Origin of the sequence: Nonomuraea turkmeniaca (assembly GCF_005889735.1) — a bacterium.
Taxonomy (GTDB): Bacteria; Actinomycetota; Actinomycetes; order Streptosporangiales; family Streptosporangiaceae; genus Nonomuraea; species Nonomuraea turkmeniaca.
In genome coordinates, this window is sequence record NZ_VCKY01000002.1 from 1 (window position 1) to 55,075 (window position 55,075).

The 55,075-nt window shown below is 70.3% G+C and carries 57 protein-coding genes and 1 tRNA gene (1 of these 58 cut by a window edge); 29 read left to right on the plus strand and 29 right to left on the minus strand.

Annotated elements, in window-relative coordinates; genetic code table 11:
* Window positions 1-29: 29 nt before the first annotated feature.
* Window positions 30-1,049: an SDR family oxidoreductase gene (locus tag ETD86_RS00715; protein WP_138664101.1), complete on the minus strand. Its 1,020-nt coding sequence runs from the start codon at window positions 1,047-1,049 to the stop codon at window positions 30-32.
* A gap of 7 nt (window positions 1,050-1,056) precedes the next feature.
* Window positions 1,057-1,314 carry a hypothetical protein gene (locus ETD86_RS00720; protein ID WP_138664102.1) on the minus strand — a complete coding sequence of 86 codons (258 nt, stop codon included), beginning with the start codon at window positions 1,312-1,314 and terminating at the stop codon, window positions 1,057-1,059.
* A 54-nt stretch (window positions 1,315-1,368) separates the two neighbouring features.
* Between ETD86_RS00720 and ETD86_RS00725 the strand changes: the two genes are divergently transcribed.
* From ETD86_RS00725 to ETD86_RS00735, 3 genes are read left to right on the plus strand one after another with little or no spacing between them, the layout of a single operon-like run.
* Window positions 1,369-2,388, plus strand: coding sequence for a DNA topoisomerase IB (locus ETD86_RS00725; RefSeq protein ID WP_246147471.1), 1,020 nt, complete (start codon window positions 1,369-1,371; stop codon window positions 2,386-2,388).
* A gap of 45 nt (window positions 2,389-2,433) precedes the next feature.
* A complete protein-coding gene (locus ETD86_RS00730) occupies window positions 2,434-2,682 on the plus strand; it encodes a BON domain-containing protein (RefSeq protein ID WP_138664103.1) in 249 nt (82 codons plus the stop codon).
* Window positions 2,666-3,406: a metallophosphoesterase family protein gene (locus tag ETD86_RS00735; protein ID WP_138664104.1), complete on the plus strand. Its 741-nt coding sequence runs from the start codon at window positions 2,666-2,668 to the stop codon at window positions 3,404-3,406. Before ETD86_RS00730 ends, ETD86_RS00735 begins: the two co-directional genes overlap by 17 nt.
* On the opposite strand, the gene ETD86_RS00740 is transcribed toward ETD86_RS00735, so the two are convergent.
* Both ETD86_RS00740 and ETD86_RS54730 read right to left on the minus strand, forming a co-directional pair.
* Window positions 3,403-5,184: a PP2C family protein-serine/threonine phosphatase gene (locus ETD86_RS00740; protein ID WP_138664105.1), complete on the minus strand. Its 1,782-nt coding sequence runs from the start codon at window positions 5,182-5,184 to the stop codon at window positions 3,403-3,405. The two genes, ETD86_RS00735 and ETD86_RS00740, sit on opposite strands and share 4 nt — an antisense overlap.
* 156 nt (window positions 5,185-5,340) lie before the next feature.
* Entirely contained in the window at window positions 5,341-5,490 is a 150-nt protein-coding gene (locus tag ETD86_RS54730) for a GPGG-motif small membrane protein (protein ID WP_020543887.1), read from the minus strand.
* A gap of 70 nt (window positions 5,491-5,560) precedes the next feature.
* On the opposite strand from ETD86_RS54730, the gene ETD86_RS00745 reads away from it, so the two are divergent.
* A complete protein-coding gene (locus ETD86_RS00745; RefSeq protein WP_138664106.1) occupies window positions 5,561-6,514 on the plus strand; it encodes a TIGR03557 family F420-dependent LLM class oxidoreductase in 954 nt (317 codons plus the stop codon).
* 61 nt (window positions 6,515-6,575) lie between these two features.
* Window positions 6,576-8,405, plus strand: a complete 1,830-nt coding sequence (locus ETD86_RS00750; RefSeq protein ID WP_246147472.1) for a transketolase — start codon at window positions 6,576-6,578, stop codon at window positions 8,403-8,405.
* A gap of 21 nt (window positions 8,406-8,426) precedes the next feature.
* Here ETD86_RS00750 and ETD86_RS00755 read toward each other — a convergent pair whose 3' ends face one another.
* Window positions 8,427-8,810: a ChaB family protein gene (locus tag ETD86_RS00755; RefSeq protein ID WP_138664107.1), complete on the minus strand. Its 384-nt coding sequence runs from the start codon at window positions 8,808-8,810 to the stop codon at window positions 8,427-8,429.
* Between the two features lie 10 nt (window positions 8,811-8,820).
* Window positions 8,821-9,102, minus strand: coding sequence for a hypothetical protein (locus ETD86_RS00760; protein ID WP_138664108.1), 282 nt, complete (start codon window positions 9,100-9,102; stop codon window positions 8,821-8,823).
* A 38-nt stretch (window positions 9,103-9,140) separates the two neighbouring features.
* On the opposite strand from ETD86_RS00760, the gene ETD86_RS00765 reads away from it, so the two are divergent.
* On the plus strand, window positions 9,141-9,644 hold the full coding sequence (locus tag ETD86_RS00765) for a shikimate kinase (RefSeq protein WP_246147473.1): 504 nt from the start codon (window positions 9,141-9,143) through the stop codon (window positions 9,642-9,644).
* A 111-nt stretch (window positions 9,645-9,755) separates the two neighbouring features.
* Window positions 9,756-13,109, plus strand: a complete 3,354-nt coding sequence (locus ETD86_RS00770; protein ID WP_138664109.1) for a serine/threonine-protein kinase — start codon at window positions 9,756-9,758, stop codon at window positions 13,107-13,109.
* 22 nt (window positions 13,110-13,131) lie between these two features.
* Here ETD86_RS00770 and ETD86_RS00775 read toward each other — a convergent pair whose 3' ends face one another.
* Together ETD86_RS00775 and ETD86_RS54735 are read right to left on the minus strand one after the other, a co-directional pair.
* Window positions 13,132-14,805 carry a serine/threonine-protein kinase gene (locus tag ETD86_RS00775; protein ID WP_211369736.1) on the minus strand — a complete coding sequence of 558 codons (1,674 nt, stop codon included), beginning with the start codon at window positions 14,803-14,805 and terminating at the stop codon, window positions 13,132-13,134.
* Between the two features lie 106 nt (window positions 14,806-14,911).
* On the minus strand, window positions 14,912-15,163 hold the full coding sequence (locus ETD86_RS54735; protein ID WP_170222811.1) for a hypothetical protein: 252 nt from the start codon (window positions 15,161-15,163) through the stop codon (window positions 14,912-14,914).
* Window positions 15,164-15,242: 79 nt separating this feature from the next.
* Here ETD86_RS54735 and ETD86_RS00785 point away from each other — a divergent pair, with 79 nt between their 5' ends.
* The 5 genes from ETD86_RS00785 to ETD86_RS00805 all read left to right on the plus strand — a co-directional run bounded on the left by ETD86_RS00785 (window position 15,243) and on the right by ETD86_RS00805 (window position 19,013).
* The gene (locus ETD86_RS00785; protein ID WP_138664111.1) at window positions 15,243-16,370 is read left to right on the plus strand and encodes a winged helix DNA-binding domain-containing protein; all 1,128 of its coding nucleotides are present in this window, start codon (window positions 15,243-15,245) and stop codon (window positions 16,368-16,370) included.
* A 99-nt stretch (window positions 16,371-16,469) separates the two neighbouring features.
* Window positions 16,470-16,604, plus strand: coding sequence for a helix-turn-helix domain-containing protein (locus ETD86_RS00790; protein WP_211369737.1), 135 nt, complete (start codon window positions 16,470-16,472; stop codon window positions 16,602-16,604).
* Entirely contained in the window at window positions 16,601-17,545 is a 945-nt protein-coding gene (locus ETD86_RS00795; protein ID WP_138664112.1) for a sugar kinase, read from the plus strand. The genes ETD86_RS00790 and ETD86_RS00795 overlap by 4 nt, the downstream gene beginning before the upstream one ends.
* Before the next feature lie 85 nt (window positions 17,546-17,630).
* Window positions 17,631-18,686, plus strand: coding sequence for a hypothetical protein (locus ETD86_RS00800; RefSeq protein WP_138664113.1), 1,056 nt, complete (start codon window positions 17,631-17,633; stop codon window positions 18,684-18,686).
* A gap of 51 nt (window positions 18,687-18,737) precedes the next feature.
* On the plus strand, window positions 18,738-19,013 hold the full coding sequence (locus ETD86_RS00805) for a DUF1876 domain-containing protein (protein WP_138664114.1): 276 nt from the start codon (window positions 18,738-18,740) through the stop codon (window positions 19,011-19,013).
* A gap of 28 nt (window positions 19,014-19,041) precedes the next feature.
* On the opposite strand, the gene ETD86_RS00810 is transcribed toward ETD86_RS00805, so the two are convergent.
* Genes ETD86_RS00810 through ETD86_RS00830 form a run of 5 tightly spaced genes read right to left on the minus strand, consistent with a single transcriptional unit; the run spans window position 19,042 to window position 25,525 of the window.
* Entirely contained in the window at window positions 19,042-20,028 is a 987-nt protein-coding gene (locus ETD86_RS00810) for a dihydrodipicolinate synthase family protein (RefSeq protein ID WP_138664115.1), read from the minus strand.
* A complete protein-coding gene (locus tag ETD86_RS00815) occupies window positions 20,025-21,014 on the minus strand; it encodes an ABC transporter ATP-binding protein (RefSeq protein ID WP_246147474.1) in 990 nt (329 codons plus the stop codon). Before ETD86_RS00815 ends, ETD86_RS00810 begins: the two co-directional genes overlap by 4 nt.
* Window positions 21,007-22,965 (minus strand): dipeptide/oligopeptide/nickel ABC transporter permease/ATP-binding protein, encoded by a 1,959-nt coding sequence (locus tag ETD86_RS00820; protein WP_138664117.1) that lies wholly within the window; start codon window positions 22,963-22,965, stop codon window positions 21,007-21,009. Before ETD86_RS00820 ends, ETD86_RS00815 begins: the two co-directional genes overlap by 8 nt.
* Window positions 22,962-23,921 (minus strand): ABC transporter permease, encoded by a 960-nt coding sequence (locus ETD86_RS00825; protein WP_138664118.1) that lies wholly within the window; start codon window positions 23,919-23,921, stop codon window positions 22,962-22,964. The genes ETD86_RS00820 and ETD86_RS00825 overlap by 4 nt, the downstream gene beginning before the upstream one ends.
* Window positions 23,918-25,525: an ABC transporter substrate-binding protein gene (locus ETD86_RS00830; RefSeq protein WP_246147476.1), complete on the minus strand. Its 1,608-nt coding sequence runs from the start codon at window positions 25,523-25,525 to the stop codon at window positions 23,918-23,920. Before ETD86_RS00830 ends, ETD86_RS00825 begins: the two co-directional genes overlap by 4 nt.
* A gap of 140 nt (window positions 25,526-25,665) precedes the next feature.
* Between ETD86_RS00830 and ETD86_RS00835 the strand changes: the two genes are divergently transcribed.
* A complete protein-coding gene (locus ETD86_RS00835) occupies window positions 25,666-26,376 on the plus strand; it encodes a FadR/GntR family transcriptional regulator (protein WP_138664120.1) in 711 nt (236 codons plus the stop codon).
* Here ETD86_RS00835 and ETD86_RS00840 read toward each other — a convergent pair.
* Window positions 26,373-26,954 (minus strand): HD domain-containing protein, encoded by a 582-nt coding sequence (locus ETD86_RS00840; protein ID WP_138664121.1) that lies wholly within the window; start codon window positions 26,952-26,954, stop codon window positions 26,373-26,375. The two genes, ETD86_RS00835 and ETD86_RS00840, sit on opposite strands and share 4 nt — an antisense overlap.
* A gap of 29 nt (window positions 26,955-26,983) precedes the next feature.
* Between ETD86_RS00840 and ETD86_RS00845 the strand changes: the two genes are divergently transcribed.
* From ETD86_RS00845 to ETD86_RS00855, 3 genes are all read left to right on the plus strand, one after another.
* The gene (locus ETD86_RS00845) at window positions 26,984-27,841 is read left to right on the plus strand and encodes a DUF4429 domain-containing protein (RefSeq protein ID WP_138664122.1); all 858 of its coding nucleotides are present in this window, start codon (window positions 26,984-26,986) and stop codon (window positions 27,839-27,841) included.
* Window positions 27,842-27,858: 17 nt separating this feature from the next.
* Window positions 27,859-28,287, plus strand: a complete 429-nt coding sequence (locus tag ETD86_RS00850; protein ID WP_138664123.1) for a nucleoside deaminase — start codon at window positions 27,859-27,861, stop codon at window positions 28,285-28,287.
* A gap of 174 nt (window positions 28,288-28,461) precedes the next feature.
* Entirely contained in the window at window positions 28,462-28,989 is a 528-nt protein-coding gene (locus tag ETD86_RS00855) for a phospholipase (protein WP_138664124.1), read from the plus strand.
* Between the two features lie 44 nt (window positions 28,990-29,033).
* Here ETD86_RS00855 and ETD86_RS00860 read toward each other — a convergent pair whose 3' ends face one another.
* The 6 genes from ETD86_RS00860 to ETD86_RS00885 all read right to left on the minus strand — a co-directional run bounded on the left by ETD86_RS00860 (window position 29,034) and on the right by ETD86_RS00885 (window position 35,005).
* Window positions 29,034-29,783 carry a sugar isomerase domain-containing protein gene (locus ETD86_RS00860; RefSeq protein ID WP_138664125.1) on the minus strand — a complete coding sequence of 250 codons (750 nt, stop codon included), beginning with the start codon at window positions 29,781-29,783 and terminating at the stop codon, window positions 29,034-29,036.
* Window positions 29,770-30,996, minus strand: coding sequence for a hypothetical protein (locus ETD86_RS00865; RefSeq protein ID WP_138664126.1), 1,227 nt, complete (start codon window positions 30,994-30,996; stop codon window positions 29,770-29,772). Before ETD86_RS00865 ends, ETD86_RS00860 begins: the two co-directional genes overlap by 14 nt.
* Window positions 30,997-31,003: 7 nt before the next feature.
* Window positions 31,004-31,933 carry an N-acetylglucosamine kinase gene (locus tag ETD86_RS00870; RefSeq protein ID WP_170222812.1) on the minus strand — a complete coding sequence of 310 codons (930 nt, stop codon included), beginning with the start codon at window positions 31,931-31,933 and terminating at the stop codon, window positions 31,004-31,006.
* Entirely contained in the window at window positions 31,930-32,775 is an 846-nt protein-coding gene (locus tag ETD86_RS00875; RefSeq protein ID WP_211369738.1) for a carbohydrate ABC transporter permease, read from the minus strand. Before ETD86_RS00875 ends, ETD86_RS00870 begins: the two co-directional genes overlap by 4 nt.
* Window positions 32,772-33,641: a carbohydrate ABC transporter permease gene (locus tag ETD86_RS00880; RefSeq protein WP_246147478.1), complete on the minus strand. Its 870-nt coding sequence runs from the start codon at window positions 33,639-33,641 to the stop codon at window positions 32,772-32,774. The genes ETD86_RS00875 and ETD86_RS00880 overlap by 4 nt, the downstream gene beginning before the upstream one ends.
* Window positions 33,642-33,715: 74 nt before the next feature.
* Entirely contained in the window at window positions 33,716-35,005 is a 1,290-nt protein-coding gene (locus tag ETD86_RS00885) for an ABC transporter substrate-binding protein (RefSeq protein ID WP_138664129.1), read from the minus strand.
* Window positions 35,006-35,149: 144 nt separating this feature from the next.
* Here ETD86_RS00885 and ETD86_RS00890 point away from each other — a divergent pair, with 144 nt between their 5' ends.
* The 4 genes from ETD86_RS00890 to ETD86_RS00905 all read left to right on the plus strand — a co-directional run bounded on the left by ETD86_RS00890 (window position 35,150) and on the right by ETD86_RS00905 (window position 40,114).
* Window positions 35,150-35,920, plus strand: coding sequence for a GntR family transcriptional regulator (locus ETD86_RS00890; protein ID WP_138664130.1), 771 nt, complete (start codon window positions 35,150-35,152; stop codon window positions 35,918-35,920).
* Window positions 35,921-36,062: 142 nt separating this feature from the next.
* Window positions 36,063-37,100 (plus strand): endonuclease/exonuclease/phosphatase family protein, encoded by a 1,038-nt coding sequence (locus ETD86_RS00895; protein WP_138664131.1) that lies wholly within the window; start codon window positions 36,063-36,065, stop codon window positions 37,098-37,100.
* A gap of 9 nt (window positions 37,101-37,109) precedes the next feature.
* Window positions 37,110-38,915, plus strand: a complete 1,806-nt coding sequence (locus ETD86_RS00900) for a metallophosphoesterase (protein ID WP_138664132.1) — start codon at window positions 37,110-37,112, stop codon at window positions 38,913-38,915.
* 296 nt (window positions 38,916-39,211) lie between these two features.
* Window positions 39,212-40,114: an endonuclease/exonuclease/phosphatase family protein gene (locus ETD86_RS00905; RefSeq protein WP_211369739.1), complete on the plus strand. Its 903-nt coding sequence runs from the start codon at window positions 39,212-39,214 to the stop codon at window positions 40,112-40,114.
* Window positions 40,115-40,175: 61 nt separating this feature from the next.
* On the opposite strand, the gene ETD86_RS00910 is transcribed toward ETD86_RS00905, so the two are convergent.
* The 3 genes from ETD86_RS00910 to ETD86_RS00920 form a co-directional block, all read right to left on the minus strand.
* Window positions 40,176-40,249 (minus strand) — tRNA-Lys (locus ETD86_RS00910).
* A gap of 42 nt (window positions 40,250-40,291) precedes the next feature.
* A complete protein-coding gene (locus ETD86_RS00915; protein ID WP_138664134.1) occupies window positions 40,292-41,218 on the minus strand; it encodes a nucleoside hydrolase in 927 nt (308 codons plus the stop codon).
* A gap of 240 nt (window positions 41,219-41,458) precedes the next feature.
* Window positions 41,459-41,875 (minus strand): OsmC family protein, encoded by a 417-nt coding sequence (locus ETD86_RS00920; RefSeq protein WP_138664135.1) that lies wholly within the window; start codon window positions 41,873-41,875, stop codon window positions 41,459-41,461.
* A 145-nt stretch (window positions 41,876-42,020) separates the two neighbouring features.
* Between ETD86_RS00920 and ETD86_RS00925 the strand changes: the two genes are divergently transcribed.
* Window positions 42,021-42,713, plus strand: coding sequence for a ferredoxin reductase domain-containing protein (locus tag ETD86_RS00925; RefSeq protein ID WP_138664136.1), 693 nt, complete (start codon window positions 42,021-42,023; stop codon window positions 42,711-42,713).
* A gap of 59 nt (window positions 42,714-42,772) precedes the next feature.
* Entirely contained in the window at window positions 42,773-43,549 is a 777-nt protein-coding gene (locus ETD86_RS00930; protein WP_138664137.1) for an FAD:protein FMN transferase, read from the plus strand.
* Here ETD86_RS00930 and ETD86_RS00935 read toward each other — a convergent pair.
* The gene (locus ETD86_RS00935; protein ID WP_138664138.1) at window positions 43,546-43,815 is read right to left on the minus strand and encodes a hypothetical protein; all 270 of its coding nucleotides are present in this window, start codon (window positions 43,813-43,815) and stop codon (window positions 43,546-43,548) included. The genes ETD86_RS00930 and ETD86_RS00935 overlap by 4 nt on opposite strands.
* A 134-nt stretch (window positions 43,816-43,949) precedes the next feature.
* On the opposite strand from ETD86_RS00935, the gene ETD86_RS00940 reads away from it, so the two are divergent.
* Both ETD86_RS00940 and ETD86_RS00945 read left to right on the plus strand, forming a co-directional pair.
* Complete coding sequence (locus tag ETD86_RS00940) at window positions 43,950-44,330, plus strand: phage holin family protein (protein ID WP_138664139.1); 381 nt, start codon at window positions 43,950-43,952, stop codon at window positions 44,328-44,330.
* A gap of 6 nt (window positions 44,331-44,336) precedes the next feature.
* Window positions 44,337-45,689 (plus strand): aromatic amino acid ammonia-lyase, encoded by a 1,353-nt coding sequence (locus tag ETD86_RS00945; RefSeq protein WP_138664140.1) that lies wholly within the window; start codon window positions 44,337-44,339, stop codon window positions 45,687-45,689.
* 57 nt (window positions 45,690-45,746) lie between these two features.
* Here ETD86_RS00945 and ETD86_RS00950 read toward each other — a convergent pair whose 3' ends face one another.
* Together ETD86_RS00950 and ETD86_RS00955 are read right to left on the minus strand one after the other, a co-directional pair.
* On the minus strand, window positions 45,747-46,736 hold the full coding sequence (locus ETD86_RS00950; RefSeq protein WP_138664141.1) for a LacI family DNA-binding transcriptional regulator: 990 nt from the start codon (window positions 46,734-46,736) through the stop codon (window positions 45,747-45,749).
* 102 nt (window positions 46,737-46,838) lie between these two features.
* On the minus strand, window positions 46,839-48,035 hold the full coding sequence (locus tag ETD86_RS00955) for an MFS transporter (RefSeq protein ID WP_138664142.1): 1,197 nt from the start codon (window positions 48,033-48,035) through the stop codon (window positions 46,839-46,841).
* Window positions 48,036-48,099: 64 nt separating this feature from the next.
* Between ETD86_RS00955 and ETD86_RS00960 the strand changes: the two genes are divergently transcribed.
* Window positions 48,100-49,095, plus strand: coding sequence for an ArsR/SmtB family transcription factor (locus ETD86_RS00960; RefSeq protein ID WP_138664143.1), 996 nt, complete (start codon window positions 48,100-48,102; stop codon window positions 49,093-49,095).
* On the opposite strand, the gene ETD86_RS00965 is transcribed toward ETD86_RS00960, so the two are convergent.
* Complete coding sequence (locus ETD86_RS00965) at window positions 49,064-50,041, minus strand: LacI family DNA-binding transcriptional regulator (RefSeq protein WP_246147480.1); 978 nt, start codon at window positions 50,039-50,041, stop codon at window positions 49,064-49,066. The two genes, ETD86_RS00960 and ETD86_RS00965, sit on opposite strands and share 32 nt — an antisense overlap.
* Before the next feature lie 70 nt (window positions 50,042-50,111).
* Here ETD86_RS00965 and ETD86_RS00970 point away from each other — a divergent pair, with 70 nt between their 5' ends.
* On the plus strand, window positions 50,112-51,284 hold the full coding sequence (locus tag ETD86_RS00970; RefSeq protein WP_138664144.1) for a CynX/NimT family MFS transporter: 1,173 nt from the start codon (window positions 50,112-50,114) through the stop codon (window positions 51,282-51,284).
* Window positions 51,285-51,300: 16 nt separating this feature from the next.
* Window positions 51,301-51,966 carry a hypothetical protein gene (locus ETD86_RS00975; RefSeq protein WP_138664145.1) on the plus strand — a complete coding sequence of 222 codons (666 nt, stop codon included), beginning with the start codon at window positions 51,301-51,303 and terminating at the stop codon, window positions 51,964-51,966.
* Here the strand turns inward: ETD86_RS00975 and ETD86_RS00980 are convergent.
* Window positions 51,938-52,468, minus strand: coding sequence for a cysteine dioxygenase (locus ETD86_RS00980; RefSeq protein ID WP_138664146.1), 531 nt, complete (start codon window positions 52,466-52,468; stop codon window positions 51,938-51,940). The two genes, ETD86_RS00975 and ETD86_RS00980, sit on opposite strands and share 29 nt — an antisense overlap.
* Window positions 52,469-52,548: 80 nt before the next feature.
* Window positions 52,549-53,418, minus strand: coding sequence for an amidohydrolase family protein (locus tag ETD86_RS00985; RefSeq protein WP_138664147.1), 870 nt, complete (start codon window positions 53,416-53,418; stop codon window positions 52,549-52,551).
* Window positions 53,419-53,787: 369 nt separating this feature from the next.
* Between ETD86_RS00985 and ETD86_RS00990 the strand changes: the two genes are divergently transcribed.
* Both ETD86_RS00990 and ETD86_RS00995 read left to right on the plus strand, forming a co-directional pair.
* Window positions 53,788-54,756, plus strand: coding sequence for a sugar-binding transcriptional regulator (locus ETD86_RS00990; protein WP_138664148.1), 969 nt, complete (start codon window positions 53,788-53,790; stop codon window positions 54,754-54,756).
* A 145-nt stretch (window positions 54,757-54,901) separates the two neighbouring features.
* Window positions 54,902-55,075 carry the 5' portion of an ABC transporter substrate-binding protein gene (locus ETD86_RS00995; RefSeq protein ID WP_211369740.1) on the plus strand. The gene runs 924 nt beyond the window's last position, so 174 of the gene's 1,098 nt are visible here — the first part of the coding sequence; it begins with the start codon at window positions 54,902-54,904; its stop codon lies beyond the right edge, outside the window.

Genomic DNA, 55,075 nt, shown 5'->3' on the forward strand with positions numbered 1-55,075 from the left:
GGGCCGGTGGGGGCGGGGTTCGCGGTTGGTCATGGCCGGCCGTTGGCGCGGCGGAGGGCGGTGACGGCGGCGGTGGCGGCCGTGGCCCCGGCCACGGCAAGCAGGACCGGACCGCGGTGCCGGGACAACCACAGCTGCGGGCTACGCCCGTGGGAACGCCGGTCGAACGCGCCGTGGGCGCCGTAGTCGGTGTCCTCGTCCGCCGGCTCCCACAGGTTGGACACCCCGCTCGGCGGTTTCTCGTCCGTCTGCTGGGATTGGATGCCGGTCCGGGCGACATATCGGTCCACCAGCGCCGGGGCCACCCGCTGCGCCAGCAGGGTGGCGACGGTGGGGGTGCCGACCCAGTACTCCTTGCGCTCGGGATGCTCGGCCGCGTACACGATGGCCCTGGCCGCCACCTCCGGCTGGTAGATCGGCGGCACCGGCTGCGGGTGGCGGCGCAGCTTGGACAGCACCCAGTCGAACTGCGGGGTGTTGAGCGCGGGCAGCTGCACCAGTGTGACGTGGATGTCGCTGCGCTCGGCCATCAGCTCCGTGCGGACCGACTCCGTGAAGCCCTTGATCGCGTGTTTGGCGCCGCAGTACGCCGACTGCAACGGGATGCCGCGCTGCGACAGCGCCGAGCCCGCCTGCACGATGGCGCCCTCGTTCCGCGGCCGCATGAGGTCCAGGGCGACCTTGGTGCCCCAGACGTACCCCAGGTACGTGACCGCGGTGGTGCGCTCGTACTCCTCGGGGGTGATGTCGGTGAATTTGGCGAAGACGCTGGAGAAGGCGGTGTTGATCCAGACCGAGATCGGCCCCAGGTCCGCCTCGATACGCTCGGCCGCCGCCCGCACCTGCTCGTAGTCCGCCACGTCGGCCTCGTACACCCGGCCGCTGCCGCCCGCGACGCCCACGTCCACGGCGGCGGCCCCCAGCCCGGTCGTCCCGCGTGCGATCAGCGCCACCTCGGCGCCCTGCTGCCCCAGCTCGCGCACGACCGCCCGGCCGACCCCGCCGCTCGCGCCCGTCACCACCACAACCCGCCCTCGAAGTGGTGCCATGTCGAGATCAGCCCGCCTCTCCGTCGCTCCGCTGCTTCTGGCGTCGTACGGCCAGCACTATGTCGACCACCGTGGCCACGGCCAGCACGACCGCGATCCCCGTCATCACAGGCGCTCCGGTGATGACCCCCAGCACCGCGAACGCGAACATGAACACCAGCAGGAACGAGCCCACCCTGATGTGCACCACGTCGCGCGGTGTGGCCGGCACCATGGCGTGGCCCTTGCGGTCCCGCTCCTCGTGCCACTTTCCGTTATCAACCATGGCGCTCACCTGCCCGTCCTGTTTGCCGCCTAACGTCCGGGGTAGCCGCCCTTCGTGCCGGAGCTGAAGCCCAGTGACCAGAGTGAACCGGGGATCGTGCGGCGGCGCCGCGGGCGGGGGTTCAGCTATGAGGGGCCTGACGGCCGCCCGGTGAGCGACCGTGCCACATTGGCGCGGATCAAGGCGCTGGCCATCCCCCCTGCCTGGACCGACGTGTGGATATGCACGTCGCCGTACGGGCACCTGCAGGCCGCCGGGACGGACGCGGCCGGCCGCAGGCAGTACCGCTACCACGACATATGGCGCGAGCAGCAGGACCGGGTCAAGTTCGACCACGTGCTGGACGTGGCCGAGCGGCTGCCGGCATTCAGGAAAGCGGTGGACGACCAGCTCCAGGGACGCGGCCTGACCAGGTCACGGGTGCTGGCGGCGGCCGCGCGCCTGCTGGACATCGGCTTCTTCCGCATCGGCGGCGAGAGCTACGACACCTACGGCCTGGCGACGCTCAGGATGGAGCACGTCACCTGCGCCAACGGCATCGTCACCTGCTCCTACCAGGCCAAAGGCGACACCTCACGCGAGGTCGAGGTGGCCGACCCGGGGGTGTGCGCGGTGCTGCGCTCGCTCAAGGCGCTCGGCGCGGACGGCGAGCTGCTGCGGTACCGGCACGCGGGCGGCTGGTCCGACGTCAGGAGCGAGGACATCAACGACTACCTCCGCGAGACCATCGGGTACGAGGTCACGGCCAAGGACTTCCGCACCTGGCACGCCACCGTCCTGGCGGCCGTGGGGCTGGCGGTGTCCAGGCCGGCCGGGAAGGAAGGCCCGTCCAGGAAGAAGAGAGCGGTCACCCGCGTCATGCGGGAGGTCGCCGAATACCTGGGCAACACCCCCACCGTGGCACGCGCGTCGTACGTGGACCCGCGGGTGGTGGAGGCGTACGACCAGGACAGGACCATCGCCGCGGTGCTGACCGAGCTCGGCGCGGACGCCGACTTCGGGCAGCTGGCGACGGCGGGCACGGTGGAACGGGCGGTCATCGACCTGATTCGATCGGAGGTCCGGACCGTTTGAGCGTTTCAGCCCCGGGCATGCGGCGACAGAAGAAGGAGGCGAGCGATGGAAGCTCCGCAGTACGTCGCGGCCCGCGTCCAGCAGGCGCTGGCCGAGGACGGACGCACGCACGAGCTCGGAATTCGCGTGGACATAAGAGGCGACCAGCTGTTCCTGCGCGGTCAGGTGAGCGGGGCCGAGCAGCGCGAACGACTCGGCCAGGTGGCGCACGAGGCCGCCCCCGAGCTCCGCGTGCACAACGAGATCAAGGTCGTGGACTTCAGCGAGCCAGGAGAGGATGAGCACCTTGATTGACCTGCGCATAGCGGCCGTGGGAGACATCCACCTGGGCGAGGACGTACGCGGCCAATACCGCAAGAAGCTCGAGGGCATCGAGGACCGCGCCGACATATTCCTGCTGGCCGGAGACCTGACCAGGCACGGCACGCTGGATGAGGGCAAGGTGGTGGCCGACGAGCTGCGCGGCCTGACCATCCCGGTCGTCGCGGTCCTCGGCAACCATGACTACCACTCCGACCTGCAGTACGAGATCGCCGCCGAGCTCCGCGACGCTGGCGTCGTCGTGCTCGACGACGACGGCGCGGTGGTCCAGTGCGGTGAGCACAAGCTGGGCGTGGTCGGCGGCAAGGGCTTCGGCGGCGGATTCGCCGGCAAGTGCGCGAGCGAGTTCGGTGAGCGCGAGATCAAGAACTTCGTGGCCCACACCCGCTACATCGCCGAGGCGTGGAAGGTCGCGCTGAAGGAGATCGTGGCCGACCACCGCGTGGTGGTGTCCCACTACTCCCCGATCAAGGAGACGCTGGAGGGAGAGCCGCCGGAGATCTACCCCTTCCTCGGCAGCTACCTCCTGGCCGAGGCGGTCGACACGGCCGGCGCCGACCTGATCGTGCACGGGCACGCGCACAAGGGCAGTGAGAAGGGCATGACGCCGGGCGGCATCAGGGTGCGTAACGTGGCGCTGCCGGTGTTGCGCCGGGCGTACGGCATCTACTGCATGGGTGAGTCGGAGCACTTCTAGAGGATCTGTGCGGCGAGGACGCAGACGTCGTCCTCGGCGCTGTCCCCGCCCAGCCGCTTCAGCAGGCAGGTGATCAGGTCTTCCGGGCCGTCGCCGCAGCAGAAGTGCGCGGCCTGGACCAGGGCGGCCAGGCCGGACTCCAGGTCCTGCCCACGCCGTTCGACGATCCCGTCGGTGTAGAGGACCAGCACGTCCCCGGTCTGGAGCTGCGTGGTGGTCATCGAGTACTCGGTGGCGTCGAAGGCCCCGAGCATCATGCCGGAGCTCCCCGGCACCAGCTGCGCGCGGCCGTCCCTGATGAGCAGTGGCGCGGGATGGCCCGCGTTCGTCCAGGAGAACGTGCGGTCCTCCGGCCGGAAGTGGCCGATGATCGCGGTCCCGGTCACGGTGACGCCCTCGTTGGAGTGCACGAGGACGTCGTTCAGCCAGGTCGTGAGCCGGTCCGCGGACTCACCGGTGTAGGCGAGACCGGCGAGCCCTGAGCGCATCTGCATCATGATGCTCGCGGCGGTCAGCCCGTGCCCCATCGCGTCCCCGATGGCCAGGAGCACTCTGCCGTCGGGGATGAGGCGGGTCTTGAACCAGTCGCCGCCGACCCGGGCGAGCTCTTCGCCGGGCAGGTAACGCACGCCGACGGTGAGGTTGGGCAGGTGGACCAGGCCGTGGCGCATCGGCAGGATCGTGTCCTGCAACTGGAGCGTGACCTGGTGCTCCTCCTCGGCACGCTGGCGCTGCCGGTGGGCCTGCTCGTGGGCCACGGCCAGGGCCCGTTCCCTGCGGCGGTTCCTGGTCACGTCCTGGGCCAGGCAACGGACCTTGACCGGCACGCCCTCGCCGTCGAGGATCGGCTCGCTGAAGACGCTGAGATGCCGCACCCCGTGCCGGTGCTGGATCCTGAACTCGGTCTCGACCGCCTCGCGGTACTCCAGCAGCGAACGCAGCTGGTCCTCGACGATCGGCAGGTCCTCGGGCACCGCCACGGCGGGCAGGTCCTCCAGGGACATCGGCCCTTCACCGCGGTCGCGGCCGAACATCTCATACATCTGGGGCGTCCACAGGATGCGCTCCGTGGCCAGGTTCCACTCGGCCCAGCCCAGCTCGGCCAGGCGCTGAGCGCGCTCCCAACCGGAGACGAGCAGCTCCTGATCGTCCAGGGCCCGCCAGCTCACCAGCAGCCCGTCGGCCACCCGCGCCGCGCGCACGCTCAGCGTGGCCGGCCAGAGCAGGTGGTCCAGGACCTCCACGTACTCCAGCGGCTCGCGGTGCACGGGCTCGCCGGTCTCGTACGCGCTGATGTAGTCGTCGAGCAGCCCTGAGCCGGCCACGCCGGGGCAGGCGCACATCAGCCGCCGCCCGGCCAGGTCGACGGCCGTGCGCCCGGCCACGGTCTTGGCGTGCCGGTTGGCGGCCAGGATCAGGAAGTCGACGACCCGGCCGGTCGAGTCCTTGATCGGCGTGAGGTAGGCGGCCGAGGCGTGGACCGCCTCCAGCATGCCCCGCGCCCAGCCAGGGACGTCGGGCGTCACCACCTCGTCCTCGGCCGGGCGCTCGATGCCCTTGGCGACCTCCACCAGACCGAGGCCGCTGTGCTGGGCCATCCTGGCAAGTCGCTCCGCGGCCTCGCCCGGCCGGATGTTCAGCTCGGTCGCGAGCCGGGCGGTGGCCTCGTCGAGTATGGCCTCATTCCGTAGGTGGTGACGGAGCCTGGCCAGTTGGTCACGGACTCTCGCCGACGCCGCGCCGGACTCGTAGCGACTGAACGGCGGGTACTTGCTCACGCATCATCCATGCCCGGCAATGCGGCATTGAGGTGCGCTGCTCATGATATTTCGACAAAGTCCGACTAAATCGGGCAAAACTTAGAGAACCGCTGGACCGTTCTCGAGGATCGGTCCAGCGGCGCAGGTGGACGGGGGACCGGGCGGCGGGCGCCCCTAGACATTGAAGATGCTGACCCCACCGGGTCCGACCAGGAAACCGAGGACGATCAGGACGATCCCCCAGAGAAGGTCGCGCCGGGCCAGAATCACGTAGATCCCGGCGATGACGAGTATTACCGCGATGATCCAGAGCAAAGTAGCCATGGGCTGCAACTGCCCTGAGGGTCAGCCACGTAACATGTTTTTCCCTGCCGCAAGGGGCAGGGAAAAACATATGACGACATTCGGCTATTTCCTGTCGTGCGAGGAGCACGGCCCCAAAGAGCTGATACAGCAGGCCAAGGCCGCGGAACGCGCCGGCTTCGAGTCCCTCTGGATCTCCGATCACTTCCACCCATGGCTCGACGAGCAGGGCGAATCCCCGTTCGTCTGGTCCGTGATCGGCGCCCTGGCCGAGGCCACATCCCTGCCGATCACCACAGCGGTGACCTGCCCGCTCGTCCGTACCCACCCGGTCGTCATCGCGCAGGCCACGGCCACCACCGCGGCCCTGACCGGAGGGCGCTTCCGGCTGGGCGTGGGCACCGGCGAGGCGCTCAACGAGCATGTGCTCGAGTCCCGCTGGCCCCCGCTCGCCGAGCGGCTGGAGATGCTGGAGGAGGCCGTCGAGCTGATGCGTGAGCTGTTCACCGGCAAGCTGGTCACGCATCGGGGCGCCCATTACCGGGTGGACACCGCCCGGCTCTACACCCTGCCGGACGAGCCCGCGCCCATCCTCATGTCGGGGCTCGGCGAGAAGTCCACGGAGCTGGCCGGGCGCATCGCCGACGGCTACATCTCCACCGCGCCGAACGCCGAGTCCGTCCAGCGCTTCCAGCAGGCCGGCGGCGCGGGCAAGCCGACGCTCGGCGGGCTGAAGGCCTGCTACGCCACCGACGAAGGTGCGGCGCGCAAGACCGTGCACCGCCTGTGGCCCACGCAGGGCATCAAGGGCGAGGCGTCGCAGATCCTGCCACTGCCGCGCCACTTCGAGCAGCTCGCGCAGTCGGTCACCGAGGAGGAGGCCGTCAACGGCAGCCCTGTCGGCCCGGACCCCGAGGTCCACGTCCAGGCGATCAGGCAGTACGTGGAGGCCGGGTTCACGGAGGTGTACGTCAACCAGATCGGTGACGAGCAGGACGCGTTCTTCGACTTCTACGCGCGTGAAGTTCTGCCGCGGGTCCGCTAGGGCCCCGCAGACTTAAGCGGGCCGGAGGGGGTAGGCGGCCAGGAACCGTCTCGAGGAGGCCATGATGCCTGAGCGCGATCTTCAGTACCTGGCCGAGCTGGCCGCGCAACTACGTGTCGACTCCGTACGGGCCGCCGCCGCGGCCGGCTCCGGCCATCCGACCTCGTCCATGTCCGCGGCCGACCTGATGGCCGTGTTGTTCGCCTGCCACCTCCGCTATGACTTCACCGACCCCGGCAACCCCGCCAACGACCACCTGATCTTCTCCAAGGGCCACGCCTCTCCCCTGCTCTACTCCCTCTATAAAGCGGCTGGGATCGTCGACGACGAGGAGCTGCTGTCGTTCAGGAAGCGCGGGAGCCGGCTGGAAGGCCATCCGACCCCTCGCCTGCCCTGGGTGGACGTGGCGACCGGGTCGCTCGGGCAGGGGTTGCCGATCGGCGTGGGAGTGGCCATGGCCGGGCGGCTGGAACGGCTGCCGTACCGGGTGTGGGTGCTATGCGGCGACAGCGAGCTGGCCGAGGGATCGATCTGGGAGGCCGCGGAGCACGCCGGGGACGAGGGCCTGGCGAACCTGACCGCCATCGTCGACGTGAACCGGCTCGGCCAGCGCGGCCCCACCAGGCACGGGTGGGACATCGGGGCGTACGCGCGCAGGTTCGGAGCGTTCGGGTGGCACACGATCGAGATCGACGGGCACGATCCCGGGCAGATCGACTTCGCGCTGAGCGACGCCTGCAACACCCGCCGGCGGCCGACCGTGATCCTCGCCAAGACACGTAAGGGCGAGGGCGTGGTGGAGGTCGAGAACCGCGAGGGCGCGCACGGCAAGGCGCTGAAGGATCCCGGCAAGGCCGTCGAGGAGCTGGGCGGGCCACGGGACGTGCGGGTCGAGGTACGCGCACCGGAGAAGGCGCCCACGCCGCACCGGTTCGAGAGCGGGCAGCTGGAGCTGCCCGCTTACAAGGTGGGCGACAAGGTCGCCACGCGGGCGGCGTACGGGGAGGCGCTCAAGGCGCTCGGCGCGGCCAGGGGCGACGTGGTGGCGCTGGACGGCGAGGTCGCGGACTCGACCAAGACCGAGACGTTCGGTGCGGCGTTCCCCGAGCGGTTCTTCGAGATGTACATCGCCGAACAGCAGATGGTGGCCGCGGCGGTCGGGCTGCAGGTGCGGGGGTGGAAGCCGTACGCGGCCACGTTCGCGGCGTTCTTCACCCGGGCGCACGACTTCATCAGGATGGCCGCGGTGAGCCGGGCCTCGATCCGGCTGGTCGGCTCGCACGCGGGCGTGGCGATCGGGGAGGACGGCCCTTCGCAGATGGGGCTGGAGGACCTGGCCATGCTGCGGGCCCTGTACGGCAGCACCGTGTTGTATCCGTGCGACGCCAACCAGACGGCGGCGCTGGTCGCCGAGATGGCGGACGTCGAGGGCGTGTCCTACCTGCGGACCACGCGCGGGAGCACGCCGGTGATCTATGAGCCGGGCGAGCGGTTCCCCGTCGGCGGGTCGCGGGTGCTGCGGCACTCCCCCGATGACCGGGCCACGATCGTGGCGGCCGGGGTGACCGTGCACGAGGCGCTGGCGGCGGCCGACGAGCTCGCCGCGTCCGGGGTCCCGGTGGGGGTGATCGACCTGTACTCGGTCAAACCGGTCGACGCGGCGGCGCTGGCCGAGGCGGCCACGACCACGGGCACCCTGATCACGGTCGAGGATCACCGGCTGGAAGGCGGGCTCGGCGACGCGGTCATGGACGCCGTGTGCGAGCTCGGGCCGCGGGTCACCAAGCTGGGCGTGACAGGGCTGCCCGGTTCCGCGACGCCGGAGGAACAACTGTCGGACGCACGCATTGACCGCCACGCTATCGTCGCGGCGGTCAAGCGGTTGTTGTGACCTTTTGTCCTTGAGGACGGGTCACCGCGCCTTCGCGGTGACCTTCCTGTTGGCCTTCTTGATGGCGTCGACCAACTCCTGCTTGGTCATCTTGGACCGGCCGCGCACTCCGAGCCTGGCGGCCACGTCTTGCAGGTGCTCCTTGGTGGCATTGGCGTTCACGCCTTCGGCCGTCCGGCCGGACCGGTCGGTCGCCCCCTTGTCGGAGGGCCCCTTCTTCTCCTTCGGCTCCCAATGGTCGCCGACCTTCTCGAAGGAGTGCTTCAACGCGGCGAACGCCGTCATGTGGGCCCTGCGCCCCTCGCCGTATTCCTTCACGGCGTTGTCGTGGGCCTTGATCCACGTGTTCTGCGCCTTCTTCGGCGAACGCTTGATGGTCGACGGCAGCTCTTCGACGGCTGGCATGCTTCACCTCCTACAGCGGTGGCTCGTCGTAGTGGCGGCGCTCCTCGTACACGGTGGTCCTGCGGGCTTCAGGCTCTTCGTAGATCTCGTGGCGGTGCACCGGCTCGTCGATCGGACCGACCGCCCTACGGGTGACGCTGATCCTGTATATGCCGAACAGGAGTCCGGCGACTCCGCCGAGCATGAGGATGAGCCCCACTACGTTGATGTCGAGGCCGGCGAGATCGAATTCGACGGCCCAGGTGAGGATCGCACCGAGCATGATGAGGATGATGCTTCCGGCGATGGTCATCAGATTTACCTCCTTGACACGAAGGAACCTCTATCCACATGTCGAAAAACAAACCAGTCGTGGTGATCGGGCTGATGGGCTCCGGGAAGACGACGGCAGGCCGGCTGATCGCAGAGGCGCTCGGGCTGGAGCTGAGCGACAGCGACCCGTACCTGCAGTCCCGGTACGGCGGCACGGCCGCGGAGATCGCCCGCCGCGAAGGGGCCGACACACTGCACCGGTACGAGGCCGAGCACGTGCTCCACGAGCTGGCCGGCGAGCCCAAGGTGATCGCGGCGGCCGCCAGCACGGTCGAGGACCCGAAGGTGCGGGCGGCGCTGCGTGATCCTTTCGTGGTCTGGGTGGACGCCTCCGACGACGTGCTGGCCGAGCGGATGCGCTCCGGCCACCATCGCCCCGACTTCGACCCGGCCGCCATGCGGGGCCGCCGCGAGCCCTTCTTCCGCGCGGTCGCCGACCTCGTGGCCGATGTCGCCGCGCTACGTCCGGAGCAGGTGCGGGACGCTGTGCTGCGGGCGCTGGGCAAGCCCGCGCACCGGTGACCGACGAAGGACGGGCATAATGATCATGACGCGGGGTTCCTCCGAGGCGCGCGGGAGACCTGCGTCATTTCGGACAACCAATGCACCGCGCCACGCATCTAAGCATCAGTGATGATGGTGCCCGGCGATCCCGAGAGGCTTGGCGGCTACTGGCTGGCGGCCCGGCTCGGCGCGGGCGGGCGCGGCCTGGTCTACGACGCCTACGACGACGAGGGCCGCAGGTACGCGGTCACGGTGCCGCGCGGGCAGGCCGGCGGCCGGCGGTTCGAGCGGGTGAGCTGTCCCCATCTGGCCGAGGTGGTCGCCGTCGGGGTCGACGAGGGCGTGCCCTACGTGGTGAGCGAATACGTCGACGGTCCTGACCTGCGGCGCTCGGTCGAGCTGCACGGCCCGTACCAGGGCGACGAGTTGGTCGCCCTGGCCGGCGCGCTGGCCACGGCCCTGCGCGCGCTGCACGAGGCGGGACTGACGCATCGCGGGCTCAATCCCGAGAGCGTGCTGCTGGCGGACGACGGCCCCAAGGTGATCGAGCTGGGCCTGCCTGCCGCGGGATCGGTGGACGACGCGTTCACCTACCTGGCTCCCGAGGTGCTGACCGGCCAGGAGGCCGGGGCGGCGGCCGACGTGTTCGCCTGGGGAGCGGTGGTGTTGTTCGCGGCCACCGGCCACGACCCGTTCCACGGGGAGAGCCTGGGCGGCGTCATGCACCGGCTGCTGACCGTGGACCCCGATCTGAGCACGCTGCCCAGCCCGCTGCGGGAGCTGGTCGGGCGCGCTCTGGCCAAGGACCCGGCCGACCGTCCCGTCGCGCCGGAGCTGCTCATCGAGAGCACGGCCGAGCTCCGCCCGCCGGGAGGGCACGCGGGACCGCGCTCGCTCAGCGAGGTGGCCGAGGCGGCGTACCTGGCCCTCACCCCTCGACAGCAGGAGGAGGTGCCCGGCCTGCTGCTGCGGCTGCTGGACGGCGACAGCCCGCACGACGAGAGCGGCGTGCTCCGGCCGCTCATGGACGCCGGCCTCCTGGTGCGCCGCAGCGTCCGCGTCCCGCCGGCCGAGACCCCCGTCGGCAAGCTGGTGGCCGTCGGCGACGGCCGGATCGTGCCCGCCAGCGCCGCGCTGTACCGGGCCTGGCCCAGGTTGCGCGGCTGGGTGACGGACGAGCGCGAGAGCATGCTGGTGCACCGGCGCATCAGGGAGGCGGCCGGCCGCTGGTCGCGGCACCGGCGCGGCAGGAGCCACCTCTTCCGCGGCGAAGAGCTCGACACGGCGCTCGGCTGGGCCGCGACCAAACGCCGCCACCTGCGGCTCAACCAGCTCGAACGTGACTTCATCAACGACAGCGTGACCCTGTCCAAACAACGCAGGAGAATGCTGATCCCCGTGCTGACGACGCTGGGCGCGGTGCTGGCCGTCGCGGTGTCGATGTCGGTGGTCTCCGTGCAGGGCCAGAACGACCTGCGGGGGCAGCTCATCGAGGCGAACGCGCGGGCGGTGGCGGCGCGGGCCGAGGCGCTGCGGACGTCGGATCCGCGTACGGCCATGCGGCTGAGCGTGGCCGCCTGGCGGATGTCACCGGTGTTCGAGGCGCGGGCGGCGTTGCAGGCCTCCCTCGTGCAGCCGGAGCTGGGCGTGTTCACCGATCCGGCGCCGGACTCGCGGGCCCGTTACCTGCTGCGCGGTGACGAGCTGGTCAAGTGGGACGTCGAAGCGGTCACGGTCTGGGACGTCGTGGGCGGGCGGCGCGTGGCCGCGTACGGGCTGCCGCCGGGCCACGCGGCGCTCAGCGACGACGGGCGGTTCGCCGAGGGAGTGGACGGCCGGCCGTTCGACGTGGCGACCGGGCGCCCGCCGGCCGCCGGCGTGTACGCCATCAGCAGGGGCAACCAGACCAGGGTCTACCGAGGCGCCCGGGTGTTGTTCCAGGTCGCCGACCGCAAGGTGGCGCTGTCGGCGGACGGGACCAGGGCGGCGGTCTCCCGCGTGGACGGGCGGGTGGAGTTGTGGGAGCTGGCGGGCCGTACGAAAACGGCGACCGTCGAGGTGGTCCCGCTGGTCGGCCCGGACGCGGCGGCGCCGTCCATGGCGTTCAGCCCGGACGGGAGCGTGCTGGCCGTGGTGGGACGCGACGGGGTCACCCTGGTGAACCCGGCGAAGACGGCGGCCGACGCCCTCGACCAGGACCTGCGGGGCGACGGCACGCCCAGGACCCGCCAGGTGGAGACCGGGCGGGCGGGGCATGACGCCCGAGGCGCTGAGCCGCGCGCGGACGCCCGCACCGGCGGGTTGGAGACCGCCCAGCGAGTGGTCACACACAGGCTGGCGGCGCCCCTCGGCGCCTCGGCGGACGTCCCCGTCTTCAGCCCCGACGGCCGCCTGCTCGCCCTGCCGGGCAACGGCGAGGTCCGCGTGTGGAACGTGGCCGAGCGCCGGCTGGCCGGCTCGTACCCGCTGAAGGATCCCCAGCCCGGCCTGGCGTTCTCCGCCGACGGGATGACGCTGCGCTACCTGAGCGGCACCGGCTCGGTCGTCTCCCTCGACGTGTCCGGCCTGCCCGCGCCGTCCGGCGACCACGCGGCCGCCGCCTTCTCCGGCGACGGCAGGTACGCGGCCAAGGAGGTCGGGAACACGATCGAGCTCACCGACACCGTGGAACGCAGGAAGCTCGGCAGGATCGCCGCCGCCGGCGACCTAGCCTTCGACGCGGGCGGCCGCCTGCTGGCCGTCGCCGGCGACCCGGTGACCGTGTGGAACGTGGCCGGCAGCAACCTGGTGACCACCATCGACGCGGGCGGTGACGCGCTGGCCGTGGCGCTCTCCCCCAAGGGCGACCTCCTCGCCACCGCGCGCGGCCGGACCCTGGAGACGTGGGACGTACGCGCGGGCCGCCGGGTCAGGGTGTACGAGGACGCGGGCGACCTGGCGCTGGCCTTCAGCCCGGACGGCTCGACGCTGGCCGCCGGCGCCAAGCTGCTGGACCTGCGCACCGGCAAGGTCACCCCGCTCGACCTGCGCACCGGCGCCACCGCCGACGCGCCGGTGCCGACCGCGCTCGCCTTCTCCCCCGACGGGCGCACGCTGGCGTTCGGGCTGGACGGCGGCCGGGTGCTGCTCTGGGACCTCCGCGGCGGCACGCGGCTGGGCACGATCGAGACCGGCACGTCGGCGGTGGACGAGCTGCGGTTCTCGCCGGAGGGCGGCCTGCTGGCCGTCGACGCCGCCCTTACGTCGTTGTGGGACGTGCACACGTTGCGCGAGGTCGGCCAGGTCACGTCATGGGCCGCGGGGCTGGCCTTCAGCCAGGACGGCAAGCGGCTGCGCGGCGTGGCGCTGGACGGCACCGTACGCGAGAGCCCGGTCGATCCCGCGCTGACGGCTCAGGAGGTGTGCGCGCGGGCGGGCGGGCCGCTGAGCAGGGCGGAGTGGTCGCGCCTGATCCCGGAGAGCGGCTACCAGAACGTGTGCTGACGGGCGACCTCGCGGTCTTCGGCTAACTGTGCGGGTACGTCCTGACCACCTTGCCCTGGAGGTTGGCGACCAGGTATCCGGTGCGGTGGTAACTGTCGGACACGTAGACGCGCAGCACCGGGGTCCCGGACGTGCTGTCGGGGCCTACGATCACGTAACGCGTGGTGGGTTCGGGAACCCCCAGATCCTTGTTCGCCTTCTTGACGAGCCCGGGAAGAGCGTTCCAGTCGTACTTGTCCAGGTCCACCAGAGGGTCGATGAGGACGCCGCCGCTTCCGAAGCGGCTGACGGCGCCGTCGCGGTAGTTGTATCTGTCATAAACCTCCTTGTCGGCCGCGGTTGGCGCCTCGATGAGGGCATAGGTCGGGTAGACCGTCATGCCGGCGACCTTGCTGCCGCCGATCTCCTCCTTGACCTTGGCGATCATGGCTCTCATGTCCGCGGGGGTCAGCAGATTCTCCGGCTCGCTGCTCTCGGTCTTCGTCTCGGCCGGGGTCTCGGGGTCGCTGCTGGCCGCCGGGGTGACGCTCAGTGCCGTCGGGTCGTCGCCGGAGGGCGTGGTGGTGGTGGAGGTGATCGGGAGGAATCGCCACACCAGCACGCCGGCCACGACGAGCGCCGCGAGGGAGAGTGCCGTCCCCACGTTGCGGGCGGCGCGGCCGGTGCGGCGCGAGCGCACGGTCTGCACCTGCGAGATCGGCGCCGCAGCCCACGGGGGCGGCTGCGGCGCCGCATGGCCGCCGTAGCCGGGTGGCACGGTGTGCCCGGCCATGGGCGGCCCCCCGGCCGGACCGTGCGGCCGGGCGGCGACCGGCGTCGGGTGTCCCGGCCCTGCGGGTCTCGAGGGCGGCAAGAGGCCCGGGCCGGAGCCTGGCTCGGCGGCCGAGGTCAGCAGGCGGTCCAAGGTCTCGGCGTCGGGGCGGGCGGCGGGGTCGCGCCGGAGGAGTGCCAGCAGCACGGGGCCGAGGGGTCCGGCGCGCTCCGGGTGCGGCACGTCCTGGTTGAGCACGGCGGCCAGCGTCGCCAGCGTGGTGCTGCGGCGCAGCGGGTGCCGTCCCTCCACGGCGACGTACAACAACATGCCGAGGGACCACAGGTCGGAGGCGGGGTCGCCTTCGTAGCCGTTGATGCGCTCGGGCGCCATGTACTCGGGCGAGCCGATGAACGACCCGGTGGCCGTCAGGCTCGTGGACTCGCGTACCGCCGCGATGCCGAAGTCGGTGAGCACCGACCGGCCGTCCTCACGCAGCAGCACGTTGCCGGGCTTGACGTCGCGGTGCTGGATGCCGACGGCGTGCGCGGCTCGCAGGGCCGATAAGACCTCGCGGCCGAGCCGGGCCGCCTCGGCGGGTGACATGGGGCCGCGCTGCAGGCGGTTCTGGAGCGAGCCGCCGGTGACCAGCTCCATGACGAGCCACGGGTAACCCTGCTCGCCGGGATCGACGATGTGGTGGATGGTGACCACGTGCGGGTGGTTCAGGCGGGCGAGGGCACGGGCCTCTCGCAAGACCCTGGCCCGCAGCTCCCGGGCGCGGGTCGGGTCCTGCTCGTCCATGGAGGGATCCGGCGGGCGTACCTCCTTGAGCGCGACCTCGCGGTGCAGGGCCACGTCCCAGGCGCGCCACACCAGGCCCATGCCGCCGCCGCCGAGCCGCTCCATCAGCTCGAAGCGGCCGTCGATCACGCGTTTGTGCATGCAGAGCAGCGTAGGGCCGAGATGCTGTCCACGTCATGTGCGCGGGTATGTCCGCTCACGCCGGTTGGTCCGCTGATCAGCACCGCCACCGTGTGCTCCTGCGGCGTCAGCCCCAAGCCTGGCGGTGTCCTGCGGGCGCAGCACCGCCCGCCCGCTCGCCGCCGGCTCCAGATCGCCCTGCTCCAGGTCCGGCAGCGCGGGGCAACGTGAGCTGGGCCGCTTCCAGCTGCTCGGCGGCGGCGAGGAGCGTGCGCCGGAGCACCACTGTGGGCTCGTCCGGCAGGTCGGTCCTGGTCAGCGGCGTGAGCGCGGCGATGGCCGCATGGCGTCCAACGTGGACGAACGCCCGCGGGACCACGAGCCGGCCACCGACCGCCGGCGGACATTGGGGGCTATTGCGGCCCGGGCCCGGCCGCAATAGCCCCTACCTTTGAGCCATGGATCCCCTCATCACCCGCAGGGCGCTCAACCGGGCCACGCTCGACCGTCAGCTCCTGCTGCGCCGCACCGGCATGACAGTGGTCGACGTCGTCGAGCATCTCGGCGGATTGCAGGCGCAGACCCCGCACACCTGGTACACGGGCCTGTGGAACCGCATCGCGGACTTCCAACCGGGCGACGCCGCCGACCTGCTGCTGTCGCGTGAGCTCGTCCGCATCGCACTGCAGCGCTCCACCATCCACCTCGTCAGCGCCCGCGACTGCCTGGCCATGCGCCCGCTGTTGCAGGCGGTCACCGAGCGCGGGACCCGGTCGACGTACGGGAAACGCCTGGCGGGGGTGGACCTCGACGAGCTGGCGGCCACCGGGCGGGCGCTGCTGGAGGAGCGGCCCATGACGTTCGCCGAGCTCGGGCGGGCGCTGGCCGAGCGGTGGCCGGACAACGACCCGCACGCGCTCGGCCAGGGAGTGCGGTGGCTGGTGCCGCTGGTGCAGGTGCCACCGCGCGGGCTGTGGGGCAAGAGCGGGCCGGTCGCGCACACGAGCGCGGAGTCCTGGCTGGGCTTCGAGGTGCCGCCGATGACGCCGGCCGAGCTGGTGCGGCGCTATCTGGCGGCGTTCGGTCCCGCGTCGGTGATGGACGCGCAGACGTGGTCGGGGCTTACCCGGCTGGGCGAGGTCGTGGAGTCGATGGACCTGGTGCGGTTCAGGGACGAGGCGGGCCGCACCCTGTACGACCTGCCGGACGCCCCACGACCTGGCGAGGACGTGCCGGCTCCGGTCCGGCTGATGTACGACTTCGACAACCTGTTCCTGTCCCACGCCGACCGGTCCAGGGTCATCACGGAGACGGGGATGGCCGCGATGCAGGGCTTCATGGGCACCAATGTGATGCCGCGGTCGATCCTGGTGGACGGCGTCAGCGCCGGGGACTGGACGGTCACCCGGGCGAAAGGCGTCTCGACGCTGACCATCCACCAGTGGGCGCCGATCTCCGTGCTGGACGAGGTCGAGCAGGAGGGGCTGCGGCTGCTGGAGTTCCTCGCCCCGAGCGACAAGCACGAAATTTCAGTCCTTGACCGCCCCTCCCAGCCTGACACCAGCCGCGGCACCGCCAGGACGTAGTTCTGCATGGCAAGACGCCATGTTGCGTGGCGGGTTCGCGAGGTATGTTGGCCCTCGTGCCCGAACGCAACCAGTCCAGCTCGCTCAGGCGCGCGGGCCGTGCTCGACCGGGTCCGTGAGCACTCGGGCCTGTCGCTCACCCAGCTCGCCGAGGCGGTCGAGCTGCCCAAGAGCACCGTGCTGCGGCCGGCCGCGCCGAGGAGTCGCAGAAAGCTGGGCAGGCCGAGCAGATGATCGATCTGGTGACGTTCGGTGAGACCATGGCGTTGTTCGCCGCCCGCCGCACCGGGCCGTTGCGCTTCGCCCGCGACTTCGACCTGGGCTTCGGCGGTGCCGAGTCCAACGTCGCGATCGGCGTGCGCCGGCTCGGGCACACCGCGGCCTGGCTCGGCAGATTGGGGGCCGACGAGTTCGGCGACCTGATCTGGTCGGCCCTCGCCGGGGAGGGCGTGGACGTGCGTGCCGTCCGCGACCCGGACGCGCCCACCGGGCTGATGATCAAGGGTAGGCGTACGGCCGACCTGATCGACGTGCGCTATTACCGCAAGGACAGCGCGGGCTCCCGGCTGACGGCCGCCGACCTCGATGCCGGCCTGATCAGGTCGGCCCGTGTGCTGCACGTCTCCGCGATCACACCCGCGTTGTCCGCCTCCGCGCGCGAGGCCGTACGCCACGCGATCACCGTCGCGCGGTCCGCGGGGGCGCTCGTCTCGCTCGACGTCAACTTCCGGCGGGCTCTGTGGACGCCTGAGGAGGCCGGGGCGTGGCTCAGGGAGGCGGTCGGCGAGGTGGACGTGTTGTTCGCGACCGAGGCCGAGGGGCGGCTGATCACGGACGCCGAGGGGCCGGTCGAGCTGGCCAAGGCGCTGGCGGCGCACGGTCCGCGGCACGTGCTCGTCAAGCTCGGCGCGGCGGGCGCCCTGGAGTGGTCCGACGGTGTCGTACGGCGGGCGGAGCCGTACCGGGTGACCGAGGTGGACGCGGTGGGCGCCGGGGACGCGTTCGCGGCCGGGTGGCTGGCGGACTGGCTGGCCGGGGCCGAGCCGGGGCAGCGGCTCAGCACGGCGTGCGCGGCGGGGGCGTTCGCGGTGACCTCGCAGGGTGACTGGGAGAGCCTGCCGCGGCGGGCCGACCTGGGCCTGCTGCGGCGGTCCGCCGACGGCGTACAGAGATGATCAGCAACCGGACCGCCCACCGCCCGTAACCGGCTTTACGCCCAAAGAGCGCCGCGCGTCACCCGGAATGTCATAACCTGCCGCAATGCTCGATCAACTTCTCGACGAACTCCTCCAGGCCGCGGACAACAGGGACTCCGCACGCTTCTTCGACGTCATGCCGCGGCTGTTCGCCGCGACCGAAGGCGCCGATCCGCAGACACTGTCCGCAGCGCTGGCGCGGCTCAACGGGCTCTTCGAGCGGGTCCCCTCCGGGATCGGCGCCCGCCTGGGCGTGTTGTGCGGCGCGCTGGCCGAGCGCGGCGCCGACCCGGCACCGGTGGTCGAGCCGCTGGTGAACGGGCTGAGCGACTGCCTGGAGCTGGCCGGCACGTTCGCCGCGGCATGGCGTACGGCGACGGGCGAGGAGCCGCCGGAGCCCGTGGACGACGACCACGACTGGACGTTGGCCACGGCGGAGCGGCTGACGAGCGCGGCGCTCAGCCGCGAGCAGGCGATCGTGCTCACCGGCGCGTGGACGCTCGCGGAGCTGTGGGCCATGCCCGTCATGTCGATCCTGCAGCTGTCGCCGCAGGTCAGGGCGGCGCTGCCGGGCCGTGAGCGGCTGATCGCGGCCCTGGGGTCGGTGCTCGACGAACGCGGCGACCTGGAGTTCCTCGCGGGGCTGCTCCGGGTGCTCGACGGCGAGCGGCTGATCGTGCTGCACCGCGAGAGCGGGCGCGGCTACGAGGTCGTGATCAGCGGGATCGGCGACAACTTCCAGTTGCACACGCTGCTGGCCGGCGCGCTGAGCGGCCCAGCCGCCGACGGGCTGCTCGAAGGGGTGCGGCCGGACCCGGCGTGGGTGCGGGCCGCCGCGGACGGGCCCGTGGAGCCGGGCGCCGAGCCGGTACGCGGCCAGTTCAACCTGGTGGACGCGAACGGCAAGTGGATCTGGAACGAGGGCCGCCCGGCCGACATCCCCCGCCGGGACGGCGTACGCGTCGTCGTGCTCGACCCGCCGCCGTACGCGCGGTCGTGGAGCCCCGGCCGGATGTACCCGATGATGCGGGGCGAGGTGCGCCTGCGGCGGATCCTGCCGGCGGAGGAGGCCGCGGCGTGGCTGACCAAGGTCGCGCCGGGTGGCGGTTTCGGCGGGTGACTTTACTCCCGCGTCGTTGGGTAGGAGGGTCGGAATTGGGAGGTGGTCGTCGTGGAGTACAAACAGTGGAACGTACAGATCTGGATCAGCGAGGACGACGCCGACGCCCTGACCACGGCCACGGTGGTGTTGTTCACGCCGGACGGCAAGCGGCACGAGAGCGTGGCGCATGCCCGGCGTAACCCGGTCGACCGGCCCGTACCCGGGATCGGGGACGAGCTGGCCGTCGGGCGGGCGCTGTCCGAGCTGGCCTCGAAGCTGATCGAGGACGGCGCGAAGGACGTCGCCCAGATGGCCGGCACGGCCGGACGGGCCGGCACGCCCTGATCCGCAAGCCCCGCCGGGGCCGCCTGCGCTAGAGCAGCCCGGCCCCGGCCATGAGCTTGCCGACCTGGCCGATCTCGTCGTCGTTCAGCGGGATCTGCGGGAGCGCGGTGATCGGGCAGTCGATGATGCCGCGCAGGTGCAGTGCGGCCTTGAACGCCCCGAGGCCCGACGAGCTGCCACCCATGCGCGTGCCACCGACCCGGACGATCTCGAACAGCCGGACCAGGCGCTCCTGCTCCGCCCTGGCCGCCTGCCAGTCGCCGCGCGAGGCGTGACGGTAGAGCTCGACGTAGCCGTGCGGGTCCACGTTCCCCAGCCCCGGCACGACGCCGTCGGCGCCCATCCACAGCGCCGAGTCGACGGTCACCTCGGACCCGGTGAGCACGCTGAACGACGACTCGCGCCTCATGATGACCTGACGCAGGCCGCCGTCGTCACCGCTGGAGTCCTTGACCCCGGCCAGCGCCCCTTCGGCGGCCAGTTCGAGCAGCAGATCGGCGCTCAGTTTGATGTGCACGGAGACCGGCAGGTCGTAGGCGTAGACCGGCAGGCCGGTGCGGGCGGCGATCGTACGGAAGTGCGTGCGGATCTCCTCCGGGTGGGTGCGCGTGTAGAACGGCGCGGTGGCCACCAGCCCGGACACCCCCGCCTCGACCGCGACCCGCGCGTGGTCGAGCACCCGCGGCGTCGTCATGTCGATCACCCCGGCCAGCACCGGCACCTGCCCGGCCACGTGCCCGACCACGGTGTCCAGCACCACCCGCCGCTGAGCGTCCGTCAGGTACGCCACCTCCGACGACGAGCCGAGCACGAACAGCGCGTCCACCCCGCCCACCAGCAGATGGTCGACCAGCCGCGTGAGCGAGGCGGCGTCCACCTGGTAGTCGGGGGTCATGGGGGTGCATACCGGAGGGATGACACCTGACAGCGTCGCGGACTCGGCGACACCTGACAGCGTCGCGGACTCGGCGACACCTGACAGCGTCGCGGACTCGGCGACAATGGGACTCGTCATACACGCTCCTGGATCAGCTCTACATCGGTCGCTCCCGCCGCCACCGGATGGTGGCAGTGGAAGAGGTGGTCGTCGTCTGTCCGCGCGGCGGGCATCTCCGCGGCACAGGGGTCATCTGCCCGCCAGCACCGCGTGCGGAACGGGCACCCGCTCGGCGGCCTCGTCGCCGACGGCACCGCGCCGACGAGCGGGATCGGGTTGATGGGCGAGATCAGCCCGGGGGTCGCGGAGAACAGCGCCCGCGTGTACGGATGCCGGGCCCCCAGCGGCACGGCCTGTGCCGGGGCCTGCTCGACGATCCTGCCGAGGTACATGGTGACCACGCGGTCGCTCATCCTGCGCACGGTCTGGATGTCGTGCGAGACGAACACCAGCGCGAGCCCGAGCCGTTCCTTCAGGTCGAGCAGCAGGTTGAGGATCTGCGCCCGGACCGACACGTCGAGCGCGCTGGTGGGCTCGTCGGCGATGAGCAGGTCGGGTTCGAGCGCGAGCGCCCTGGCCACGGCCACCCGCTGGCGCTGCCCGCCGGACAGCTGCCCCGGCAGCGCGTCGGCGGCGCTCCTGGGCAGGCCGACGAGTTCGAGCAGCTCGCGGACGCGGGCATCGCGCTCGGCCGGGGTGCCGCGCCCGTGCACGTTGAGCGGGTCACGCAGCACCTGCCTGACGGGCAGGCGCCGGTTGAGCGCGGTGGACGGGTCCTGGAAGACCATGCCGACGCTGGAGCCGATCAGCGCCCGCCGCTGGGACTCCTTCAAGGCCCACAGATCCTGGCCGCGGAAGACGACGGTCCCCGCGGTCGGCCGCTGCAGTCCCACCAGGACCTTGGCGAGGGTGGACTTGCCGCACCCGGACTCGCCGACGACGCCGACGGTCTCGCCCGGGTTGACCGTGAGGTTCGCGGCGGTCAGCGCGTAGACGCGGTCGCGCGCGAACAGCCCGCCCGAGCGGGCCTTGTGCACGACGTGCACGTCGGTCAGCTCAAGCACGCTGCTCACTCCTCACGAGGGTCACGGCCGGGTGGTGGCAGGCCACCACGTGGGTGGCGTCCCCTTCCAGCACCGGAGTCTCGGTACGGCACACGTCGGTGGCCATCGGGCACCGGTCGGCGAAGCGGCACCCGGCCGGGAAGTCGGCCGGGGCCGGCACCACGCCGCGGATCTGCGTGAGCCGCTCGGCGCCCGACTCCAGCGACAGGACCGAGCCGAGCAGGCCGCGGGCGTAATGGTGGGCGGGCGCGCCGACCAGGGTCGCGGTGGCGCCGGCCTCGACGATCTGGCCGCCGTACATGACGACCACGCGGTCGGTGACGTCGGCGACCAGCGCGAGGTCGTGCGAGACGAGGATCAGCGCGAACCCGAGCTCCTCGCGCAGCCGCAGCAGCAGCTCGATGACCTGGGCTTGGACGGTCACGTCGAGCGCGGTCGTGGGCTCGTCGGCGACGATCAGCTTGGGTTCGCGCGACAGCGCCATGGCGATGAGCACCCGCTGCCGCTGACCGCCCGACAGCTCGTGCGGGTAGGACGGCAGCGTGCGGCGGGCGTCGAGGCCGACGAGCTCCAGCAGCTCGGCCGGGCTGCGCCGGCCGCCGCGCCGGGTGAGCTGCTTGAGCTGGGCCTTGATGGTCATGGCCGGGTTCAGCGAGGACAGCGCGTCCTGGTAGATCATCGCCATCTCGTGGCCGAGCAGGTGGCGGCGTGCCCGGCGCGGCAGCGCGAGCAGCTCCTGCTGGTCGAAGCGCACGTGGCCGCTGACGCGGGCGTCGCGGGGCTGCAGGCCCATGATGGTGAGCGCGGTCAGCGACTTGCCGCAGCCGGACTCTCCGACCAGGCCGAGCACCTCGCCCGGCCGCACCTCGAAGCCGATGCCGTCCACGATGTCTACTGTCGCCGAGTCCGCGACGCTGTCCCCACCTCTGGAGAAACCAATGCGCAGCCGCTCCACGGCCAGGATCGGCGGGCCCTGCGGGAGCGGGCGGGCACGTTCGGCCAGCCGTCGCGCGGCCTCGGCCAGGCCGGGCAGCTCGACGACCTCGCCGGAGCCCGGTGTGGCCTGCTCGAACGCGTCGTCCTTCCTGACGACGGCCTTGGTCGCGGCGGGCGCCGCCCAGGCGTCGGAGATGCCTTCGGACAGGATGTTCAGCGCCAGCACGGTGATGAGGATCAGCAGGCCGGGGAAGACCGTGGCCCACCAGCCGCCGAGCAGGACCAGATTCTTGCCGTCGGCGATGACGCTGCCCCAGGACGGGTTCGGGGGGCGTACACCGGCGCCGATGAACGACAGCGACGCCTCGAACACGATCGCGTCGGCCACCATCACCGTGCAGAACACCAGTACCGGGGCCGCGCAGTTGATCGCGACGTGCCTGATGAGGATGTGCGGGGTGCGGGCGCCGATGATGCGCTCGGCCGCCACGTAGTCCTCGCCGTACTGGGCCAGCACGTTGGCCCGCACGACCCGGGCCACGGACGGCATGTAGAGGAAGGCCATGGCCATGACCAGCACCGGGATGCTGCCGCCGAACACCGCCACCAGCACGGCGGCCAGCGCGATGCCGGGGAAGGCCATGACCACGTCGAGCAGACGCATGATGGTCTCGTCGACCGCGCGGCGCGAGGTGGCCGCGACCGCGCCGACGATCGCCCCGGCGACCAGGGCGAGCCCGGTCGCGCCGAGGCCGATGAGCAGCGACCAGCGGGCCCCGTACAGGAGCCTGGACAGGATGTCGCGGTTGGCGCTGTCGAGGCCCATCCAGTGCTCGGCGGAGGGGCCGCCGCCGGCGGCCTCCTGGAAGTACGGCGAGTGCGGCGCGATCCAGGGCGCGAGCAGCGCGGCCAGCACGACGACGGCGATGATGCCGACCGCGACCCAGGACAGGGGCTTCAGCCGGCGGAACCGCATGCCAGGGCGGGAGAGCCGCTCCGTCAGTCCACGTCTCATGCGGCGCTCCTGAGCCGGGGGTTGACCAGCAGGTAGAGGAGGTCGACGACCAGGTTGACGACCATGAAGCCGACCGCGATGGTCAGCACCACGCCCTGGACGACGGCCGGGTCGCCGTCGCGCACCGCGTTGATCATGAGCTGGCCCATGCCGGGCAGGCCGTAGATCGTCTCGATCACCACGGTGCCGCCGATCAGGTAGCCGATGCGCAGGCCGAGCACGGTGAGCGGATTGATCAGGGCGTTACGCAGCACGTTCCGGCCGACGACCACGATGGGCGGCAGCCCGCTGCCGATCGCGGTGCGTACGTAGTCGCGGTCCAGCTCCTCGACCATGGAGGTGCGGATGATACGGATGAGCTGGGCCGCGATCGGCAGCGACAACGACAGAGCGGGCAGCGTCATCGACTGCAACCAGCCGGTGACGGAGTCGGCCGGGTTGATGTAGCCGCCGGTGGGGAACAGGCCCTCGCCGACCGCCAGCCACTGGATCATGAGCAGCGCCAGCCAGAAAGCCGGGGCCGCCACCCCGATCAGCGACACCATGCGGATGATCTGGTCCGGCCAGCGGTCGCGGAACAACGCGGCGGTCACGCCGAACACCAGTGACAACACCACCGCCACGGCCAGGCCGAGGAACGTCAGCTGCAGCGTGAGCGGCAGCGCGGTGGTCACGGACTCCAGCACCGGTTTCTTGGTCAGCACGCTCGTCCCCATGTCGCCCTGCGCCAGGTCCGCGACGAAGCGGACATAACGCAACGGCAGCGGGTCGAGCAGGCCGTTCTCCAGCTGGAACTGGTGGATCTGCTCGGGGGTCGGGTTCGCGCCCTGGAAGTAGGCGTACTCCGGCTTGCTGTTGGAGAAGCGCATCACGATGAACACGAACGCGACCACCCCGAGCATCACGGGGATCAGGATGAGGAGCCGCCGCAGCAGCATCCGGGCGACGAGCGTCATGTCCTCTTGGCCTGCAGCAGGTTGATGCCGGGGTACGGCTGGGCGCGGATGCCGGACAACTTCTTCGGGTCCCAGGCGGTCATCAGCTCGTTGTGGACGACCGGGTAGAGGATGGCCTGCTCAGCCACGAAGTCCAGATATTTGTGGATCAGCTCGGTCCTCTTGGCCTTGTCCGTCTCCTTGCCGGCGTCGTCCATCATCGTGAACAACTTCTTGGCGTCATCGGTGCCGTCCCAGTGGCTGTACTTCATCCACAGGCCGCCGGGCACGTAGTTGTAGTGCAGGATCAGGTCGGCGTCCATGCCGAACTGGTTGGGGTTCGAGGCCGCCGCGACCACCTGGTAGTCCTGGAACTGGTCCATCTTGGTGAACAACGCGGCCGTGTCCTGCGGCTCCAGCGTGGTCTTGATGCCGATGGCCTCCCAGGAGGAGGCGATGGTCGGCAGGCAGTCGGCGATCCAGCTGACGTTGACGGCCATGAGGTTGATCGTCAGGTTGCTGACGCCGGCCTCCTTGAGCAGCGCCTTGGCCTTCTCCGGGTCGTAGTCGTAGACGACCGAGGCCCGCTTGTGGTCCGGGTGACCCTCGTTGAGGAACGAGCTGGAGGCGGTGCCGTGGCCCTTGAGCGCCACGTCGATCATCTTCTGCTTGTCGATCGCGTAGTGCAGGGCCTGGCGCACCCGTACGTCGTCGAACGGCTTCGCGCCCGTGTTGAACATCAGGAACATGTGGTTCATGCCCTTGCCGCCCTCGACGGTCAGGCTCTGCTGCTTGAGCTGCTCGACGTTGGCGTACGGGATGTTGTCGGCGATCTGGGACTCGGCCGAGCCGCCGGAGATCTTGGCGACGCGGGCCGCGGCGTCCACGATCGTCAGCCAGTTCATCTTCTTGACCGTCGCCGGGCGCGGGCCGTTGTAGCCGTCGAACGCCTCGAACGAGGTGTTGGACTTGGGGTTGTGCTGGACCAGCTTGTACGGCCCCGACCCCACCGCCTTGCCGCTCTTGGCCTGGTCCCACGCCCCCGCCTGGCCGAACACGTGCTTCGGCATGATCTTCGCGATCGTCAGCCGTGGCGCGGCGTCCGGGAACGGGAACTTGAAGACCAGCTCGACGTTCTTGTCGTCGACCTTCTTCACCTCCTGCAGCCAGGACTTGAAGAAGTTGCCGACCAGCACGTTCGCCTCGGGGTCGAGCACGCGCTCGAAGGTGAAGACCACGTCGTCGGCTGTGACCGGCTTCCCGTCGTGCCACTTGGCGCCGTCCCGCAGGGTGAACGTCCAGGTGGTGGCGTTGAGGTCGGACGGCAGCGCGGTGGCCAGCGCCGGGTAGGGCTCGCGGGTGATCGGGTCGGTGTCGAGGAGTCCCTCGTAGATGTGGTTGATCCCGGCCATCGCGAACGCCGACGCGGTCTGCGTGGGGTCCCAGCTCTGGTCGTTGCCGTACCCGATGACGGCGGTGATCAGATCTTTGTTGGTTCCGGCGCCTACCGAGCCGGTCGAGGCCGGGCCGCCGGAACAGGCGGAGAGGGTGGCCGCGATGAACGCCGCCGCACCCGTCGCCCCGCTGAAACGCAGGAAGTCACGGCGGCTGAACTCAGAGCTCACGGATGCCTCCTGAATGCCTCGAATGTAGAACGTGGGACATCCCATGTCCTATGTTGTGCGTAACGTGGACGCTAAATGCTGCACGCGCTTGAGGTCAACAGAAGATTTCAGGATTGTTACCTACGACGAAAGGATCCTTCATGACCGCTGTCCCGCGTCCGGCCCGGCCCAGCCGAGCCGTCGAGGCCCAAGAGGGCGTCAAGGACCTGATCGTCCGGCGCGGGCTGCTGGCCGGGGACCCCTTGCCGACGGAGTCCGAGCTCATGGAGCAACTCCAGGTGAGCCGCAACTCGATCAGGGAGGCGCTCAAGGCGCTGCAGGCCGTCGGCATCGTCGAGATCCGCCACGGCTTCGGCATGTTCGTGGGCCGCATGTCGCTGGCCGGGCTGGTGGACGAGCTGGCCTTCCACAGCCGCATCACGCTGCAGAACGGCAAGAACCACCTCGCCCACCTCGTCGAGATCCGCGAGATCCTGGAGCGCGGCCTCGTCCAGCGCCTCATCGACCTGGGCTCCGGGACCGACCTGACGCCGGTGGCCGACGTCATCGCCCGGATGGACGCCGAGGCGGAGCAGGGCCTGGTCTCGCCCGAGACCGACCGCCTCTTCCACGACCTGCTCTACCGGCCGCTCGGCAACCCACTCGTGAGCCAGCTGCTGGGGGCGTTCTGGGACGTCTACTACCAGCTGCGCGACCACCTGGGCACGCCGGACGAGCCGCCGGGGGACGTGGCCAGGCGGCATCGCGACATTTACACCGCCGTCCTGGCGGGCGACGGCCCGGCCGCGGCCGCCGCCGTGACCGCCCACTTCGACGGCGTACGCAACCGGCTGGCCCGGCTGACGGGCTAGGCCGGCCAGCGCTCCACACGACGCCAGAGCCGGCGCCACTCGGCGTACCACTCTGCGAACCACGGGTGGGCTCCGGCCAGCGGCATGATGTACGCGACGGTCTCGAGGTAGTAGCGCCGCTGGAACCGCCACGACATCCGCTGCAACTGCTGCACGTTGCTCGCCCGGTCGGCCAGCTTCACGAGCACGGCCTGCGGCGGGGCCTTGACGAGCGAGCCGAGGTAGTCCGCCTTCGCCGCGCCGCGCGGCTTGCTCGCCCAGCGCACGAGCTCCGCCACCCGGCCCCCGAACCGCCGCGCGATCTCCCGCTCGGTGCACGGCGTGTCCTCCAGCACGTCGTGGAGCACGATCGCCACCAGCACGTCCCGGTCGTGGATCCCGGCGCCGGCCACCGCCACCTCCAGCGCCTCGAGCAAGTGCTCCACGTACGGCCGCCCGGTCGGCCGCTGCTGCGCCCCGTGCCACCGCCCGGCGAACGCGACCGCCTCCCGCAACGTGTCCACGGTGGTCGCCGGGAGCGCCCTGGCGAGCGGGACCTCCGCGTGCGTCCAGGACGGCCAGCTCGTGAAGATCTCCATCACGATCCTCTCTGTCTTAGGGTGAGAATATGGCCGAGATCGCCGTCCCTGACGGCTCCTGGACGTTCAACGGCGAAATCCTGCGCGTCGTGCCAGGCAGCGACAAGGACGTCCATGATCTGCGCAGGACGCTGGGCGAGGTGGTGGTCCCGCGCGACGCGATCGCGGGGGTGGCGTTCGAGCCGGCCCGCAAGGGCGGGCACCTGCGTTTACGGTTGCGCAAGGGCGCCGATCCGCTGTCGGACGTGGTGGCGGGGGCGCTGACGTCGCCTGCGGACCCGTACCGGCTGTCGATCCCGAAGACCCGCGCGGGCGCGGCCGAATACTTCGCCGACGAGGTCCGCGACACGTTGGTCGTCTACCAGACCCCGACCGGCCCCTGCGAGGACTACCTGCTGCCAGGGCCCGACGTGCCCATCTCCGCCACCGCCGGCGACGGCACGGCCATCTTCGACGGCGAGCGGGTGCGGCTGGAGTGGACCGGATTCGCCAGCACGGAGAAGGAGAAGGCGGGGCCGCAGGAGTACCCGCTGTCGGATGTGTCCGGCGTGGAGTGGAAGCCGCAGTCCGGCATGGGCTACGGCACGCTCCGCTTCCGGATCAAGGGCGAGGGCCCGGCCCAGCAGCCGCAGAAGGACCTGCGGTGCGTGTCGTGGGGGATCCAGCGCTTCGGCGGCGCGACCGCCCTGGTGGCCGCTGCCGTGCTCGCCCGCATCCCGCGCGACGTGCCCGAGCTCCCGCCGCCTCCGCCGGGCGCCGACGACGTGCACGACGCGGTCCTGCGCCGCCTGGCCGAGCTGGGCGAGCTGCACCGCTCGGGCGTGCTGACGGACGAGGAGTTCGCCCTCGCCAAACAGGCCGTGATCCGCCGCCTGCAACAATCCTGATCGACGAAGGAGCACCTGTGACCCTGGACGAGGAGAATCTCCTGCGCCGCGCCATCGAGCTGGCGGCGGACGCCCGCGCGGGCGGCAACCCGCCGTTCGGCTCGCTGCTGGCGAGCCCGGACGGCACGATCCTGGCCGAGGAGCGCAACACCTCGCTGACCGACCGCGACATCACCGCGCATCCGGAGCTCAAGCTCGCCCGCTGGGCCGCCCGCGAGCTCGACGCGGCCGCCGCGGCCGCCACCACCATGTACACGAGCTGCCAGCCCTGCGGCATGTGCGCGGGCGCGATCGCCCGCTCGGGCCTGGGCCGCGTCGTCTACGCGCTGTCAGGCGAGCAGCTCGACGGCCTCAAGCCGCCCGGCAGCGCCTTCGCCGACCCTCCGTCCGAGGGTCCGGCCCTGTACGCGGAGGCTCGCGTTCCCGTCGAGGGCTACTATCGCTGAGCCAGGCACTATCCACGCCATTGACTCTTTGTAAAGAGCGACCTTCGGCGAAGCCCGGCGAAAAATTGAGCACAATCTGCTTCTGCATTTCCGCGCTTTTCGCTTCATCGTGAGGGCGGCAGGCGAACCTTGCCATGACACGCACCGGCTCCGAGCAGCAAGCAGGTACTCCTCATGGTCAGAACGGTCAGACGCGCCCTCGTCATGCTCGCCCTCTCCCTGGGCACCGTACTCGGACTCGCTTTACCCGCCCAAGCGGTCACGCTGGAGCAGAAGCTCGCCGCCTTGTCCGCCTTCTCCCAGCCCACCGCCACCGGCGCCGGCGCATGGCTCTCGGCCTGGCAGAACCAAGGGGCCTGGGCCGACTACGCCTTCGACTGGTCCACCGACCTGTGCTCCAGCAGCCCCGACCAGCCGCTCGGCTTCGATTTCCGCACGCCCTGCCGGCGGCACGATTTCGGTTACCGCAATTACAAGTCCGTCAACCAATTCCCGGCGAACAAGTCACGAATTGACGACGCGTTCTACTTCGACATGAAACAGGTCTGCGCCCGGTACTCAGGGGTGTCCAAATCCACGTGCGACGGGCTCGCCTGGACGTACTATCAGGCGGTCAAGCAGTTCGGCAGCCTGGTCGTGACCGAGGAGCAGATCCAGGAGGTCGAGCAGCAGGCGGAGCTGAAGGCCGCCGAGGGCGCCTGAAGAACGAAGGCGGGGATGCCCTCGTATCCCCGCCTTCGCCACCATCAAGGTTCCACGGGGCGCACGCGCTTGCCGTACCGCTCCCAGAGAGCCGCATTGTGGTCGTCACCAGCGGCGAGATTCGCCGACACGAACACCGGCACGCCGGCTCCCCGGTCCATCAGGCGACGGCACACGAGTTCGGTGAGCACTTGGGCGATGAGCACGCCGGTCAGCGAGGAAACCGCACCGATGCGGATCTCCGGTGTGAGCTCTACGCAGGCGTCCCCGATGGGGGCGCAGTTGTCGATGACCACGTCAGCGAGGTCGGCCAGGTGAGGTCCGGCGGTGTGCCGCGCGGACGGCGAGCGGGTGTGGGCGAGGGAGGTGATGGCGACCACGCGGTGCCCCCGCCCGCGTGCCAGTTGCGCCATCTCGACGATGGCCGCGTTGATGCCGGAGTTCGACACGATCAGGAAGGGGTCGATCGCGTCGGGCCGCGCGAGCTCGTAGATCCGCTCGGCGAGGCCGGGAACCCGTTCGTACGTAGGGTCCAGGATCTCCCCGGGGTCCACTCCGCCGAACATCACCAGGTCTTTGACGCTCAGCATGCCCGCGGACGCGAGCCCGCCGGCACGTCCGGTGAGTTCGAGAGCCACGATCCTCGAGTGTCCGGTGGCGAACGACTGGAGGACACCGCCTGCGGCCAGCGAATCGGCCACCAGAGCGGCCGCCTCCCGTATGGCGGGCATCTGCGTGCCCAGCACCCGGCTCATCAGGGCCGTGGCGTGGGCCGCGAACTCAGACTCGGCCATCTCTGCTCCTCCGGTTCATGATTTGCCCGGCCGCGTCGATCGCGGCCGCCACGACGAGTTCGCCGCTCCCCTCGGCGACCGGGCTGACCAAGGTCTCGTAGCTCGTGGGGGTGTCACGGCTCGGGAGGTATCCGAGATAGCCGTTGGCGTAGCCGATGACGACGACGTCGATGCCGGGCGCGGCTGCCGCGGCACGTACCTTCTCTCCCAATTCCAAGAACAGCTCGCCGGGCACGGCCACCAGCGTGACCGCGTCCAGGCCGACCGCCTGCACCTCGATCTCGTAGGGATCGGAGTGATCACCAGCCATCATGTCGCGTGCGATCCGTCGCCCCTGTTCGAGGACGCTCTGGCCGCGCTCGTCGGTGACACCGACGTCATCGGGGACCACCGCCTCTTCCGGCCGTTTCGCCGCGAGCCGGACACGTGTGGACACCGCCGGAACCACCGACGCGTTCCGCGGTGCGTCCGCAGGCTGGACCGTGGGGTGGAGGCGAGTGGCCACGAGTGTGCCGAGCCGGTCGATCTCGTGTTGATCGCGTCCCCGCCGGGTGTGCCTGGTGCTGATGTCGCCGGCAGCTCCGGTGGCCACCACCACCCAGCACGCGTCTGTGCGGAGCGCGCGCCTGATGCCTCCGCTGAGGTCGGCGCTGGCGTGGTGGTTGTCGGCCGGGAGGACCGTGGGATGCACGGGAGAAACCACGACCGCGCCGGCCACCCGGCCCGCCGAGCTGACCACGATCACGTCCACCGGTATGTCGATCGCCCGCCACTCCGGGAGGTGCCGGCGGCTGGCAAGATCTGGAACCTGTACGCGCTCCGTGTGGACCGTGGCGTCGCCTTCGCCCTTGAGCGCGGCGGCGGCGGCCCGCAGCGCCGCTGACACGACGCGCTCGGCGAGTTCCGGAGGTGTCGGGGCACCGCCAGGACTGCAGCCCGCCTCCGGGCCGGCATGCGTATGGGTCGCCGCGACCCAGCAGGAGTCGACGCCCAGCTCGCGCACGGCGGCACGGACGCGCTCCACGACGTCGCCGTTCACACACACCAGGTCCGCCACGATGAGGGCGAACCTGCGCTCCCCGTCCGCGAAGGTGACGGCATGGATCTCGAGAGCGTCGAGGACGCCGGACAGCCCGTGAAGCCGGTCGGCGTATCCCCCCATCGCCTCCCCGGCGACAATCTCAAGGTGATCGATGCCGTGTCCCACTCTCATGTCCACCTCAGGTTTCGATACGCAGCCGTGACAACACAGATCGGTAGGGCTCCTCCTGCCGGAAGAGCACCGGCCCGCCTTCCAACGGGCCGGCCAGCGGCGGCACCAGCTCCAACCCACGATCGGCGAGTGTGGCGGCCAGCCTCTTGTGCAGGATTCCGCCCGGTTCGAGCAGCCGGCCGCTCCACGAGACCCGGCTGCCCACCTCCGGCAGCCGTGCGGCCGCCGTCGCCGCGGACGCGGCGAGATGGTCCGCGGCCTCATGGCAAATCGTGCCGGCCACTTCGTCGCCATCGGCTGCCTCCACGACAGCGCGGGCGAATCCCGCGATGCGCGCGACCAGCTCGGCGTCCCGGTAGAACGCCTGCAGGCTCGCCAGGTCCGTTCCGCCGAGTTCGCGCGTCAACCGGTGGGCGAGCTGCGTGGCGGGACCGGTGCCGTCATGTGCCGCTGTCGCCGCTCGCATCCCCGCGAGACCGATGGCGTAGGCGCTGCCGCGGTCACCGAGAGCAGGGCCCCAGCCGTCGACTTTGACTTCTCGGCCGGATTCGCCGATGCCCAGAACTGTGGTGCCGGTGCCCGCGCAGATCACCGTGCCTACTCCGGCGAGCGCACCGGCGTGAGCCAGCAGACCGTCTTCCACCACCAGCGCCGGACAACGGAAGAACTTCTCCAGACGCCGTGCGAGCAGGCGTCGGTGAGCCGGGTCACCAGGCACCGCGGTGAGCCCCGCGATCACCGCATCAGGGGCCACGGGATGTGCCAGCCTGAACGACGCGATCTGGACGCTGTCGAGGATGCGCGTGATGCCGTCCTCGTGCGGGTGGTACGTCAGGCCGGGGCCAACGGCGTACTCACGGCGCTCCCCGTCGATCGCCAGCAGGCGCAGCTCGGATTTGCCCCCGTCAATGCAGACGAAGGTCTGGTGTGGTCTCACCGGGACATCCCTGCCGTCAATCCGGAGATGATCTGTCTCGTGGCGAACGCGAAGATCAGGGCGAGCGGCACGAGTGCGATCACCAGCCCGGCGAAGAGCGCTGCGCGATCGGTGGCGAACTCGCCGAAGAAGCGGGTCAGCCCCACCGGGATGGTGTACCTGTCGCTGCTTCTCAGCAGGACGAGCGGATAGAAGAAGTCGTTCCACGTGGGCGCGAACTGGAACACCGTGACCACGGCCAGCGCGGGCCGCATGAGCGGTAGCGCGACTGACACGAACAACCGTCCTTCACCGGCGCCGTCCAGGCGGGCGGCCTCCTCCAGCTCGGTCGGCAGGCCGCGCATGAACCCCATGATCACGAAGATCGAGAAGGGCACGCCGCTCGCCGCGTAGAGGAGGATCAGGCCAAGCCGGGTATCGATCAGTCCCATGGACTGGAACATGTAGAACACCGGCAGCAACCCGAGTTTGGCCGGGATCATCAACCCGGACAGAAAGAACGCCGCCAGAAGGGCACGACCAGGGAATCGCCAGCGGGACAAGGCATAGGCGGCCGTCGCCGACACCGCCACGCACAACGCGACCGCGCCCACGGTGACCAGGATCGAATTGGTGAAGTAGGTCGAGACCGAGGCGGTTTCCCAGGCACGGAGATAGTTGCCCAGATCGAGCGAGTCCGGCAGGCCCACGGGCCGCTGAAGGATATCGGCGTTGGAGCGGAACGACCCGAGCGCCACCAGGACGAGCGGTCCGAAGGCGATCGCAGCGTAGATCCACAACATGAGCTGGGCGGCGAGCCCCGGCAGTCGCCGCCGGCGCACCTGTGCCACCGGCCCGGTCACAGGGTCACCTCGCGGCGGCGCAGGAACCGTTCCAGGACGACGGAGACCCCGAAGACACACGCGAAGATCATCATGGCGAGTGCGGAGGATTCGCCGATCGCGTTCGTGCCGCCCTCGAAGGCTGTGCGGTAGTAGAGCAGGCCCAGCACGTCCATCGCGCCTCCCGGACCTCCGTCCGATCCGCCCAGAGCGTAGACCAGATCGAAGATGTTGAAGCACCCGATGAACGTCAGCACAGTGATGACCCCCACCGCCGGCATGAGCAGTGGGAAGCGCACGCTCCAGAAGGTCCGGAAGGCGGAGGCTCCGTCCATCGCCGCCGCTTCCTCCAGTTCGCGGGGAATGCCACCCAGCGCGGCGAGGAAGATCAACATTGGACCTCCGACCCACTGCCACGCGTTGACGAGGATGAGCACAGGCAGCGCGGTGTCCGGTTCACCCAGCCACGGTCGCGCCCACGACTCCAGCCCGACTGTACGCAGGATGAAGTTGACCGGGCCGAACGCCGGGCTCAGCAACAGCGACCAGATGTAACCGACGATCAGTGGGCTGATCAGGTAGGGGAGCGAGAAGACCGTTTGGAAGAACCGCTTGCCGCGGGGGTTGCGATACAGCAGGACAGCGAGCCCGAGGCCGATGGTGTTCTGGATGGCCATGGTGCCCACGAAAAAGAGCACGTTGTGCCACAGCGCGGTGGGGATCTCCTCGCTCAGCGGATAGCGGGTCAGCACTTCGCCATAGTTGCCCAGGCCCACGAACTCCGCCTGGCGAATACCCTCCCACCGGAAGAGGCCGTAGTAGAAGGCGGTCACGAGGGGGACGACGACGAAGAGCCCGTAGAGTGCGAGGGCCGGCAGGCAGAACACCGCTATCCAGCGCCAGGAAACACGATTGGCGCGATAACGTCCTCGTTCGCGTCCCGGCCACCGCACGCCTGGCTTCACTGCGTCGGCTTGAACCATTGGTCAACACCCTGCTGGACGTGCTTGGCCGCCTCCTGGGCGGTGGAGCGGCCGAGGACGAATTTCGACAGCGATTCCGAAGCCAGGTCCCAGGCGGTCGGCGTGCCTCCGGAGAAGTAGGCATAGGTGACGTACGGGCTGGGGTCGGCCGTGTACGCGGTCAGCGCCTGCGCGAGGAGAGGGTCCGCTGGCGCGACATCGGGCACTGCGGAGATCTGCCGCAGTTCCTTGGAGAAGGCCTGCCCGAACTCCGCGGAAGCCATCCAGCGGATCAGGTCGAGAGCCGCCGCCTTGTCAGGCGTTTTGGCCGAGGCACCGAACGAACCGTCGACGAAGCCGGGCACGAGGGTCTTGGTGACCGCGGCGCCGGGTGCCGCTGGGACGTTGAAGATGCCCAGTTGCAGATGGGGATCGGCCTTCGCGAAGGCCGCGAGCTCCCAGATCCCGCCCGGGAACATCGCCGCCTTTCCCGAGGTGAACAGGGCCTGGGCGTCGGTGTAGCTCGTGCCCGCGAACTGGGGACCCCAGTACTTGCTGGTGCCCTTCCACGTCGTCAGCGAGTCCACCCAGGGGCGATCGGTGAACTTCGCCTCGCCGGCCAGCATGCGCTTGAGGTAGTCCTGTCCGCCGTAGGTGGTGGCACCGAAGATCTCCTGCTGGATCGGGAGCATCCAGGTGTCCGTCACCGTCGCCGCGAGCGGGATGACATCGGCGGCCGCGAGCTTGTCGAAGGCCGCCGTCATCTCCTGCCAGGTCGCGGGCGGGGCTATGCCGTGCTTGTCGAAAAGGGTCTTGTTGTAGATGACGTGCAGTGTCTGGATGGCGAAGGGCACACCGTACACGCGCTTGTCGCTCACACCGCGCGCGCCGTCCAGGACCGTCTCGGGGAATGCGCTCAGTTCCTTGACCTCGCCGTCGAGCGGCACAAGGCTGCCCGCGGCGACAAGCGGCTGCAACAGACCGTAGGAGCGCAGTTGCGCCACGTCGGGGCCGTTGGCGTCGGCGAGCCCTGTGCGCAGGATGGTGTCGTACTCCGTGGACTTGTACGGAACGTACTTCACCTTCACGCCTGGGTGGGCGTCCTCGTAGATCTTGAAGATCTTCTCGTAAGCGGCCACGTCCTCCTGACGCCAACCCCACACGTCAAGGGTGATCTCCTGCGCGGCTCCGCTGGGGGCCCCACTCTCGGGCGCGCTCGGCGCGCAGGCCGTGAGACCGATGGTCAGCAGGCCGAGCGCGGCCACAACGTTGCGACGAGTGCGAAACATTCGGCCCTCCCTGGATCGGTTGATCGCACCATGGCGCGGACGCTAATACTGGTATAGACCGAATGTCAATGCCTGATCGTGGACGCCCTCAGACGAAACTGCTCATAGGATGAGGCGTCCGACCCGACAGATGAGGAGCCCGCGGTGCCAAGGCCGCGACACGAACCCAAGAATGTCGCGCCCGAAGTCTTCACTGCGAACGACGGGCGGCCGAAGGGCCAGCGCATCAAAGACGTCCTTACGGCGCTGGTGCTGGAGTCCCGCGACGGCGAGCTCCTGCCGTCCGAACGTGTGCTGGCCGAACGCTTCGGAGCGGCCAGAATGACCGTGCGCAACGCCATGGTCGAACTGGAGTCCCAGGGCCTGGTGCGCCGAGTGGCGGGCCGCGGCACGTTCGTCCAGCATCCGACGCTCGTCCACTCGGAGATCTTCCGCTCGTTCAGCGAGGACATGCGCATGCGCGGCATGGTGCCAGGCGCGAAGAGCTACCGGAGCCGCACCCGGCCGGCGCCACGTGACGTCGCCACCCGCCTCGGCGTCGCGCCCGGCGACCCTGTCCACTCGATCGAACGGGTGCGCACCGCGGACGGCATCGCCATGGCTCTGGAGCGGACGAACCTTTCGGCAACCCGCTTCCCTGCCCTGCTGGCCGAGATGGGCCGGGACGACTCCCTGTACGAGGTGCTGGGCAAGGTGTTCGGCGTCCGCTTGGAGACCGCCGAGCAGACCGTCTCGATCGCCCGGCTCAGCCCCGCACAGGCCAAGCACCTCGAGGTGCCGGCGTACGATCCCGCCTTCCTCGTGGAGCGCACGGCCGTGGACACCATGGGCAACGTCGTGGAATTCGGCCGGTCACTCTACCGGGGCGACCGTTATGCCATCCAGATGCACGTCAGCCGGTCTGCCGGCCGCTGACCCGGCCCTCCCGAACCACCGCAAAAGGCGCGCGGTTCCCACACACCCCTCTTGCCACGCCTTCCGCTGCGGTGTTACGTTCCGGCGAAAATACCGGTCTAGACAGGAATGCCGGTCATCGTCTTCACCCTGGAGGGTGGTCATGAGACGTCCCATCGCTGCGGCTGCCACGGCTGTCGCCCTGCTCCTGACGACGCCCCTCGCTGCCGACGCGAGCGTCACACCGTCAGCCCCGCAGAGCGACCGGAAGATCCGGATGCTCGACTTCAACTTCGCCGGCAACGGCTTCAACAAGGGCAGCACCGGCGCACCGGTCGACGACACGGTGGCGAAGATCTCCGAACAGAACGCCGAGATCATCGGCCTCAACGAGATGTGTTACACACAGTGGGTCGCCTTAAGGGACCGGCTGAAGGCCAAGCCGGGCTACGAGGGGCTCTCCGAACAGGTCGTCGTGACCAACTACAAGATCCCCAACTGCTACGACCCGGTCGTGAACCCAGATGGCTGGTACGTCATGGGTCTGCTGAGCAAGTATCCCTCCCAGCGGGTGATGTTCGGCGACACCCCCTACCTGGACCTCGGCTACCACTACCGCGAGAGGTACCGCAAACTCGTCTGCGGCGACGTCGGCGTGCCGAACGCCGCCGTCATCCGCGCCTGCGTCACGCACACCGAGGTGCCGCTGGTCATCATCAATGAGACGAGCTTCCCCAACAATCCCGACATCACCAAAGACCCCTTCTACGGGCGGTCCATCAACTACGCCCAGGCGAAGCTGATCGCGGACACCATCACCCCGATGACCAGGCGGATGCCGGTCGCTCTGCTCGGAGACCTGAACGAACTGCCCTTCCTGCCCTCACTCGATCTCTTCTACGCCAAGTGCGACGGCCGGGGCGTCTTCGACGAGGTCGACGGCGAGGACCCGCGCTGGCACGGCAACATCCGGCGGTGGGTCCTCGGGATCGAGGACTGCCCGCATCGCCAAGGCGAGTGGACCATGGGCGCCGACGGCCTCCCTGACGATTACAACCGCCCGTACCAGAGCAACCGGAAGATCGATTTCATCTTCGTCGACCACCGTCACTTCAAGGTCGACGCCCAGTCCGGCTGGGTCATCTCGACCCCGTACTCCGACCATCGCATCGTCGTCGGCGAAGTGAAACTGCGGCACTGAGGAGCATCGATGCGCAAGAGGAAAACGGCGTACGCGGCCGTGGCGCTGATCACGGGCCTGCTGCCCATCGGCGTCCTCGGTTCACCCGCGGCGGCGGCGCAGCCACAGTCGGAGTTCCGCATCCTTCCCTACCTGCAGAGCCCGAGCTCCTCAGGAGTCACGCTCACGTGGTTCACCGAGGACGGCCGGCCGGGGCGGCTGACCGTTCTCGGGCCGGGCATCGGTCGCCCGAGGACCTACGAGGTCGCCGGGGATCTGCGGCCTGAGCTGGCCTACACCGACCGCGAGCTCGCGCAGGAGATCCCGGGCCTGGACAAGGGATCGTGGCTGCGAGGGCAGGAGAACCACAAGCACACCATCAGGATCGATGATCTGCGGCCGGGCAGCCGCTACCACTACACCGTGGAGCAGGGCGGAGTACCACACCGCGGAACCTTCCGGACCGCGCCGGCGAAGAACCACTGGAAGCACATCAGACTCATCGCGATGTCCGATTCCGAGACCGAGCCCCTTGGCCGCCTGCAACGGCGCGAGTGGGCGCCGGGCGCGCTGGCGACCGGGAGCACGGGGCGTCCGTCCGCCGCCCCGGGATCGCTCTGGGATCGCACCTATGGCACCACGACCCTGCTGAGCTCCCCTGTGCTGCGATATCCGCTCACGGAGGACGAGGGACTGCGCGTCAACCTGGCGACGGTGGAAGAACGCGCGCCGGACGCGGTGCTCTTCACCGGCGATCTCGTCCAGGGCGGCGGATACCAGCCCGGTTGGGATGAGTTCTTCCGCCACACCGCAGGCGCGAGCGGCAGCCTGCTGACCAACATTCCGATCTTGCCAGCCTTCGGAAACTGGGAGAGCTTCGGTGCGCTCAACGGCGGGTACGGCACGCCTCAGGACCGCACCCCGGTCGTACGATCCCGCGCGAAGTATCACGCCTATTTCGACGCCCCCGACAACGGCACGCCCGAGCACCGTGACAACTACTACCGCGTCGACTACGGACCGGTCACGGTGCTCACGCTGGACAGCAACAACGGCGAGCCCGACGACAGAGCGGCCGCCTATCCGCCCTCGGTGAAACTGACCGGCCGGCAGTACACCGGCCCGGGAACCGACACCCAGGAGAACTTCACCCGCGCCGAGTACGAGGCGGCCGGTGGACGTGACCTGTCCGCCTTCAACCCCGGCAGCCGGCAGTGGACCTGGGCGGAGGAGCAGCTGCGCGCCGCCCGTGCCGCGGGCCAGATCGTTCTCGTGCAGTTCCATCATGCGCCCTACAGCAGCGGAGAGCACGGCCTGCCCATGAACCACGCGCTCACCTCCGGCCAGGGGGGCACGCCGATGCGGATCTACCACGATCTGTTCGAGCGGTACGGCGTGGCGGCGGTCCTCTCCGGTCACAGCGAGATGTTCGAGCGGAGCTTCGTCGACGCCGACGGGGACGGCGTCGGAGTGCACTACTACGACGTCGGCGTCTCCGGCGACGGTCTGCGCGGGGTTCGTCGCGACGGGTCGACGCTGGACAGCCCACCCCTGAACTACAACGGCTTCAGCCAGTGGACGGCGGACCAGAGTGAGCCCGAGATGTGGGAGAACGCCGGGGGCACACCACAGCTGACCTCGGGTGGCAAGCACTACGGCCACCTGGAGATCGACATCGACCGGGGCAAGCGCGGCCAGGCGCAGCTGACGCTCACACCTGTGCACATCTTCCCCGTGCTGGACGCCGACCTGCGCGTCGTCCGGACGGAACGGCGGACCTACAGCGACCGCACGGTGATCGGCGTCGCCGCCGACGGTACTCCCGACAAGCAGTGAGGATCATGGATCGAGCCCGCGCCCGGCACGGGACGATCTCGGCATACTGGGCGGGCGAGTGGGGTCGCGTCCCCACTCGCCCCATGGCTCGAGGAAGGCGTCAGTAACCACCTCCCCTTGCGAGGACTTCGTCGGCGAGTGCGGCGGGGGCGGGGTGTCCGACTGCTAGGGCGGACCGCGACAACTCTTTCCAAAGGAGCACCATGGTTCCCTTCAGGCACTTAGGAAGATCGTTTCTCATTACGCTCTGCGCGGCGGTGATCGCGCTGTCACCGGGCGCATCGGCATCGGCCGAGGTGACAGCGACCTTCGACGTCTGGCACTGGAACGTCGCCGGCAACAAGATGCATCACGGTTCGACGACCAACGGGATGGTCGCCAGGGCCGTGGCCTCGATTCTCGAAGACGACCGGGATCTGGTGGCCTTCAACGAGCTCTGCTGGGGGCAGTACAAGGCGATCCAGAGCGCACTCGGGTCGGCGGGCTGGCCCGACGACTCGACCAACTACTCGCGGTTCGCCACGATCCTCGGGCCCACCTCCGGCGTGTGCAACGGCTCCGAAGACTTCGGCAACGCCATCTTCAGCAAACAACCACTGGGCCCCGCAAGCCGGTTCACCCTCCCGCCGGACGGGACCCGCGAGCAGCGGAATCTCCTGTGCGCCGGACTGCTGACCACACCGGGTGCGCGGTTCTGCACCACACACATCACCACGAGCAACGTCATCGCCGACAACGGCCAGAAACACAACGTGAACCAACTGAACTTCGTACTGGATCAGATGGAGGCCTACCGCGCGGCCGGGGAGACCGTCATCATCGCGGGGGACTTCAACGCGCAGCCCGACTATGGCCGGCTCAACAACTGGTACTCCAGCTCCCTGAGCACAGCGCACAACGGCAACAACACCGGGCACTACAGAGAGCTGGACGACAACGATCCCGCCCAATGCCTCGGATACGGCGAGTGGACCGCGACAGGAACACCGGGCGACGCGCCACCGTGTGCCAACGCCGAACCGCACGCGAAAATCGATCTGATCTTCGTCAGGGACGACCGGATCGCTGGACCTTATTACGGTGACTCTCGGCCCATCCCCACCGCCTGCACGGGCATCCCGGCGACGCCCGCGTACCCGGCAGGTTCCTGCTCTGACCACCGGATGATGACCGGCACGGTGCCGGTCCTGATCGGTTGATCTTCACGGACTCTCAACAAAGAAACCCCAGCTCGCGTAACCGAGCTGGGGTTTCATGAAGTGCGCCGCCAGGGACTCGAACCCCGGACCCGCTGATTAAGAGTCAGCTGCTCTGACCAACTGAGCTAGCGGCGCAACAGGTGTAACTGTATCAGCCGCCGGACGGTGCCCAGTACATCATCCGAGCCGGACAGCCAGCCGTTCGTAAGCCCCCATCGCCAGGTCCCAGAACCTCTTGACATCCAGCGAAGTCGCCACCAGCGCGTTCGCCCGCCGGTCCCCGACCCCGAAATCCGTCACCGTCATCCCGCGCGTGTAGGTCCCGGTCGTCTCCACGTTCACCACGGCGGGAACGCAGGTGAAGAGGGAAGGATCCAGCACGTACGCCACCGCGCACGCGTCATGGATGGCCGGCCCGCCCTCGGCCGTCACCGCCTTGTACGACTGCGAGGCCGGCACCAGCAGCTCCGCCAGCCGCCCGAGCGGCCGCATGCGGTCGAGCACGTCCATGGTCACCACGGCGGACAGCGTCACGTCGAGGCCCAGCTGCTTGACCGTCCATCCGGCGTCGAAGACGATCGCGGCCGCCTCCGGGTCGGCCAGCATGTTGAACTCGGCGGCCGGGTTGTGGTTGCCGCGCGTGTAGGAGCCGCCCATGATGACCAGGTCGCGGGCCCATTCGACGACACGCGGCTCACGGCGTACGGCGAGGGCGACGTTCGTCAGCGGCCCCACCGCCACCAGCGTGATCTCGCCGGGCGCGGCCCGCAGCGTGTCCACGATGAAGTCGACCGCATGCCCCTCGGACGGGCTCCGCAGCGGCGCGGGCAGCACCACGTCGCCGAGCCCGGTGACCCCGTGGACGTCGGCGGCGCGCACCGTGTGCCGCAGCAGCGCGCCCGCACTGCCCGGTGTGACCGGCACGTCGCCGAGGTCCAGGAACTCCCTGAGCGCCAGCGCGTTCGCCGTGGTCAGCGGGAGGTCGACGTTGCCGCCCACCGTGGTGACGCCCACCACGTCCAGGGAGTCATGAGACCCGGCGGCCAGGGCCAGGGCGAGCGCGTCGTCGATGCCGGGGTCGCAGTCGATGAGAACCTTCTTCACGGAAAGGGAGGATACGCATAGATCGGGCCGGGCAGTTCCCCCAAAGCTGCCCGGCCCGATCGGCGGCGGTCCAGGCCGACGTCTTCCCCCAAAAACGCCGGCGGTCCCGCACTAGCGGCCCGCGGTCCCCCTCCGCGTCCGCTTCGGTGAAAGTCCTCAGCCAGTCGCAGAGCTCCTGACCTGCTCCAACGCTACCGAGACGAATGCAACGGTCGCGTCATAACGGGGTCGAATATCTGTTTAATCCGACTCTGTTTCGTCTGGCGGGGACATCTCCAGCTTGACCTCCGTGCCCTCTCCCAGGGACCTGCTCACCGTGCAGTACTTGTCGTGCACCCGCCCGGCCACCGCCCGGAACACCTCGTCGGCCTTCTCCGAGGGCACTTCCACGTCGTACGTGACGGTCACCGGACCGAGCTTGTTCGGTTCCACCTTTTCGGACTCGACGGTCATGGCCAGCCGCAGCAGCCGGTGCCCGCGCTGGGCGGTGAGCGGCTCGACGGTCACGATGTTGCATCCACCCACCGCCGCCAGCAGCAACTCCACCGGCGAGAACACCCCGTCGTCCTTCCCACCGCCGATCCGCACCTCGGCGCCGCGGCCGTTCACAGCCCGGAACCCGCCGTCTTCGGTCCGCTCAACTCGCACATTAGCCATGTTTGGGACCCTACCGACAAGGCACCTGCCCATGCGCCTGCCGCCCCACCGTCATGCCTGGTGAAGGCCGTAGCGGCAGTCACATTTAGCAGATTCCTCATCGGCACTCAGCAACCTTTCATGTTCGTTCAGCATCGTGGTCACCATGGCAAGCCAGGCGAATGCGAATCATGGCCCGGTCCTGTTCTGGAGCGGTGTCGCGGTTGCCGAGTTCGGCGCGATCCAGCCGGGTTTCGGCTACCCGTGGACCCCCACCGCCTACGCCGCCGCGGGGCTGCTCGTGGCGCTCGGCTTCCTCAGTGTCGAGGCCGCCGACTACCTCCGCACCGAGGAAGCCAAGCAGCGCCTGCGACTGGGCGGCTACCTGGCGGGAGCGCTGCTGGTGGCGCACCAGTTCAGCTCGACCGCGTACGTGACCGACCTCAGCCGCGCGGGCTCCCTCGTCCTGTACACGATGGCGGCCGTGATGGCGGTCTGGAGCCACGAGGTCCCCCACACGGCCAGGGGCTCCTTGCTCATCGCCACCGACATGGATCCGGCCGCGCTGCGGGCCCGCCTGGCCGGCGCCACCGACACGGTCGCCATCTACCGCACCGAGCACCCCACCGACGAACTCCGGAACCTGGAGGCCAGGTACGGCCTCATCCTCGTCGTCGGCCACGAGCACGACCCGAGAGCCAAGGAGCGGCTGAGCGCTTCCGGCCTGAGTCGTGAAATTCCCGACATCGGCCAGCGCAACGTGGTGGTGGCCGGGCCGCGGCAGTTCAAGCGGTACGTCAGCGGCGCACTGTCACGCCTTGCCATCCCAAAATCACAGATTCATTGCAAATCTAGGTAAAAGGTTTAACTCCACATTACGTATCGTCTGCGACGGTGGTCTGCGGACAAGGAGGCAAGGTGACGACTTTCCCCGGAAGCGCACATGTCGAAATGGTCATGGGCTTGCCCGTCAGCGTGGACATCCGCACCGCCCTCCCGGCACGGGAGATGACGCCCCTGCTGGATGACGCTTTCGCCTGGCTGAGGTGGGTGGACGACACCTTCAGCCCGGTCAAGGAGGACAGCCAGATCGGCCGGCTCAACCGCGGCCGGACGATCAGGCAGATCCCTGAGCTCATCGAGGTCCTGCACCGCTGCGAGGAGCTCAGTGAGGCCACCGACGGCTGGTTCGAGCCCCGCATCAACGGCGTGACCGACCCGTCCGGCTACATCAAGGGCTGGGCGCTGGAGCGCCTGTCCCGCGCCCTGTGCAACGCGGGCGCGGGCGACCACCGCCTCACCGCGGGCAACGACATCCGGGTACGCGGCTCGGCCGCCCCCGGCAAGCCCTGGCGCATCGGCGTACGAGACCCGCGCAAGGACATCGTCCGCAAGGTCGTCTTCGCCCACGACCTCGGCATCGCCACCTCGGGCGGCGCGCCCATCGTGAGCCCGCGCACCGGCCAGGTCCAGGACGGCTTCGGCTTCGTCACCGTGATCGGCCCCGACCTGGGCGTGGCCGACGCGTACGCCACCGCGATCTACGCCATGGGCCCGCTCCTCGCTCGCCGCTACGCGACCGGCCTCGCCGCGTCCGGCCCGTACCAGACCCTGATCGTGGGCAGGGACGGCCAGGAGTTCAGCACGCCGGGCTTCACGGCGTACGGCGGCGCGGAGGCCCGCATGGCGGGCTAGGCGTCCGGATGTTTACGCAGGTATTCGATGTAGACCGGGCGTAGCGCCTCCCCCAGCTCGCCCTCCCCCGCCGCGATGGCGTCGCTGAGCAACGCGGACACCTTGGTGAGGTCGGCGTCGGTCTCGTGACCGGTGGCGGCCTCGGCGGCGGGGATCACCTTCAACAAGTCCCACAGGAACCCCAGGTCGCCGTGGCGTACGGCGTACCGCACCGCACGATCGTGCAATTCGTTCGCCGGCAACGATTCGAGCCCGTTCGCGTCCATCTCGCTCCCTCCCCTGCACGCCTCTTCCCCGCGTTCGGGCGGCGATAACCGGTGACTACGAACAGTGACGACCGGGCATCGTTCTGACTGCGCCTCTACCGCGGCGCCGATCGCAAGTGGGAGGATCAACCAGCGTGAGATTCATCATCAGAACCCTCGCGGCGGCAGCGGCGCTGTGGGTGGCCGTGCAGTTCATCGACGGCATCGACGTCAACGCTCCCACCAACTCGGCCCGATACTGGGGCGTCCTGCTTCTCGTGGCGCTGATCTTCGGCATCGTGAACGCGATCGTCAAACCCATCGTCAAGGCCCTGGGCTGCGCGATCATCGTCCTGACACTGGGCCTGTTCCTGCTCGTGATCAACGCGGCCATGCTACTGCTGACCAGCTGGATCGCGACCCAGTTCGACATCCCCTTCCACGTCGACAACTTCTACCCGGCCGCGTTCTGGGGCGCGATCATCGTCAGTGTGGTGAGCTGGCTGCTGGGACTGTTCATCCCCGACAACGACTGACCATCCATGGTGCTGCTCGACGGCGCCGGACTGACCTGCGCGCAGGTCCACGAGGCCGCGTACGGCCGGGCCCGGGTCTCGATCGCCTCCCTCGATCGGGCCCGCGCCGCGTGGGTCACCGCTCAGGAGCTGACGGGCCCGGTGTACGGCCGCAGCACCGGCTTCGGCGCCAACAAGGACGTCACGATCGAGGCGCCCGGCCTGGACCTGCTACGCAGCCACGCGTGCGGCGCCGGGCCGCCGATCGAGCCCGCCCGCGCCCGGGCGATGCTGGTCGTCCGGCTCAACCAGTTGCTGGCGGGCGGCTCCGGCATCGATCCGGCCGTGCTCCCGGTGCTGGCCGACGCGGTCAACCACGGCTTCACGCCGCCGATCCGCACGTACGGCGCCATCGGCACCGGCGACCTCACAGCCCTGGCCACCACCGCCCTGTGCTTGCTCGGCGAGCTCCCCTGGCACCACGAGGCCCCTCCCGCGCGGGAAGCGGCCCCGGCTCCCCGGTATCCCCTCGCCTCGGGCGACGCGTTGCCGTTCGTCAGCTCAGGGGCCGCCACCCTGGCCGATGCCGCGATCGCCTGCCACCGACTGCGTCTCCTGCTCGGGGCAGCCGTCGACGTCGCCGCCCTGTCGTTCACCGCGGTCGGGGCCTCGGCCGAGCCGCTGGCCGCCGCCGTACAGGAGGCCCGCCCGCACCCCGGCCAGGCCGCCGTCGCCGCCCGCCTGCGCGGGCTCCTCGCCAGGGAGCAGGCCGCCCGCATCCAGGACCCGTACGGCTTCCGCGCCTTCGCCCAGGTGCACGGCGCCGCCGTGGACGCCCTCGCCCGGGCCACCGCCACCGTCGAGATCGACCTCAACGCCGCAGCCGAGAACCCGCTCTTCGCCGGCGCCCTGGCCTGGCACAACGGCAACTTCCACGCTGCTCCCGTGGCGTTGGCCGTGGACGCCGTCCGGACCGCGCTGGTACAGACGGCCCAGCTCAGCACGGCCCGCCTGGCCGCCCTCATGGACCCGGCCTACACCGGCCGCCACCCCTTCCTCGCCGACCGCCCCGGCGCCTCGGGCGTCCTGATCCTCGAGTACGTGGCCCAGGACGCCCTGGCCGAGCTGCGCCACCTCGCGAACCCGGTGACGACCGGGACCGCGGTGATCTCCCTGGGCGTCGAGGACCACGCCGGGTTCGCCACCCAGGCCGCCCGCCACGCCCTGCGCTGCGTGGAGCCCTTGGAGCTCGTCCTGGCCTGCGAGCGCGCCGCGGCCACCCGAGCTCTCGACAACCCGCCCCCGGACCGCCCACTCACCGACGACCTGGAGGAGGCCCGGCGCGCCCTGACCACCTCCACCACCCACCTCACGCACTGACCACCGCGAGCGCCACACGACCGGGCCGGCCGTGCGTGCGGCGCGGGGGTGGGCGGGTCAGGAGAGCCGGGCCACCGAGCCGCGCTCTCTGAGGGTGGGGGCCTGGACGATGCGGCGCCGGCGAGTGGCGCCATCGGCCGCCGCCGAGATGAGCCGCACCCCCGCCCGCACGATGCCGTCGATGTCCCAGTCCACCGTCGTCAGCCCCGGCGTGAGCAGGCCCGACATCGGGTGGGCGTCATACCCCATGACCGACACGTCGCCGGGAATCGACAGCCCCAGCTCCTGGGCCGCCGCGTACACGCCGTACGCGATGGAGTCGGCGAAGCAGAAGACGGCGCTCGGCTTGTCCTCGGCGAGGATGTCGCGGGCCGCCGCGGTCGCCGCGGCAAGGCCGTGCAGGGCGGTGGTGACCCCGATGTCCAGCCCCAGCCGGTCGGCCTCGGCCGTGACGTGCACGTCGGCGGGGCGGTCGGGCGTGCTGGCCCTCGTCGGGGTGAGAACGGCGATCCTGCGGTGCCCCAGGGCACGCAGGTGCTCCAGCGCCAGCGTCACCCCCAGCCGGTTGTCGAAGATCACCTCTCCGGCCGTGCCGGCGAGTGAGTCGCCGATCGCCACGACCGGGAGCGACTCGCCCAGCTCCTTCCAGAACGCCGCCGAAGGGTCGAGCGGCTGAACGATCATCCCGTCCACCCGCTGGTCCCTGAGCTGCAGGGCCAGGGCCCGCTCCCTGGCGGGGTCGCCGACCGCGTCGAGGATCAGGGCGTAGCGGTCCTTCTCCCGCAGCCCCCTGCTGATGCCGACCGCCAGCGACTGCTGCCACAGGTCCTCGAGCGAGCCGCAGAGCAGCCCGATCATGCCGGTGCGCCCGCTGGCCAGGGCCCTGGCGATGGGATCAGCCTCGTAGCCGAGCTCGGCCGCCGCGGCGCGCACCCGCTCCATCGTCTCCTCGGACACCTGCAGTCCGCGTAGCGCGTAGGAGACCGCCGCCGGTGACAGGCCAGTGGCCTGGGCCACCTCACGGATCGTGGCTCTCTTGCGAGGCATTCCGCCAGCCTATTGCGTAGCTCCGACAGAATCGGAATGTGCATCCGCGCCCGTCGGCTCGGATCCACGAGAAGGACCGGCCGACCCCCATACGGCGGCAGGTCAGCCGCGGGCAAGGCGTGGTGCGGGCGACGGGCGCAGCACGCCGGCCAGGGCCAGCGCCACCAGGATGCTCCCGCCGCCCGCGACCGCTATCGCCGGGCCAGGACCGATCCCCTCGCCCAGCGCCCCGACCAGGGCCGCGCCGACCGCCTGGCCGGTCATCAGCCCCGCGGACTGCAGTCCGAACGCCTGCCCGCGGATGTCCTCGGGCACCGCGTCCACGAACCGCCGCTGCAGCCCGAGCTGGTACGCCAGCCCCGCCGTCGCCACCGCCGCCAGCACGGAGGCCCACACGATCCCCGGCCCGAGCGCGTAGCCGATCCAGGGGATCCCCAGCAGCACCGCCAGCGGCAACGACAACCTCTCGCGCAGCGTCGGCGCGGCGAACCTGCCGACCGCGAACTCGCCGACCGCCATGCCGCCCGCGGCCGCCGCCAGCACCACCCCGGCCTGCCCCTGCCCGCCCAGGTACGGCACCACCATGGCCTCGGCGCCGGCCAGGAACACGCACGGCAGCCAGCCGGCCAGCAACAACCCGCGCACCTGCCCGTCGGCCAGCAGCCGCCGGTTGACCCGCAGCGTCACGCGTACCGCGCCGCCCTCGGCCGCGCCCCGTGCCGGCTGGTGCGGCAGTCCGATCCGCAACACCACGGCGGCGACGACCGACAGGACCGCGGTGACCGCGAGCGCCGCGGACGGCCCGGCGAAGGCCAGGAACGCGCCCCCGGCGGCGAGCCCGACGACCTGCCCGCTCGCCGAGGCGACGTTGAGCACCGAACGCCCCAGCACGAATGCGTCCCCGGGCAGCACCTCGGGCAACATCGCCGCCCGCGCGGCGAAGAACACCGGCGAGAACAACCCGGTGACCAGCACCAGCGCTAGCAGCGCCCACACCGGCAGCCCCGCGTACGCCAGCAGCAGGCACGTCACCGCCCGGATCAGCTCCCCGGTGATCATCAGTGCCCGCGGCGGCAGCCGATCGGCCAGCGACAGCAGGAACAACCCGCCCAGGATGAACGGCAGCCACCCGGCCATGTAAGCCGCGGCCGACAACCCGGGCGAAGCCGTCTGCGCGTAGACCAGAACGGCCAGGGCCAGCATCTTGATCACATCGCCGACGATCAGCAGCACGAAGCTGCCGAACAACACCCGGAACTCCCTGACGGCGAACACCTCGCCGAACGTCGCGCCCCTCATGGTCTCGATGGTGGGACCGATGCCGCCGCCCCGCGACTTTTTCGGATATAACCGAAAGGTGCCCATGAGGATCGAGGTCGTCCCGCAGGACCTGATGGCCAGCAGGTTCGCGATCTCGCCGTTGATCGAGACCATGCACGCGCAGTGGGTGCTGGCGGGCCGCTACGGGGCCGGCGTGAACAGCCGGTGGGCCGCACGCCGGCGCGGCACGTACGAGAAGCTGAGAGCGGAGCACCCCATTCTGCGCGCCGCCGCCGCGATCAGCGGCAACATGGGGAACGCGAACGTCGACTTCATCGCCCCGCCGCCCACGGCCGTGGACGTGCCGTTCGAGGCCGAGCTGGCCGCCATGCGGGCGACGCCGCTGGAGCAGGCGCACGCCGAGATCGTCCGGGCGCTGGCCAAGCAGCCGCCCGTGACCGGCTGGGTGCGGGATCTGCTGCTGGGGCCAGAGGTGGTGCGGCGGTTCGCGGACGCGTACGAGGCGCTCTGGACGGAGATCCTCGCCCACGACTGGCCGCGCTTCCGCGCGATGCTGCAGCGGGACATCGCACAGCGGGCCGGCCGGCTGGCGGCCTACGGCTGGGCGGCGGCGCTGGAGGACCTCAGCCCGCGCGTCCACTGGCGCCGCAGCGGCCACATCGAGCTGGAGATGCGGCTGGACACCGGCGGGCTGCACCGGCTCGGCGGCAAAGGGTTGCTCTTCCTGCCCTCGGCGTTCATGACGAACATCGCGGCCTACCTGGAGGAGGCGTGGCCGTACGCGCTGATCTACCCCGCCCGGGGCACCGCGGCCGCTCCTCCGGCGCCCGACGCCGACCTGTCGTCGCTGATCGGCCGCAGCCGTGCGCGCATCCTCGCCGAACTGGCCGAACCGGCCACGACCACGCAGCTCGCGGCCCTGCTCGGGCAGAGTGTGGGCACCACGGGCGGGCATGTGGCGGCGTTGCGCGGGACGGGCCTGATCGCCGGCACCCGCGTGGGCCGCAGCGTCCTGTACGCCCGCACGCCGCTCGGCGACGCGTTGATCAAGGGAGCTCGCCCGAGCCGCGGGGGATGAGGCGTACCGGGAGCTGGATGTGCTCCGGCGGCCCCACGTCGCCGCGCAACCGGCGGAACAGCAGCTCGGCCGCCACCCGCCCCATCCAGGACGGATCCTGCGCCACCACCGTCACGCCGGGCCGCAGCAGATCGGACAGCTCGAAGTCGTCGAACCCCACCAGCGCGATCGGCCGGCCCGCCAGTGCCCGCAGCGTGGTCACGGTGTAGCGGCCGTTGCCGCTGAACAGCGCCGTCGGCGGTCGGTCCGTGGCGAACATCCTGTTCAGATCCGCCCGCACCCCCTCCAGCGTGGGCGGCCGCATGGAGACCATCCGCGGGTCGTACAGGCCGCCCAGGGCCGCGCGATAGCCGCGGTGCCGCTCGGCGGCCGTGTAGATCGCCGGGTCGTCGCCGAGGAAGGCGATGCGGTGATGGCCGTGCCCGAGCAGGTGGCGGATCGCCTGCTCGGCCCCGCCCGCGTTGTCGGCGAGCACGGTGTCCACGTCGAGCCCCGCCTCCGGCGGCCGGTCCGCGAACACCACCTTCGTCCCCGCCTCCAGCTCCGGCCGCAGGTACGTGTGGTCGTCCCCGGCCGGCACCACGATGAGCCCGTCCACCCGGCGGGTGAAGAACGTCTCGACCAGTTCCCGCTCCCTGACCGGCTCCTCTCCGGACGAGCCCGTCAGCAGCAGGCATTCGTGGCCGATGACCACGTCCTCCACGGCCCTGCTCAACCCTGAGTAGAACGGGTCGGCGACGTCCCCGATGACCAGTCCGATCGTGGCCGTCCTGCCGCGGCGCAGCACCCGCGCGCTCTCGTTGCGGCTGTAGCCGAGCCGGTCGATGGCCGCGCGCACGCGCTCGGCGGTGGCCGGGTGCACGCCCGGCTCCTCGTTCACGACGCGCGAGACGGTCTTGAGCGCCACGCCCGCCGCCGAGGCGACGTCCTTCATCGTCGGTCTCACGCCAGGATCATGTCTCACCAGGTAGGGGGCAGACAACGTTGTCAAGGCGGCTGTGCGAGAGTGTTCCCCTATGTCGTTGAGATCCGCCGTGCTCGTCGCCGGATTCGTCCTGGCCGCGCTCAACCTCCGGCCCGCCATCGCGGGCGTCTCCCCGCTCCTCGACGAAATCATGAAGGACGTAGGGCTCTCGCCCGCGGGCGGCGGCGCGATCACCACGGTCATGGTGATCTGCCTGGGCGTGTTCGGCCCGGTCGCGCCGCTGCTCGCGCGGCGCATCGGCCTCGACCGCATGTTGCTGGCCGGGCTCCTGGTCATCGCCGCCGGCGTGGCGCTGCGCGGTCTCGACGGCGCGCCGGTGCTCTACCTCGGCTCCGCCCTGGCCGCCATCGCGATCGCCGCCATGAACGTCGCCATGCCCGCCGTCGTCAAGCAGCACTTCCCGTCCCGGATCAACCTGATGACCGGCGTCTACGTCGCGGCGGTGGTGGCCGGCGCCGCCACCGCCTCCGCGGTGATGATCCCGGCGGAGCACGCCACCGGGTACGGCTGGCGCGGCGTCTCGGCGCTCCTGGCCGTCCCCGCCCTGCTCGCGGCCCTGCTCTGGCTGCCCCAGGCGCTGGGCGAGCAGGCCGGGCCGCAGAACGGTCCCCGGCCGATCGGCATGGTCCTGCGCAGCCGCGTGACCTGGTACGTCACCGCCCTCATGGGCCTGCAGTCGCTCACCTTCTACGTTGTCCTGGCCTGGCTGCCGACGATCTTCCTTGACCACGGCCTGCCCGCCGACCAGGCGGGCTACCTGCTCAGCCTCACGAACCTGGTCCAGGTCGGCGCCTCGCTGGCGGTCCCGGTGCTGGCCGGGCGGCGGGCCTCGCAGGTGCCGTACGTGGTCGGGGCGGGCGTGCTGACCGTGATCGGCTATCTCGGCGTGCTGCTGGCCCCGTTGACCGCGCCGTGGTTGTGGATGATCGTGCTCGGCGTCGGCCAGGGCGCGTCGTTCGCGCTCGCACTGCTGATCATCGCGCTACGCCCGGCCGACCCCGCCACGGTGACCGCGCTGTCGGCCGTGGCCCAGTCGGTCGGGTACGTGATCGCGGCGCTGGGCCCGATGCTCTTCGGGCTGCTGCGAGAGGTCTCCGGCGGGTGGTCGGTGCCGCTGGTCGCGGTGCTGGGGGTGCTGGCGGTGCAGATCTTGGCTGGCTGGTTCGCCGGACGCCCTGCTACTTTAGGTAAGGCTAACCTTTAGGGGAGGGTGTTCCAGCGTGCTGACCGAGGCGCTCCAGCGCATGGCCGACGGGCGCGGCGGAGTGATCGGGGTTGAGCCCGGCCTCGTCATCGAGCCCGACGAGAGCTGGACGCCGGTCGCGGAGCTGCTGCGGGAGCCGTACACGCTGCTGGACGGGCTGATCAACGAGACGGCCGGGCGCTGGAACGCGCCACGCCACGTCGGGGCGGCGCTGTTCTGGAAGACCTTCGCGTACTGGCACACGCTGCCGATGGCGCTGGGGTGGGCGCTGGACGGGCGCGTGCCGGTCATGCGGCTCGCGGACACCTACGTCAGGCCGTCCGACGCCGGGGTGACGATCGCCGCCACCCGCGTGAGCTGGGGATCCGGGGCTGCCGCGATCCGCGACGCGCTGGCGGAGTCACAGGAGCCGCTGGTCAAGGCCATCAGCGCGCGGGCCAAGGTCGGGGAGCGCACGTTGTGGGGCTCCACGGCGGAGGCGTTCGCCCACCCGCTGACGGCCATCGTGCCCGGCGACTACATGGCGTTGCTCAAAGAGATCGGCCGGCCGGTCGACGGGCTGGTGGAGCCCACGGACGACGGCTACTTCCGCAGGACCTGCTGTCTGTGGATCACGCTGCCCGACGTGGAGCCCTGCGGAAGTTGCTGCGTCCTCAGGCCACGGCGTCGTCCAGCGGCCTGAGCTCGTCGGCGTAGCTGACGGACACGCGACGCATGACGCCGGTGCCGTCGATCGAGTACTGCCCCAGCCGCCACAGCGGCGGTGAGTACGCGTGGATCGACACGCTTTCGTCCACCGCCCCGGTCAGCCGGTGAATGTGGTCAGGCCCGAACGAGAACGACTGCCCCTCCGGCATCACGGTCTCCAAGTGCTCGCCGCCGATGCGCGGGTTGCACTCCAGCAGCGCGCCCTGAACCACGTGGACGGCCCCGGAGGAGATGTCGTGGTCGTGCCAGCCCGTGTCGTCCTCCGTGCGCCAGCACAGCACCCAAACGTCCACGTACGCGTCGCGGTGCAGTGAGGCGTAGTGCCGGCCGCCGTCCTCGGGAAACTCCACGAGGTCGCGCCACTCCTCCGGGCGGGCGGCCAGCTGGTCCACCAGGTCGCGCAGCTCGCGCCGGTCGAGCGTGCGCTCGGGGAGCGCGGCACAGGTGCCCCCGTCCTGGATCTGGTTCGTGCTCACGTACGAGTCTCCTTTCCCTGCTCATGGCCTCACTCCGTGAGGCAGGCTCGGTCGCCAAATGCCGCCGCCTGCTCATGGCCTCACTCCGTGAGGCAGGCTCGGTCGCCAAATGCCAACAGTCGACGGGGGTTGGTCACGCGGATGGCATGGGTGGCCGCCGGGCCGAGCTTCGGGTCCGGCGCCGTGGCGTATGGGGCGTCCGAGCCGTTGACGACGACGTCGATGCCCAGCTCGCGGACGATCGCGTCGATCGCGCGCGGGCCGTAGGAAGAGGTCTCCACGAAGGTGTTCCTGTCGACCAGGCCGCGGCCGGTCCCGCCCCTGGCGATCAGGCGTTCGGAGTGCAGCGGCGCCAGGCCGGCCAGCAGCGCGAAGCACACGCGCAGCCGCGGATGCCTGGGCCTGACGACGGCGTGGAAGTAGTGCCACGCCTGGTGCATCTGCTGGACGTACGGCACCACCGCCGGCCACCACGACGGCAGGCCGTCGGCGGCCTTCGCCGGGCCGGGGTGCACGAAGAGCGGCAGGTCCCGGTCGGTGAGCACCTCCAGCAGCCGGTCGTCGGGCACGGCGGTCGCCGGTATCTGCAACCCGGCGCAGCCCCCGTCGAGGTCCTTGGCCAGCCGCTCGGGGTCGGGCTCGCTGTGGCAGGTCGCCGCCCAGACGCCGAAGGGCTCACCCAGCGCCAGCGCGCCGTCGTGATAGGCGTCGAGCAGCGGCCAGCACTCCTCGGGGGGCAGGAACTCGATGCCTAGCGGGCTCGACATCGACACCAGCGCCAGCTCCAGGCCGGTGGTGTCCCGGTGCTCGTGGTCGGCGGGATCCACCTCGTACGGGGGCTCGCCGTCGAGGATCAACGTCCACCCGTCGAGGTAGGGCGGAGACGTGCGGGCACGCAGCGCGTCGACGAACGACCCGGTCCACAGATGCTGATGCACGTCGATGCTCACGCCCACACCTCCCTGTATTTCCTACAAGTATTGCAGGTAAACACACCACCTGCGAAACGAGGCTCGTGAACCGCTTCAGTGATACGTTTCAGTGAACCGCTTCACGTGGTCATCTGTCAACGGCTCGCCCGGTGCGGACGCAGCCTGGCCTGCGTGATGAACACCAAGGTCAACCGGTGCCGACCAGGCCGGCGACCGCATCGCCAGACCACCCGCCGCCACCCTTTCCGACCCGACCGCAGAGTCTCGGTCAGCACGCTCACGGATGATGCAGGCGAGCAGAGAGGGCTCATGCCCTTCATACGGGAGAGCACAAAGGTATAGTCGTTGCACATCAGTTCAGCAAGCTTGTTCACAAGGAGCGCGTGCATGAACGCCGCCGACGTCGCCCCCGACGCGCAGCAGGGCAGGTTCCCGCACGAGCTGATGTACGCGGCGGCGCAGCAGTACTACATGGAGGACGCCACCCAGGGCGACATCGCCAAACGGCTCGGCGTCTCCAGGGCGACCGTGAGCAGGCTGCTCACCGAGGCACGCAAGCAGGGCATCGTCGAGATCAAGGTGCACCGTCCCGCCACGCTGGCGGAGGGCCCGCTGGCCGACGAGGTCGCGCAGGCGCTCGGCCTCGAGCATGTCTACCTGGTGCCCAAGGTCAGCGGCCCGACGCTGGGCCCCTGGCTGGCGCCCGGCGTGGCCCGCGCGCTGGCCGCCGCGGGCCTGGAGTCCGGCGACGTCGTGCTGGTCTCCTCCGGCAGCACCGTCTACGAGTGCGCCCGCGAGGGGCTCGGCAGGTTCCCCGGCGTCACGATCGCGCCGGCGGTCGGCGGCCAGCAGGAGCCGCAGCCGTGGTTCCAGACCAACGAGACCACCCGCATCCTGGCCGAACGCGTCGGCGGCGTGCCCGCCTACCTCTACGCGCCCGCCCTGCCAGGACCCGAGCTGTTCTACTCGCTGCAGCACGAGCCGTCGGTGCGCCGCGTGATGGACCTGTGGGCGCACGCCAAGTGCGCGCTCGTCGGCGTCGGCTCCGCGCCGCTGATGCGGCAGACGGTGCCCGCCCTCATGCCGCGCGACGCCGACAGCCTGCGCCAGGCCGTGGGCGATGTCTGCATGCGCGTGTACGACCGCGACGGCGCCCCGATCACCTATCCGGGCAGCGAGCGCCTGGTGGCCACCAAGCTGGAGGAGTTGCGCCGCGTCCCCATCGTGATCGCGGTCGCGGTGGGCGCGGAGAAGGTGCTCTCGATCGTCGCGGGAGCCAGGGGCGGCTACTTCAACCGGCTCGTCACCGACACGCCGACCGCGGAAGGCCTGGTGGCCGCCGCTCGCCAGCTCTGAACATCTGTGCTGGACAAAGTTTCTGACCGCGCGCTAACGTGAGCCGCACCACGGGATTTCCCCTCGTGTGAGGGCATGCCCGTGTCTCGGGGGCAGCGAGCGAATGGATCCGTCCGCGAGGACGTAGCGAGTGAGGAACGAATCCGTGAACAGAGCTCAGATGCGGACCTCCGCGTTCGCCGCAGTGGCAGTGCTCGCCGGCTCGGTGCTGGCCGGGTGCGGCTCAGGCTCCGGCTCCACCGGTGGAACCAGCGGCGCGACCGCCGGCGGGGGCGACCTGCAGAACGCCAAGGTCGCCTTCCTCATGCCGGACCTCGCG

What these genes read in the sequence shown, in the direction of transcription:
- ETD86_RS00955 (WP_138664142.1), bottom strand. Translation starts at nt 48,035, where the DNA reads ATGAGGGGCGCGACGTTCGGCGAGGTGTTCGCCGTCAGGGAGTTCCGG.
- ETD86_RS00885 (WP_138664129.1), bottom strand. Translation starts at nt 35,005, where the DNA reads ATGTTTCGCACTCGTCGCAACGTTGTGGCCGCGCTCGGCCTGCTGACC.
- ETD86_RS00865 (WP_138664126.1), bottom strand. Translation starts at nt 30,996, where the DNA reads ATGAGAGTGGGACACGGCATCGATCACCTTGAGATTGTCGCCGGGGAG.
- ETD86_RS00855 (WP_138664124.1), top strand. Translation starts at nt 28,462, where the DNA reads ATGGTCAGAACGGTCAGACGCGCCCTCGTCATGCTCGCCCTCTCCCTG.
- ETD86_RS00775 (WP_211369736.1), bottom strand. Translation starts at nt 14,805, where the DNA reads ATGCACAAACGCGTGATCGACGGCCGCTTCGAGCTGATGGAGCGGCTC.
- ETD86_RS00720 (WP_138664102.1), bottom strand. Translation starts at nt 1,314, where the DNA reads ATGGTTGATAACGGAAAGTGGCACGAGGAGCGGGACCGCAAGGGCCAC.
- ETD86_RS00840 (WP_138664121.1), bottom strand. Translation starts at nt 26,954, where the DNA reads ATGGAGATCTTCACGAGCTGGCCGTCCTGGACGCACGCGGAGGTCCCG.
- ETD86_RS00745 (WP_138664106.1), top strand. Translation starts at nt 5,561, where the DNA reads ATGACGACATTCGGCTATTTCCTGTCGTGCGAGGAGCACGGCCCCAAA.
- ETD86_RS00810 (WP_138664115.1), bottom strand. Translation starts at nt 20,028, where the DNA reads ATGACGAGTCCCATTGTCGCCGAGTCCGCGACGCTGTCAGGTGTCGCC.
- ETD86_RS00920 (WP_138664135.1), bottom strand. Translation starts at nt 41,875, where the DNA reads ATGGCTAATGTGCGAGTTGAGCGGACCGAAGACGGCGGGTTCCGGGCT.
- ETD86_RS00755 (WP_138664107.1), bottom strand. Translation starts at nt 8,810, where the DNA reads ATGCCAGCCGTCGAAGAGCTGCCGTCGACCATCAAGCGTTCGCCGAAG.
- ETD86_RS00990 (WP_138664148.1), top strand. Translation starts at nt 53,788, where the DNA reads ATGAACGCCGCCGACGTCGCCCCCGACGCGCAGCAGGGCAGGTTCCCG.
- ETD86_RS00820 (WP_138664117.1), bottom strand. Translation starts at nt 22,965, where the DNA reads ATGAGACGTGGACTGACGGAGCGGCTCTCCCGCCCTGGCATGCGGTTC.
- ETD86_RS00835 (WP_138664120.1), top strand. Translation starts at nt 25,666, where the DNA reads ATGACCGCTGTCCCGCGTCCGGCCCGGCCCAGCCGAGCCGTCGAGGCC.
- ETD86_RS00825 (WP_138664118.1), bottom strand. Translation starts at nt 23,921, where the DNA reads ATGACGCTCGTCGCCCGGATGCTGCTGCGGCGGCTCCTCATCCTGATC.
- ETD86_RS00795 (WP_138664112.1), top strand. Translation starts at nt 16,601, where the DNA reads ATGATCGATCTGGTGACGTTCGGTGAGACCATGGCGTTGTTCGCCGCC.
- ETD86_RS00750 (WP_246147472.1), top strand. Translation starts at nt 6,576, where the DNA reads ATGATGCCTGAGCGCGATCTTCAGTACCTGGCCGAGCTGGCCGCGCAA.
- ETD86_RS00945 (WP_138664140.1), top strand. Translation starts at nt 44,337, where the DNA reads ATGGTGCTGCTCGACGGCGCCGGACTGACCTGCGCGCAGGTCCACGAG.
- ETD86_RS54730 (WP_020543887.1), bottom strand. Translation starts at nt 5,490, where the DNA reads ATGGCTACTTTGCTCTGGATCATCGCGGTAATACTCGTCATCGCCGGG.
- ETD86_RS00845 (WP_138664122.1), top strand. Translation starts at nt 26,984, where the DNA reads ATGGCCGAGATCGCCGTCCCTGACGGCTCCTGGACGTTCAACGGCGAA.
- ETD86_RS00935 (WP_138664138.1), bottom strand. Translation starts at nt 43,815, where the DNA reads ATGGACGCGAACGGGCTCGAATCGTTGCCGGCGAACGAATTGCACGAT.
- ETD86_RS00900 (WP_138664132.1), top strand. Translation starts at nt 37,110, where the DNA reads ATGCGCAAGAGGAAAACGGCGTACGCGGCCGTGGCGCTGATCACGGGC.
- ETD86_RS00715 (WP_138664101.1), bottom strand. Translation starts at nt 1,049, where the DNA reads ATGGCACCACTTCGAGGGCGGGTTGTGGTGGTGACGGGCGCGAGCGGC.
- ETD86_RS00765 (WP_246147473.1), top strand. Translation starts at nt 9,141, where the DNA reads ATGTCGAAAAACAAACCAGTCGTGGTGATCGGGCTGATGGGCTCCGGG.
- ETD86_RS00800 (WP_138664113.1), top strand. Translation starts at nt 17,631, where the DNA reads ATGCTCGATCAACTTCTCGACGAACTCCTCCAGGCCGCGGACAACAGG.
- ETD86_RS00925 (WP_138664136.1), top strand. Translation starts at nt 42,021, where the DNA reads ATGGCAAGCCAGGCGAATGCGAATCATGGCCCGGTCCTGTTCTGGAGC.
- ETD86_RS00785 (WP_138664111.1), top strand. Translation starts at nt 15,243, where the DNA reads ATGGATCCCCTCATCACCCGCAGGGCGCTCAACCGGGCCACGCTCGAC.
- ETD86_RS00860 (WP_138664125.1), bottom strand. Translation starts at nt 29,783, where the DNA reads ATGGCCGAGTCTGAGTTCGCGGCCCACGCCACGGCCCTGATGAGCCGG.
- ETD86_RS00895 (WP_138664131.1), top strand. Translation starts at nt 36,063, where the DNA reads ATGAGACGTCCCATCGCTGCGGCTGCCACGGCTGTCGCCCTGCTCCTG.
- ETD86_RS00770 (WP_138664109.1), top strand. Translation starts at nt 9,756, where the DNA reads ATGATGGTGCCCGGCGATCCCGAGAGGCTTGGCGGCTACTGGCTGGCG.
- ETD86_RS00735 (WP_138664104.1), top strand. Translation starts at nt 2,666, where the DNA reads ATGAGCACCTTGATTGACCTGCGCATAGCGGCCGTGGGAGACATCCAC.
- ETD86_RS00960 (WP_138664143.1), top strand. Translation starts at nt 48,100, where the DNA reads ATGAGGATCGAGGTCGTCCCGCAGGACCTGATGGCCAGCAGGTTCGCG.
- ETD86_RS00760 (WP_138664108.1), bottom strand. Translation starts at nt 9,102, where the DNA reads ATGACCATCGCCGGAAGCATCATCCTCATCATGCTCGGTGCGATCCTC.
- ETD86_RS00730 (WP_138664103.1), top strand. Translation starts at nt 2,434, where the DNA reads ATGGAAGCTCCGCAGTACGTCGCGGCCCGCGTCCAGCAGGCGCTGGCC.
- ETD86_RS00970 (WP_138664144.1), top strand. Translation starts at nt 50,112, where the DNA reads ATGTCGTTGAGATCCGCCGTGCTCGTCGCCGGATTCGTCCTGGCCGCG.
- ETD86_RS00950 (WP_138664141.1), bottom strand. Translation starts at nt 46,736, where the DNA reads ATGCCTCGCAAGAGAGCCACGATCCGTGAGGTGGCCCAGGCCACTGGC.